Source organism: Streptomyces sp. NBC_00386 (assembly GCF_036063235.1).
GTDB lineage: Bacteria > Actinomycetota > Actinomycetes > Streptomycetales > Streptomycetaceae > Streptomyces.
Genome location: NZ_CP107950.1, coordinates 3,108,067 through 3,165,737, shown reverse-complemented (window position 1 = coordinate 3,165,737; position 57,671 = coordinate 3,108,067). Strand labels below are relative to the sequence as shown.

At 70.4% G+C, this 57,671-nt stretch carries 45 protein-coding genes and 2 pseudogenes (2 of these 47 only partly in view); 16 read left to right on the top strand and 31 right to left on the bottom strand.

Annotated features, from left to right (window positions below):
• From glgB to OG780_RS13635, 9 genes are all read right to left on the bottom strand, one after another.
• Positions 1–352: the start of a 1,4-alpha-glucan branching enzyme gene (glgB, locus tag OG780_RS13675; RefSeq protein ID WP_328448003.1), read on the bottom strand. It extends 2,072 nt beyond the left edge of the window; only the first 352 of its 2,424 coding nucleotides appear in the window; the start codon lies at positions 350–352; the stop codon falls past the left edge of the window.
• Positions 353–399: 47 nt separating this feature from the next.
• Entirely contained in the window at positions 400–1,806 is a 1,407-nt protein-coding gene (locus tag OG780_RS13670; RefSeq protein ID WP_328448001.1) for a maltokinase N-terminal cap-like domain-containing protein, read from the bottom strand.
• A 226-nt stretch (positions 1,807–2,032) separates the two neighbouring features.
• Positions 2,033–2,608: a hypothetical protein gene (locus OG780_RS13665; protein WP_328447999.1), complete on the bottom strand. Its 576-nt coding sequence runs from the start codon at positions 2,606–2,608 to the stop codon at positions 2,033–2,035.
• A 149-nt stretch (positions 2,609–2,757) separates the two neighbouring features.
• Complete coding sequence (locus OG780_RS13660) at positions 2,758–3,255, bottom strand: hypothetical protein (RefSeq protein ID WP_328447997.1); 498 nt, start codon at positions 3,253–3,255, stop codon at positions 2,758–2,760.
• A gap of 217 nt (positions 3,256–3,472) precedes the next feature.
• A complete protein-coding gene (locus tag OG780_RS13655; protein ID WP_328447995.1) occupies positions 3,473–4,021 on the bottom strand; it encodes a hypothetical protein in 549 nt (182 codons plus the stop codon).
• A gap of 124 nt (positions 4,022–4,145) precedes the next feature.
• Complete coding sequence (locus tag OG780_RS13650) at positions 4,146–4,748, bottom strand: signal peptidase I (RefSeq protein ID WP_328447993.1); 603 nt, start codon at positions 4,746–4,748, stop codon at positions 4,146–4,148.
• A 652-nt stretch (positions 4,749–5,400) separates the two neighbouring features.
• On the bottom strand, positions 5,401–7,122 hold the full coding sequence (gene treS / locus OG780_RS13645; protein WP_328447991.1) for a maltose alpha-D-glucosyltransferase: 1,722 nt from the start codon (positions 7,120–7,122) through the stop codon (positions 5,401–5,403).
• Positions 7,119–9,650 carry a maltotransferase domain-containing protein gene (locus OG780_RS13640; RefSeq protein ID WP_328447989.1) on the bottom strand — a complete coding sequence of 844 codons (2,532 nt, stop codon included), beginning with the start codon at positions 9,648–9,650 and terminating at the stop codon, positions 7,119–7,121. Before OG780_RS13640 ends, treS begins: the two co-directional genes overlap by 4 nt.
• Positions 9,651–9,871: 221 nt before the next feature.
• Positions 9,872–11,098, bottom strand: a complete 1,227-nt coding sequence (locus OG780_RS13635) for a S8 family peptidase (protein WP_328447987.1) — start codon at positions 11,096–11,098, stop codon at positions 9,872–9,874.
• A gap of 328 nt (positions 11,099–11,426) precedes the next feature.
• Here OG780_RS13635 and OG780_RS13630 point away from each other — a divergent pair, with 328 nt between their 5' ends.
• Positions 11,427–14,045, top strand: a complete 2,619-nt coding sequence (locus OG780_RS13630; RefSeq protein ID WP_328447985.1) for a glycosyltransferase family 1 protein — start codon at positions 11,427–11,429, stop codon at positions 14,043–14,045.
• Positions 14,046–14,172: 127 nt separating this feature from the next.
• On the opposite strand, the gene OG780_RS13625 is transcribed toward OG780_RS13630, so the two are convergent.
• The 3 genes from OG780_RS13625 to OG780_RS13615 form a co-directional block, all read right to left on the bottom strand.
• On the bottom strand, positions 14,173–14,673 hold the full coding sequence (locus OG780_RS13625; protein ID WP_328447983.1) for a DUF1990 family protein: 501 nt from the start codon (positions 14,671–14,673) through the stop codon (positions 14,173–14,175).
• Between the two features lie 70 nt (positions 14,674–14,743).
• Complete coding sequence (locus tag OG780_RS13620; protein WP_328447981.1) at positions 14,744–16,405, bottom strand: M4 family metallopeptidase; 1,662 nt, start codon at positions 16,403–16,405, stop codon at positions 14,744–14,746.
• Between the two features lie 307 nt (positions 16,406–16,712).
• The gene (locus tag OG780_RS13615; RefSeq protein WP_443062157.1) at positions 16,713–18,758 is read right to left on the bottom strand and encodes a M4 family metallopeptidase; all 2,046 of its coding nucleotides are present in this window, start codon (positions 18,756–18,758) and stop codon (positions 16,713–16,715) included.
• A gap of 556 nt (positions 18,759–19,314) precedes the next feature.
• Between OG780_RS13615 and OG780_RS13610 the strand changes: the two genes are divergently transcribed.
• Both OG780_RS13610 and OG780_RS13605 read left to right on the top strand, forming a co-directional pair.
• Positions 19,315–20,118 carry a TNT domain-containing protein gene (locus tag OG780_RS13610; protein WP_328447977.1) on the top strand — a complete coding sequence of 268 codons (804 nt, stop codon included), beginning with the start codon at positions 19,315–19,317 and terminating at the stop codon, positions 20,116–20,118.
• An 88-nt stretch (positions 20,119–20,206) separates the two neighbouring features.
• On the top strand, positions 20,207–20,626 hold the full coding sequence (locus OG780_RS13605; RefSeq protein ID WP_328447975.1) for a hypothetical protein: 420 nt from the start codon (positions 20,207–20,209) through the stop codon (positions 20,624–20,626).
• A 185-nt stretch (positions 20,627–20,811) separates the two neighbouring features.
• On the opposite strand, the gene OG780_RS13600 is transcribed toward OG780_RS13605, so the two are convergent.
• From OG780_RS13600 to glgX, 5 genes are all read right to left on the bottom strand, one after another.
• Positions 20,812–22,569 carry an ABC transporter ATP-binding protein gene (locus tag OG780_RS13600; protein ID WP_328447973.1) on the bottom strand — a complete coding sequence of 586 codons (1,758 nt, stop codon included), beginning with the start codon at positions 22,567–22,569 and terminating at the stop codon, positions 20,812–20,814.
• Positions 22,566–24,338, bottom strand: coding sequence for an ABC transporter ATP-binding protein (locus OG780_RS13595; RefSeq protein WP_328447971.1), 1,773 nt, complete (start codon positions 24,336–24,338; stop codon positions 22,566–22,568). Before OG780_RS13595 ends, OG780_RS13600 begins: the two co-directional genes overlap by 4 nt.
• A 46-nt stretch (positions 24,339–24,384) precedes the next feature.
• A complete protein-coding gene (locus OG780_RS13590; RefSeq protein WP_328447969.1) occupies positions 24,385–26,415 on the bottom strand; it encodes an ABC transporter ATP-binding protein in 2,031 nt (676 codons plus the stop codon).
• Complete coding sequence (locus tag OG780_RS13585; protein WP_328447967.1) at positions 26,412–28,205, bottom strand: ABC transporter ATP-binding protein; 1,794 nt, start codon at positions 28,203–28,205, stop codon at positions 26,412–26,414. Before OG780_RS13585 ends, OG780_RS13590 begins: the two co-directional genes overlap by 4 nt.
• Before the next feature lie 223 nt (positions 28,206–28,428).
• Entirely contained in the window at positions 28,429–30,765 is a 2,337-nt protein-coding gene (glgX, locus tag OG780_RS13580; protein ID WP_443062156.1) for a glycogen debranching protein GlgX, read from the bottom strand.
• A gap of 151 nt (positions 30,766–30,916) precedes the next feature.
• Between glgX and OG780_RS13575 the strand changes: the two genes are divergently transcribed.
• From OG780_RS13575 to OG780_RS13550, 6 genes are all read left to right on the top strand, one after another.
• Positions 30,917–32,146, top strand: coding sequence for a L,D-transpeptidase (locus OG780_RS13575; RefSeq protein WP_328447965.1), 1,230 nt, complete (start codon positions 30,917–30,919; stop codon positions 32,144–32,146).
• Between the two features lie 168 nt (positions 32,147–32,314).
• The gene (locus OG780_RS13570; RefSeq protein ID WP_328447963.1) at positions 32,315–33,562 is read left to right on the top strand and encodes a L,D-transpeptidase; all 1,248 of its coding nucleotides are present in this window, start codon (positions 32,315–32,317) and stop codon (positions 33,560–33,562) included.
• Between the two features lie 169 nt (positions 33,563–33,731).
• Positions 33,732–34,499 carry an enoyl-CoA hydratase/isomerase family protein gene (locus OG780_RS13565; protein WP_326785412.1) on the top strand — a complete coding sequence of 256 codons (768 nt, stop codon included), beginning with the start codon at positions 33,732–33,734 and terminating at the stop codon, positions 34,497–34,499.
• A gap of 285 nt (positions 34,500–34,784) precedes the next feature.
• The gene (locus tag OG780_RS13560) at positions 34,785–35,288 is read left to right on the top strand and encodes an ATP-binding protein (protein ID WP_326785411.1); all 504 of its coding nucleotides are present in this window, start codon (positions 34,785–34,787) and stop codon (positions 35,286–35,288) included.
• A gap of 334 nt (positions 35,289–35,622) precedes the next feature.
• Positions 35,623–36,462 carry a polysaccharide deacetylase family protein gene (locus tag OG780_RS13555; RefSeq protein ID WP_443062155.1) on the top strand — a complete coding sequence of 280 codons (840 nt, stop codon included), beginning with the start codon at positions 35,623–35,625 and terminating at the stop codon, positions 36,460–36,462.
• On the top strand, positions 36,462–37,661 hold the full coding sequence (locus OG780_RS13550; protein ID WP_328447959.1) for a YncE family protein: 1,200 nt from the start codon (positions 36,462–36,464) through the stop codon (positions 37,659–37,661). The genes OG780_RS13555 and OG780_RS13550 overlap by 1 nt, the downstream gene beginning before the upstream one ends.
• A 37-nt stretch (positions 37,662–37,698) precedes the next feature.
• Here the strand turns inward: OG780_RS13550 and OG780_RS13545 are convergent, their stop codons facing one another.
• Positions 37,699–38,334: a GNAT family N-acetyltransferase gene (locus OG780_RS13545; protein ID WP_328447957.1), complete on the bottom strand. Its 636-nt coding sequence runs from the start codon at positions 38,332–38,334 to the stop codon at positions 37,699–37,701.
• A gap of 54 nt (positions 38,335–38,388) precedes the next feature.
• On the opposite strand from OG780_RS13545, the gene OG780_RS13540 reads away from it, so the two are divergent.
• The 3 genes from OG780_RS13540 to OG780_RS13530 all read left to right on the top strand — a co-directional run bounded on the left by OG780_RS13540 (position 38,389) and on the right by OG780_RS13530 (position 40,429).
• Positions 38,389–39,303 (top strand): helix-turn-helix domain-containing protein, encoded by a 915-nt coding sequence (locus OG780_RS13540; RefSeq protein WP_328447955.1) that lies wholly within the window; start codon positions 38,389–38,391, stop codon positions 39,301–39,303.
• 60 nt (positions 39,304–39,363) lie between these two features.
• A complete protein-coding gene (locus OG780_RS13535; protein WP_328447953.1) occupies positions 39,364–39,576 on the top strand; it encodes an EF-hand domain-containing protein in 213 nt (70 codons plus the stop codon).
• Positions 39,577–39,766: 190 nt separating this feature from the next.
• The gene (locus OG780_RS13530; protein ID WP_328447951.1) at positions 39,767–40,429 is read left to right on the top strand and encodes an NADPH-dependent F420 reductase; all 663 of its coding nucleotides are present in this window, start codon (positions 39,767–39,769) and stop codon (positions 40,427–40,429) included.
• Positions 40,430–40,454: 25 nt separating this feature from the next.
• On the opposite strand, the gene OG780_RS13525 is transcribed toward OG780_RS13530, so the two are convergent.
• Positions 40,455–41,627, bottom strand: a complete 1,173-nt coding sequence (locus OG780_RS13525) for a N(5)-(carboxyethyl)ornithine synthase (protein ID WP_328447949.1) — start codon at positions 41,625–41,627, stop codon at positions 40,455–40,457.
• Positions 41,628–41,882: 255 nt separating this feature from the next.
• A complete protein-coding gene (locus OG780_RS13520) occupies positions 41,883–42,440 on the bottom strand; it encodes a glycoside hydrolase family 25 protein (protein WP_328447947.1) in 558 nt (185 codons plus the stop codon).
• Between the two features lie 432 nt (positions 42,441–42,872).
• Between OG780_RS13520 and OG780_RS13515 the strand changes: the two are divergent.
• Positions 42,873–43,478 (top strand): annotated as a pseudogene (locus tag OG780_RS13515) (IS256 family transposase); the annotation flags it as partial.
• A gap of 126 nt (positions 43,479–43,604) precedes the next feature.
• On the opposite strand, the gene OG780_RS13510 reads toward OG780_RS13515, so the two are convergent.
• Complete coding sequence (locus OG780_RS13510; protein WP_328447945.1) at positions 43,605–43,868, bottom strand: hypothetical protein; 264 nt, start codon at positions 43,866–43,868, stop codon at positions 43,605–43,607.
• Positions 43,869–44,155: 287 nt separating this feature from the next.
• Between OG780_RS13510 and OG780_RS13505 the strand changes: the two genes are divergently transcribed.
• Entirely contained in the window at positions 44,156–45,136 is a 981-nt protein-coding gene (locus OG780_RS13505) for an Lrp/AsnC family transcriptional regulator (protein ID WP_328447943.1), read from the top strand.
• A gap of 338 nt (positions 45,137–45,474) precedes the next feature.
• Here OG780_RS13505 and OG780_RS13500 read toward each other — a convergent pair whose 3' ends face one another.
• The 10 genes from OG780_RS13500 to OG780_RS13455 all read right to left on the bottom strand — a co-directional run bounded on the left by OG780_RS13500 (position 45,475) and on the right by OG780_RS13455 (position 55,749).
• The gene (locus OG780_RS13500) at positions 45,475–46,989 is read right to left on the bottom strand and encodes a GMC family oxidoreductase (protein WP_328447941.1); all 1,515 of its coding nucleotides are present in this window, start codon (positions 46,987–46,989) and stop codon (positions 45,475–45,477) included.
• A 114-nt stretch (positions 46,990–47,103) separates the two neighbouring features.
• Complete coding sequence (locus tag OG780_RS13495; RefSeq protein ID WP_328447939.1) at positions 47,104–48,468, bottom strand: aldehyde dehydrogenase family protein; 1,365 nt, start codon at positions 48,466–48,468, stop codon at positions 47,104–47,106.
• Positions 48,468–49,568 carry a phenazine antibiotic biosynthesis protein gene (locus OG780_RS13490; RefSeq protein ID WP_328447937.1) on the bottom strand — a complete coding sequence of 367 codons (1,101 nt, stop codon included), beginning with the start codon at positions 49,566–49,568 and terminating at the stop codon, positions 48,468–48,470. Before OG780_RS13490 ends, OG780_RS13495 begins: the two co-directional genes overlap by 1 nt.
• Positions 49,569–49,674: 106 nt before the next feature.
• On the bottom strand, positions 49,675–50,313 hold the full coding sequence (gene phzG / locus OG780_RS13485; RefSeq protein ID WP_328447935.1) for a phenazine biosynthesis FMN-dependent oxidase PhzG: 639 nt from the start codon (positions 50,311–50,313) through the stop codon (positions 49,675–49,677).
• 13 nt (positions 50,314–50,326) lie between these two features.
• Positions 50,327–51,148: a PhzF family phenazine biosynthesis protein gene (locus tag OG780_RS13480; RefSeq protein WP_328447933.1), complete on the bottom strand. Its 822-nt coding sequence runs from the start codon at positions 51,146–51,148 to the stop codon at positions 50,327–50,329.
• 11 nt (positions 51,149–51,159) lie between these two features.
• Positions 51,160–51,513, bottom strand: coding sequence for a hypothetical protein (locus tag OG780_RS13475; protein ID WP_328447930.1), 354 nt, complete (start codon positions 51,511–51,513; stop codon positions 51,160–51,162).
• Positions 51,510–53,381: an anthranilate synthase family protein gene (locus tag OG780_RS13470; RefSeq protein WP_328447928.1), complete on the bottom strand. Its 1,872-nt coding sequence runs from the start codon at positions 53,379–53,381 to the stop codon at positions 51,510–51,512. Before OG780_RS13470 ends, OG780_RS13475 begins: the two co-directional genes overlap by 4 nt.
• A complete protein-coding gene (locus tag OG780_RS13465) occupies positions 53,378–54,001 on the bottom strand; it encodes an isochorismatase family protein (protein ID WP_328447924.1) in 624 nt (207 codons plus the stop codon). Before OG780_RS13465 ends, OG780_RS13470 begins: the two co-directional genes overlap by 4 nt.
• A gap of 24 nt (positions 54,002–54,025) precedes the next feature.
• Positions 54,026–55,192, bottom strand: a complete 1,167-nt coding sequence (locus OG780_RS13460) for a 3-deoxy-7-phosphoheptulonate synthase (RefSeq protein WP_328447922.1) — start codon at positions 55,190–55,192, stop codon at positions 54,026–54,028.
• A 47-nt stretch (positions 55,193–55,239) separates the two neighbouring features.
• Positions 55,240–55,749, bottom strand: coding sequence for a PhzA/PhzB family protein (locus OG780_RS13455; protein WP_328447920.1), 510 nt, complete (start codon positions 55,747–55,749; stop codon positions 55,240–55,242).
• 355 nt (positions 55,750–56,104) lie between these two features.
• Here OG780_RS13455 and OG780_RS13450 point away from each other — a divergent pair.
• Both OG780_RS13450 and OG780_RS13445 read left to right on the top strand, forming a co-directional pair.
• Positions 56,105–56,890, top strand: a pseudogene (locus OG780_RS13450) (IS5 family transposase).
• Between the two features lie 451 nt (positions 56,891–57,341).
• A protein-coding gene (locus OG780_RS13445; protein WP_328447918.1) for an FAD-dependent oxidoreductase crosses the window boundary here: on the top strand, positions 57,342–57,671 show its beginning. The gene runs 1,029 nt beyond the window's last position; only the first 330 of its 1,359 coding nucleotides appear in the window; its start codon is at positions 57,342–57,344; its stop codon lies off the right edge, out of view.

Sequence of the window (57,671 nt, the reverse complement as noted above, 5' to 3'; positions counted from 1 at the left end):
GAAAGGCCCGGAACGCGACGCCGTCGGGCACCGGATGGGCGCCCAGCACTCCGTGCGGGTCGTGGTGCGTGCCGTCGAGCAGCCGCTGACGGTCCGCCGGGCCGACTCCGACTCCGGCGGGACGCGTCGCGCCGGCGGGGCCACCGCTCCCGGCCGGGGCGGGACCGGCCGGGTCCCGGACCCCGACCGCCCTTTCGTCCGCCGTCCTCTCGTCGGCAGGCGTCTCGTCCGCCGTCCTCCCGGCCGTCGGCAGCTCGGCGGGCTTCTTGTCTTCGGGCGCCGGTTTCTTCGCGCTGGTCCTCTTCGCGCCGGTCTTCTTCGGAGTGTCGTCGGGCCGGGGGCGGGGCGTCACGGGCAGGGCCTCCTCGGGCGGGTGAGCTGGGGCAGGGCACAGGGGGTTCAGGGAGACGAGGCCAGCCGCCGTACCGCCGCCAGCGGAACCGGCAGCCAGTCCGGGCGATGCCGGGCCTCGTACACGACCTCGTACACGGCCTTGTCCGTCTCGAAGGCACGCAGCAGTACGGGATCCGTGCGCGGGTCGAGGCCGCTGACCTCGGCGTATCCGGTGCAGTAGGCGGCCCGGCAGGTGTCGGCCCAGCCGGACTCCGGTGGTGTCCCCGCGGCACCGGGCGCCTGGGGCACGGAGTGGGCCGCGTAGTCGAAGGAGCGGAGCATGCCCGCGACGTCGCGTGCCGGGGGCTGGGGCATACGGCGCTCGGCGAGCGGTTTCGACGGTTCGCCCTCGAAGTCGATGAGCGACCACTCCCCGTCCGGGGAGCGCAGACACTGGCCGAGGTGCAGATCGCCGTGGATGCGCTGCGCCGTCCACGTGTGGCCCTCGGAGGACAGATCCGCCAGCGCCTCGAACGCGGTCCGCAGACCGGGTGCGTGGGGCCGTAACACGGGCACCGCCTGCGCGGCGGCGTCCAGCCGTTCGGTCATCGCGTCGACCAGCGGCCTCACCTGGGCGTGGCCCAGGGACACCACGGGCAGCGCGCGGGCCAGTGCCGTGTGCACCTCGGCGGTGGCGCGTCCCAGCGCACGCGCCTCGGCGGCGAAGTCCTCGCCCTTGGCGAGCTCGCGCAGCGCCAGTTCCCAGCCGTCCGAGGCGCCCTGCACGAACGGCTGGAGCACGCCCAGGACATACGACTGCCCGGACAGCTCGGCCCGCAGCCAGGCGGTGGGGGCCGGAACCCGGGCGCAGCCCTCGCGGGCCAGGGCCAGCGGCAGTTCGAGGTCGGGGTTGATCCCGGGAACGATCCGGCGCAGCAGCTTGAGGATGAACGTGTCCCCGTAGACCACGGACGAGTTGGACTGTTCGGCGGTCATCATCCGCGGTACGAGACCGGGCCGTATCTCCTGCCCGGTGTCCCGCTCGAAACGCAGTCCGCCGATGCGGGCCCGGGAGCGCAGGGCTTCCAGGAGCACATCGGCGGGCTGGGGGTCGTAGAGGGCCTCGTACACGGTGTGTCCGGAGAGCGGTCCCTCGCTCAGGTGTCCGATCAGCGCCGGCGCCAGCCGGGGCGGCAGCGCCTCGCGTACGCCTATCAGTAACTGGTAGCAGTCGCCGGGGACGGCCGGGGCACCCGGCACGGGCGGCTGATGGGCGCGCACCAGCAGGTGGTGGAGGCCGAGCGGGCCGTTCGCCGGGAGCAACTCGGTGGCGGTGACCAGCGAGAGGCCGGTGACGGGCCGTCCCTTGCCGGCGAACCAGCGCTGCCGCGGCAGCCAGGTGCGCAGCAGCGGATCGAGGGACGCCAGAAGGCCGGGACCTGTGGGTGCGGTGCGTGTGACGGCTTCCGACATGGGTCGCGTCCTTTCCCCGGGGGCGGGGGTGTGCCTGATGCGTGCCCCGGGCGCAGCCGTGGAAACCGCCCCGCCCCGGGGCCTTTTCGGTCGAGCGGGTCCAGGAGATTTCCTGCGGACACGGTACAAGGGTGTCCAATTCCGGTGTGTGATACCAGACCTGGACACCCCTGCGACGTTCACTCCCGCCCGTGCGTGGCGCGTGGGGCCGGAGCGTGGGTCCGGGTCAGCCGGTGGTGTGGGCGAAGGTGAGACGGATGTCCTTCGCGTGGTCCTTGGAGATCTTGTCGCCCGACTTCTTGGGCGTGAGCCAGAGCTCGTACTCCGCGGACTCACCGTGCTGGTCGGCCGCGGCCTTCAGTACGGCCGTGCCCTTGACCAGCCGGACCTCCGCCGTGACCTTCCCGACGAGGTCGGATGGCAGGCCGACGGTGGCCGTGACCGACAGGCCGATGTCACCGGTGTTCTGCGCCGTGAAGCCACCGATCATCTTGGCGGCTGTACCGGTGAACTCGATCTCCTTGTTCTTGTACGTGAAGACCGGGGCGGCGCTCGTGAACCAGTCGCTGGAGTTCAGGGCAACGGTCGTCAGCCTGGCGGTCTTCGTGGGAGTGGGCGTCGGGGTAGGCGTGGGAGTAGGCGTAGGCGTGGCCGTCGGGGTGGGAGGGAAGTCCGCCTCGACCGTGAAGGACCCTGTCACGGTGCTGGTGAACGTGGCACCGCTGCTCACGCCGACGAGGCCGATGCCGCCCGCGGCCAGTACGAGTACGGCCGCGATCTTTCTCCGGTCGGAGATGGCCATGGGTGTAGCGCCCTTCTGATTGAGCTGGGGTCGGGTCTACGCCCCGGTGGAGGGGCGCCATGGCGGTGAACGCCTCGGCCCACCCGGCCCGGCCGGCGCGAGGCCGGACCGGGTGGGCGGGCCCTGGGCTTGCCCGGGACGTGCTCGGGTCAGGCGGTGGCGTTCACGCGGAACGTGACCTTGGCCGTCTTGCCGGAGGACTCGTTGCCGAGGTTCGTGGCCTTGATGACGACGCGGTACTGGACGTAGTGGCCGGGGGCGACCGTGTCGGACCCGTCGGTGTCGCCGCCGGTGCGGACGAACGACACCTGGACGTCGAGGTCACCGGTACGCGCCACGCTCGGGGCGAAGGTCACCGGAATGTCGCCGCGGTTCCAGACGGTGAGGTTCGAGTTGTTGAGCGGAACGGCGATCTCGTCCGTCGACGACTTGATCAGCAGCGGCTCGTCGAGCGTGGCCGCGTGACCGTTGTCGGTGATGGTCCAGCCGTCCGCCTCGATCGCGATCTTCGCCGTGCCGGCCTTGACCGTGGACTCGGCGGTCACGGTGTCGGTGAACACGGCGCTGCTGCCGATGCTCACCAGGCCGATGCTGCCGGCCAGGATCGCCGCGACGGCGACGGCCTTCTTCTTGTTGGAAATGGCCATGTGAAAGACCTTTCAGGAGCGGTGCTCGGGCGTGCGGGGGCGTCGGCCGGGGCGGGCCGGTGTGCCCGTAGGGTGGCCGCAGCGCCTGAACCCGCCGCAGGAGGGCAATCCCGCGGCGGGTCGGTGGTCACTGGACCAGGGCGTGTTGCGGGGTGGGCCGGAGGTTCCGGCCGATGGAAGCGGTCGGAACCGCTCCGGCCCACTCACGCGGGGTGGATCAGGAGGTGGCGGCGACCTTGACGGCGACCGAACCGGTCAGGTTCTGCCAGGAGTTGTCGAGGTTCTTGACCTCGATCTCCACCCGGTAGGTGGCCTTGGCGCCCTTGTTCAGCCAGGTGCTATCGGTGGCGGCGTCGACGCGCGTCACCTTCACGTTCAGGGCGCCGCCCAGGTCGCCGCTCTTCACGACGTCGAACGCGACGCCCGCACCGGCGGTGCCGTCGTTCTCGACCGTGAAGTTGGTGACCAGACGGCTGGTGGAGGAGCCCAGGAGCTGCTCGCCCTCGAGAACGGCGTAGTTGCCGGACACGATGTTCCAGGCAGAGGTGCCGCCCCAGGTGTAGACGGCGTGCGGGGCGACACCGTCGTACGCCGAGGTGGCGCCTTCGGCCTTGACGATGTTGAGGTCGGCGTGGCCGGAGCGCAGGTCCGTCTGCGCGGTGACCGTGTCGGTGAAGGTGGCACCGGCGCCGGCGCCGATGAGGGCGAGGCTGCCGACGGCGATCGCGGCGGCCGCGATCGTCTTCTTCTTGGTGGAAATGGCCACGGTGTGGGCCTTTCTCTTGGATGGGTGAGGGTTCGGGCTTGCGCCCAGGGCGCGACACGGCCCCCCGGTGGCCCCCTGGTGGGGGCCGCCCGGCGTCGTGCCACGGGAAGGAGTCCCGTCGCCCTTAGGGGGTGGTGGTCTGTGGGGTGGGCTTCCTCGGGCGCCACAGCAGGACGACGACGCCGCCCACGATCAGCACGGCGGCGGCGCCGAGCAGCACCCTGAAGCCGGTTTCGGTGTGGATCGCGGTGACGACGTAGCCGATGTACGGCACGTCGTGACGGACGATCCACGCGGTGTCGCCCTTGGGCCGGACGTGCCAGGGATCCTGGGTCCGGTTGGCGTCGCCCTTGGTCTCGAGGACCGGTCCCTCCGCGGAGGGCGTGATCTTCACGATCCGGTGGACGACCTGGCGTTCCGGCTCGTCCGGGCGGTGGAAGATAACGATGTCACCGACCTTCAGCGACTTCACCGGCTCCCGCTGGGCGATGACGACGCTTCCGGTCGGGAGCTTCGGCTCCATGCTGCCGCTGAGGACCGAACTGGCCTCCCAATTACCGGACTTGACCGAGTAGGCCGCCACCGCGAAGCCGACGGCGAGCAGGACGACCACGAGGCTCAGGAGGGCCGACAGGACCCGGTGGGCCCAGTGCCGGCGCCGGGGCGGCTGCTGGGCGGCCGGCGTTTCGTCGGGCTCCGCCGTCGCTCTGCGTACTGCCAGCTTCAACTGTTCTCTCCTGCGGACAAGTTCGGGCCTACGGGCTTCACGGAACGCGCGGCCGACGAGCCACCGGGGGGTGGCGCGGGGGAATTTCGCTCGGGGGCGTGCGAATCCCCCGCGCCGGTCATGGGGAGGAGCCGCGGAGGCCGCGGGATTCCGTGTCCGAGTGCGGGTCGGAAACGTGGCGGCGACAGGACGGGCCCTTTACCCGGGATACAGAGCGGGTTCCCGGGTCGTCCCGTCGCCGCGGTCTTCACAGGACGCGCACAACGTCGGGTCGGCGGCCGGTCGACCGTGAGGTCGCCCGCTGATGCGGGGCGCCGGTTCGCCGAGCTGGAGAGCCGCTATAAAACGGTGCCTGGCCTGGACACTCTCATCCACTCCCGCGTTACGCGCATGCCGTGAACTCCCCCCAGGGAGTGGCCTCCGTCGAGGTGGCCAAGATCAGATTAGGGGTGTGTGTGCACGGTGGGAAGTGTGTGGATGAAGTGTGGAGGCTGCGTTATCGAAACGTGATATCAGAATGGTTTGAAGGTGGCGAGACGGGTGCTATTGGGGCTTCCCGGAGGATGTGTCTGGATCTGATGGGTACTGAACCGTCGCTGTCCGGAACCCGGTGGGGCCCCGGACAGCGTCCTGGACGGCTTGCCGCAGCCCGCTAGGCGGCTTCCTTCCGGAGACGGAACCAGTAGAAGCCGTGACCGGCGAGGGTGAGCAGGTAGGGCAGTTCGCCGATGGCGGGGAACCGCACGCCGCCGATCAGCTCGACCGGGTGTCTGCCGTTGAACTCGCGCAGGTCGAGCTCGGTGGGCTGGGCGAAGCGCGAGAAGTTGTGCACGCACAGCACCAGGTCGTCGTCCCCCTCGCTCTCGGTCGAGGGCGCTTCGCGCAGGAAGGCGAGGACGGCGGGGTTGGAGGAGGGGAGTTCGGTGTAGGAGCCGAGTCCGAAGGCCTTGTTCTGTTTGCGGATCTCGATCATGCGGCGGGTCCAGTGGAGCAGCGAGGAGGGCGACGACATGGACGCCTCGACGTTGGTGACCTGGTAGCCGTAGACGGGGTCCATGATCGTGGGGAGGAAGAGGCGGCCGGGGTCGCTGGAGGAGAAGCCGGCGTTGCGGTCGGGGGTCCACTGCATGGGGGTGCGGACGGCGTCGCGGTCGCCGAGCCAGATGTTGTCGCCCATGCCGATCTCGTCGCCGTAGTAGAGGATCGGGCTGCCGGGCAGGGAGAGCAGCAGGGCGGTGAAGAGTTCGATCTGGTTGCGGTCGTTGTCCAGGAGGGGGGCGAGGCGGCGGCGGATGCCGATGTTGGCGCGCATACGCGGGTCTTTCGCGTATTCGGCGTACATGTAGTCGCGTTCTTCGTCGGTGACCATTTCGAGGGTGAGCTCGTCGTGGTTGCGCAGGAAGATGCCCCATTGGCAGTTGCCGGGGATGGCGGGGGTCTTGGCGAGGATTTCGGAGACGGGGTAGCGGGACTCGCGGCGGACGGCCATGAAGATGCGGGGCATGACGGGGAAGTGGAAGGCCATGTGGCACTCGTCGCCGCCGGAGGGGAAGTCGCCGAAGTAGTCGACGACGTCCTCGGGCCACTGGTTCGCCTCGGCCAGCAGCACCGTGTCCGGATAGTGCGTGTCGATCTCCTTGCGCACCCGCTTGAGGAACTCGTGGGTGGCAGGAAGGTTTTCGCAGTTGGTGCCCTCGACCTGGTACAGGTACGGCACCGCGTCCAGCCGGAACCCGTCGATCCCCAGGTCGAGCCAGAACCGCAGCGCGGAGATGATCTCCTCCTGGACGGCCGGGTTCTCGTAGTTGAGGTCGGGCTGGTGGGAGAAGAAGCGGTGCCAGTAGTACTGCTTGCGGACCGGGTCGAAGGTCCAGTTGGAGGCCTCGGTGTCGACGAAGATGATCCGGGCGTCCTGGTACTGCTTGTCGTCGTCGGCCCAGACGTAGTAGTCGCCGTAGGGTCCGTCGGGGTGGGCGCGGGACTCCTGGAACCACGGGTGCTGGTCGCTGGTGTGGTTCATGACGAAGTCGATGATGACGCGCATGCCGCGCTGGTGGGCGGCGTCGACGAACTCGACGAAGTCGGCGAGGTCGCCGAACTCGGGCAGGACGGCGGTGTAGTCGGAGACGTCGTAGCCGCCGTCGCGCAGGGGGGACTTGAAGAACGGGGGCAGCCACAGGCAGTCGACGCCCAGCCATTGCAGGTAGTCGAGTTTGGCGGTCAGGCCCTTGAGGTCGCCGACGCCGTCGCCGTTGCTGTCCTGGAAGGAGCGGACCAGGACCTCGTAGAAGACGGCGCGTTTGAACCACTCGGGATCGCGGTCCTTGGCCGGGGTGTCCTCGAACGTATCCGGGACGGGCTCGTTGACGATCATGTGGTGGGTGACCCTCCGATCAACGGTGAGGACGGTCGCAGGACGGTGAGGATGTGCGCGGGCCGGTCACCCGGCTCCAGGCGCACATAGTTGGTCCTGCCCCAGTTGTAGGTCTCGCCGGTGAGCTCGTCGCGCACCGGCACCGACTCGTGCCATTCCAGGCCGAGTTGCGGCATGTCCAACGAGACCGTGGCCTCCTGGGTGTGGTGGGGGTCGAGGTTGACCACCACCACAACCGTGTTCGAACCGCGGGCGTCCGTGACGGACCTCGAGTAGGCGATCACCGCCTCCTGGTCGGTGTGGTGGAAGTGCAGGTCACGCAGTCGGTGCAGGGCGGGACTGCGCCGCCTGATCGCGTTGAGCTCCCTCAGCAGCGGCGCGATGCTCAGGCCCTCGCGCTCGGCGGTTTGCCAGTCGCGTGGGCGGAGCTGGTACTTCTCGGAGTGGAGGTATTCCTCGCCGCCCTGGCGCAGGGGGGTGTTCTCGCAGAGTTCGTAGCCGCTGTAGATGCCCCAGGTGGGGGAGAGGGTGGCGGCGAGGACGGCGCGCAGCGCGAAGGCGGGGCGGCCGCCGGTCTGCAGGAACTCGTGGAGGATGTCGGGGGTGTTGACGAAGAGGTTGGGCCGCATGCGGGCGGCCGAGTCGCCGGAGAGCTCGGTGAGGTACTCCGTCAGCTCCTGTTTGGTGTTGCGCCAGGTGAAGTAGGTGTACGACTGCTGGAAGCCGACCTCGGCCAGGGTCCGCATCATCGCGGGGCGGGTGAAGGCCTCGGCCAGGAAGATCACGTCGGGGTCGGTCGCGTTGACGTCCGCGATCACCTGTTCCCAGAACACGACGGGTTTGGTGTGCGGGTTGTCGACGCGGAAGATCCGCACGCCGTGGTCCATCCAGTGCCGCAGGACGCGCACGGTCTCGGCGACCAGGCCGGGCATGTCCTGGTCGAAGGCGATCGGGTAGATGTCCTGGTACTTCTTGGGCGGGTTCTCCGCGTGGGCGATGGTGTTGTCGGGGCGGTGGTGGAACCACTCCGGGTGCTTCTCCACCCAGGGGTGGTCCGGGGAGCACTGCAGGGCGAAGTCGAGTGCGATCTCCAGGCCCAGAGAGCCGGCCCGGCGGACGAAGGCGTCGAAGTCCTCCAGGGTGCCCAGGTCGGGGTGGATCGCGTCGTGGCCGCCCTCGGGGGAGCCGATGGCCCAGGGCACCCCGACGTCCTCGGGACCCGCGGACAGCGTGTTGTCGGGGCCCTTGCGGTAGGTGGCGCCGATGGGATGGATCGGCGGGAGGTAGACCACGTCGAAGCCCATCTCCGCGATCGCGGGCAGCCGTTCGGCGGCCGTCACGAACGTGCCGTGCACCGGCGGATCGACCTGACCGCTCTCGGAACGCGGGAAGAACTCGTACCACGCCCCGTACAGCGCCCGCTCCCGCTCCACCAGCAGCGGCAAGGGCTCGGACGACGTCACCAGATCGCGCAGCGGATGCTCCGCGAGGACGGCGTCCACCTGCGGGGTGAGCGCGGCGGCGAGACGGGAGGCCACGGGACGAGTGGTGTCGCGCAGCGCGTCCACGGCCCCGAGGAGCGTGTCCCTGCTCTTCCTGCCCCTGGTCCCCTTCGGCAGGGCGGCGACCGCCCGCTCGTACAGCAGCGCGCCCTCCTCCAGCACCAGCTCGGTGTCCAGTCCGGCCGGGATCTTGATCCCCGCGTGATGCCGCCAGGTGGTGACCGGGTCCCCCCACGCCTCCACCGTGTACGTCCAGCGCCCCTCCGTGCCGGCGCTCACCCGGGCACCCCAGCGGTCGGTGCCCGGGGCCAGTTCGCGCATCGGCGTCCACGGGCCGGGGCGGCCGTCCGGGCCGCGCAGGACGACATTCGCGGCGACGGCGTCATGCCCCTCGCGGAAGACCGTGGCCGACACCTCGAACTCCTCGCCCACCACCGCCTTGGCCGGACGGCGCCCGTGCTGCACGACCGGGTGGACATCGAGGACGGGGATGCGTCCGACGGCCGTCACCGGGGTGACGGCCGGGGCGAGAGGAGCGTCGGGGGTACGGGTGGCGGGGACGGCGGCCTTGCCCGCCTTCGGGGCGGTCTTGACCTCCTTCGGAGTGACCCTGCCCGCCTTCGGAGCGGTCTTGACCTCCTTCGACGCGGTCTTCCCCGTCTTGGGAGCGGACGGCTTGGCCGCTTTCGGAACGGATGACTTGGTCGTCCTGGGAGCGGACTTGGCCGTCTTGGACCTGGGGGCGGTACCGCGACGGGCGGACGTTCCCGGAGCCGACGCGTCGGAGGACGACGTCTCCAGGGCGGTGGCGGGTGCCCCGGCGGAGGTACCGGTGTCCGGGGCGACGGCGCCGTAGGTGGAGTCGGCGTTCACGGGGCGCGCGCCGGGGGCGGACGCGCCGGCGGCCGGCGGTTTCTCGGGTGTGGTGGGTGCGGCGGGTGTACGGGGCCCGTCCTCGGCCGCGCGTGTTCGGGGGGTTTCGGGGGTGGCTGTCGGGGGTGGCGACGTGTGGTGCGTGGCGGGCATGACCGCTCCTGTCCGCGTCAACGTGGGTGGGCGGATGAGGTGTGGGGAGGTGGGGCCTGCGGGCGTACCGGAGGAGCCTTCCCACCCTATGCGGGTGGGCATTCCGGCACTTTGTTAACTACTCACGCGTATGTCTACACACAAGACCGGCCTCGTCCCGGGCAGGCGAGGCCGGTGCGGTGTGGCCGAATCACCCTGGTTGCGCCAGCGCCCCACCAGGCTCATCCGACACGCAGGAGCCTGTTCGGCGAACCCGGTCCCGCTTCCGACACCTTTCCCGGGACCGCCCGTCTCACCAGCGCCTTCACCACCTGCGCGGGCGCGGCCCGGGGATGGTCCGCCAGATACAGCGCGGCCGCGCCGGCGGCGTGGGGGCTCGCCATCGACGTACCGGAGCCCGTGGCTCTCGCTCTGTCGCCGGTGTACGAAGTCGACGTGATGTCCACCCCCGGCGCGAAGAGGTCGAGCGAGGATCCGGTGTTCGAGAAGCCCGCCCGCGCGTCGGTCCGGCCGGTCGCGCCGACCGTGAGCGCCCCGGCGACCCGGGCCGGGGAGAAGAGCGAGGCCGGCATCCCGGAGTTTCCGGCCGCGACCGTGTACGTCACGCCGGAGGCGATGGAGTTGCGGACGGCCGCGTCGAGCTGGGCGTTGGCGTACCCGCCCAGGCTGAGATTGGCCACGGCCGGCTTCCTCGCGTGCCGGGTGACCCAGTCGATGCCCGCGATCACCTGGGCGGTGGAACCGGCCCCCCTGTCGTCGAGGACGCGGACGGCGACGACCTTGGCCCTCTTGGCCACGCCGTACCCGGTTCCGGCGACCGTTCCGGCGACATGGGTGCCGTGGCCGTTGCCGTCCTGCGCCGTCCCGTCGTCGTCGACGAAGTCCCAGCCGTAGCTCGCCCGGCCCCCGAAGTCCCGGTGCGTGATACGGACGCCGGTGTCGATGACGTAGACGGTCACCCCCGAACCCGCCGACCCGGGTGCCGTGTACCGCCCGTCGAGCGGCCGGTCCGCCTGGTCGATCCGGTCCAGGCCCCACGACGGCGGGTTCCGCTGAACACGGCCGGAGGCCGCACCGGCCACCCGGACCCCGTCGAACGTCACCCGGGTGTCCTGGACGACGGAGGCCACGCGGGGATCCGCGGCGAGCCGCCGGGCCCGTCTCACGTCGGCCCGCACGGCGAAGCCGTTGAGAGCCGCGCCGTAGGTATGGCTGATTCTCGCTCCGTACCGCCTCGCGACGGCCGCGCCGGCCGACGACGGAGCCCGCGTACCCCCCTTGAGCGTCACGATGTAGCTGCCGCTGACGGATCCGGTCTCCCCCACGCCGGATATCCGCCCCGCCGGAGCCGCCTGCGCGGGCGGGGCGTTGGCCGAAAGCACCGCGGCCGTCGTGACCGCGGTGAGACCCGCCGCCCAGCGCAGACGCCACTTCCTCGTCCGTGCCATGACCTGAGTTCCCCTCCTCAACTCGACGTACCGAGGCCGGGTCCGGCCGCTCGGGACGGGGTCCGGCCGTACGCCACCCGGTGAGCCTCTCGTGCGGCGCGAAGCACCACAAGACCGCCCATGCGGGTGGAATCGGCCAACCCGGCGGTGAGGTGTTCACGAAGGTTGCGTCGATTTCACGCCGATGTCACACGGTCGGCCCCGATCGGGGGCCGTGCCGCGATGCGCCGTGTCGCGAAGGCACCCTCACCGCTAACGTCGTGGTGACGAAGGCCGCACAACGCCGTGCGTCCCTTAGCCGCGTACGTCCTCCGTGAAGGTGGAATTCGTGAAGGCGATCCGCAGATTCACCGTCCGACCCGTTCTCCCCGAAGCCCTTCACCCGCTCAGTGACCTGGCCCGCAACCTCCGCTGGTCCTGGCACGCCGAGACCCGCGACCTCTTCCAGTCCGTCGACCCCGAGCGCTGGGCCGAGTGCGGCGGCGACCCCGTACGACTGCTCGGCAGCGTGCCGGGCGGACGGCTGGCGGAGCTCACCGAGGACAGCCGCTTCCTGCGCCGTCTCGCCGCCGTCCGCGACGACCTGCGCGAGTACGTCGGCGGCGACCGCTGGTACCAGGCGCAGACCTCCGACCTGCCCGCCGCCATCGCCTACTTCTCGCCCGAGTTCGGCGTCACCGCCGCCCTGCCGCAGTACTCCGGGGGCCTCGGCATCCTCGCGGGCGACCATCTCAAGGCCGCCAGCGACCTGGGCGTCCCGCTGATCGGCGTGGGCCTGCTCTACCGGCACGGCTACTTCCGCCAGTCCCTGTCCCGCGAGGGCTGGCAGCAGGAGCACTATCCGGTCCTCGACCCCAACGAACTGCCCCTGGTGCCCCTGAGCGAGGAGGACGGCACGCCCGCCCTGGTGTCCCTCGCGCTGCCCGGCGGCCGCGCGCTGCGCGCCCGGATCTGGCTGGCCCAGGTCGGCCGCGTCCCGCTGCTCATGCTCGACTCCGACGTCGAGGAGAACGGCGTCGGCGAACGCGGGGTCACCGACCGGCTCTACGGCGGCGGCAGCGAACACCGGCTGCTCCAGGAGATGCTGCTCGGTATAGGAGGTGTGCGGGCGGTCCGGACGTACTGCCGCCTGACCGGGCACCCGCAGCCCGAGGTGTTCCACACCAACGAGGGGCACGCCGGGTTCCTCGGTCTGGAGCGGATCGCCGAACTCGCCGACAAGGGGCTGGACTTCGCGTCCGCGCTGGAGGCGGTCAGGGCCGGCACGGTGTTCACCACCCACACCCCGGTGCCCGCCGGCATCGACCGCTTCGACCGGGAGGCGGTCGCCCGCCACTTCGGCCCCGACGCCGAACTCCCGCGCATCGACGTCCAGCGCATCCTCGCCCTCGGCATGGAGACCTATCCCGGAGGCGAGCCGAACCTCTTCAACATGGCCGTGATGGGCCTGCGTCTGGGCCAGCGGGCGAACGGGGTCTCCCTGCTGCACGGCCAGGTCAGCCGGGAGATGTTCTCCGGGCTCTGGCCGGGCTTCGACCCCGAGGAGGTGCCGATCACCTCCGTCACCAACGGCGTCCACGCGCCGACCTGGGTGGCACCCGAGGTCTTCCGCCTCGGCGCCCGGCAGGTCGGCGCGCAGCGCACCGAGGACGCCCTGACCGTCGGCGGCACCGACCGCTGGGACGCGGTGGCCGAGATCGCCGACCAGGAGATCTGGGACCTGCGCAGGGTGCTGCGGGAACAGCTCGTGCTGGAGGTACGGGACCGGCTGCGGGCGTCCTGGCGCCAGCGCGGCGCAGGCACGGCCGAACTCGGCTGGATCGACGGCGTGCTCGACCCCGACGTCCTCACCATCGGCTTCGCGCGCCGGGTCCCCTCGTACAAACGGCTGACCCTCATGCTGCGCGACCGTGACCGGCTCATGGACCTGATGCTGCACTCCGAGCGGCCGGTCCAGATCGTCGTCGCGGGCAAGGCGCACCCCGCGGACGACGGCGGGAAGCGGCTGATCCAGGAACTCGTCCGGTTCGCGGACGACCCCCGGGTGCGCCACCGGATCGTCTTCCTGCCCGACTACGGCATGGCGATGGCGCAGAAGCTCTACCCGGGCTGCGACATCTGGCTCAACAACCCGCTGCGCCCGCTGGAGGCGTGCGGCACGAGCGGGATGAAGGCCGCGCTCAACGGCTGTCTCAACCTCTCCGTCCTGGACGGCTGGTGGGACGAGTGGTTCCAGCCCGACTTCGGCTGGGCGATCCCGACCGCGGACGGCACCGCGACCGACGACGACCGGAGGGACGAGCTGGAGGCCGGGGCCCTGTACGACCTCCTGGAACAGCGGGTGGCCCCCCGCTTCTACGAGCGCGGACAGGAGGGCCTGCCCGACCGGTGGATCGAGATGGTCCGCCGGACGCTGACCCACCTCGGCCCGAAGGTCCTGGCGGGCCGGATGGTGCGCGAGTACGTGGAGCGCCTGTACGCCCCCGCGGCCCAGGCCCACCGTTCCCTCACCGCCGAGACGGCCGGCGAGCTGGCCGCCTGGAAGTCGCGGGTCCGCGCCGCCTGGCCGCGGATCACCGTCGATCACGTCGAGGCGTCCTCGGCCACCACGACCGCCGAACTGGGCACCACGTTGTCGCTGCGGGTCCGCGTCGGACTCGGCGACCTCGCCCCCGACGACGTGGAGGTCCAGGCGGTCTCGGGCCGGGTCGACGGGGACGACCGCATCGCGGACGCGGTCTGCATCCCGCTGAAACCGGCCGGCGGCCCCGACCTGGAGGGCCGCTGGGCGTACGAGGGGCCGCTGTCCCTCGACCGCACGGGTTCCTTCGGCTACACGGTCCGGATCCTGCCGTCCCACCCCCTGCTGGCCTCCGGCGCGGAACTGGGCCTGGTGGCGGTGCCCTCGGAGGGGACGGGAGAGGGCGCGGGCCTGCTGATGCGGTGAGACGCGGACGTGTGACCGGCGTGGCAGGGGCGGGCCGTGCGCCACGGCCCGCCCTCGCCGCGCCGGTCCGCCCGCACGGGGGCGCGGCCTGTTCCCGGGCATGCCGGTCCGGTGCCCGCGGGCCGCTTCAGCTGTCGAGTCCCGCGCACAACCGCCGCATCACCGTGCCGCAGCGCTGGGCGTAGGCGCGCTGAAGGCCGCGCGTCGCGGCGCCGCCCGCGCGGGCGTACCACTTGGCCGCGCGGCTGAAGGCCGTGATCGTCAGCCAGACGGTTCCGTCGCCGGTGCGGGAGACGACGAAGGCCTCCTCGCCGCTCTCGGGATGGCCGGAAAGCGTTCCGTAGGCCCAGGCGGTGCGCCGGTATTCCTCGGCGGTCCAGACCACGCGGCAGGGGGCCTTGATCAGGCCGATGCCGACCGTGACGTCGACGCCCGGTGCCGCCTTGTCGGCCTCGGTGACCATGCGGATCCCCATGGCCCGGTGCAGTTCCCAGGTCATCAGGGCTTCGGACGCCCGCCGGAACACGGCCTCGCCCTCGCCTATGCGGGAGCGGACGTGCAGTCGGTGGAAGCCCGGGGGGCAGCGGTCCTCGCGGGTCGCGCCCACGTCCTCGTACGTGTAGGGCATGGGGGCAAGAGTAGGGCGGCACCCGGCACGGAACCGTGCCGGGTGCCACCTCGTTTCGATTACGGTCGCACTAGCTCACGTTGACCGCGGTCCAGGCGGCCGCCACCGTCGCGTACTCGGTGCTGCTGGAGCCGTACAGCGCGGACGCCGCCGACAGGGTCGCCGTACGGGCGGCCTTGTAGTTCGTCGACGAGGTCATGTACGTCGTCAGCGCCTTGTACCAGATCTGCAGGGCCTTGGCCCGGCCGATGCCGGTGACCGTCGTGCCGCTGTAGGTCGGGGAGCTGTAGCTGACGCCGTTGATCGTCTTCGAACCGCTGCCCTCCGAGAGGAGGTAGAAGAAGTGGTTCGCGACGCCGGACGAGTAGTGCACGTCCTTGCTGCCGACCGAGGACGACCAGTAGTCCGCGGAGCCGCCGTCCTTGCTGGGCTTGTCCATGTAGCGCAGCGGGGTGCCGTCACCGTTGATGTTGATCTTCTCGCCGATGAGGTAGTCGCCCACGTCGGAGGAGTTCGCCGCGTAGAACTCGACACCGGTGCCGAAGATGTCCGAGGTGGCCTCGTTGAGGCCGCCGGACTCGCCCGAGTAGTTCAGGCCGGCGGTGTTGGCGGTGACGCCGTGGCTCATCTCGTGGCCGGCGACGTCGAGCGAGGTCAGCGGGTGGGTGTTGCCCGAGCCGTCGCCGTAGGTCATGCAGAAGCAGCTGTCGTCCCAGAACGCGTTGACGTACGCGCTGCCGTAGTGGACGCGCGAGTACGCTCCCACGCCGTTGTTCTTGATGCCGCTGCGGCCGAAGGTGTTCTTGTAGAAGTCCCAGGTCACCTGGGCGCCGTAGGCGGCGTCGGCGGCCGCGGTCTGGTCCGTGGTGGAGCTGGAGGCCGCGCCGGTGCCCCAGACGTCGTCCGCGTCGGTGAACAGCGTGCCCGCGGAGGAGGTCGTGGTGTGCGACTTGTTGTACGTCTTGTGGCTGCCGCGGGTGCCGTCGGTCAGGCTGTACGTCGAGCCCGACAGGGTCGAGTTGAGGGTCACCGTGCCCGAGTAGAGGGTCTTGCCGGTGCCGGTCTCGATGCCCTGGTACTCGTAGAGCTTCTTGCCGGTGGCCGCGTCGGTGATGACGTGCAGCTCGTTGGGGGTGCCGTCGTCCTGGAGGCCGCCGACGACGGTCTCGTAGGCGAGGGCGGGCTTGCCGGTGGCGGCCCAGATCACCTTGCGGGGGGCCTGGTCGGCGGCGGTCTTGGCCGAGCCGGCGTCCTTGGCGGCGGTCAGCGCCTGCTTCTCGGCCTTGGCGGTGGTGACGAGCGGCTTGAGCGAAGCGACCTTGATGGCCGTCTTGGTCGCCTTCGTCACGCTCTCGCTCTTGCCGGCCTTCTCGTGCACGACGAGGTCGCCGCCGAGGACCGGAAGTCCGTTGTACGTGCGCTCGTAGCGGGTGTGGACCGTGCCGTCGACATCCTTGACGACGTCTCTGACGACCAGCTTCTCCTTGGCGCCGAGGCCTATCCGCTGGGCCGTCTCCACCTTGGAGGCGTCGGCCTTCTGGATGAGCGCGGTGCGTGCGGATGCGGAGAGCAGGAGGGGCGAACCGGCGAGGGGGGTGGTCTTGCCGGTGGGGAGAGCCGCCGTCTGGGCGGCGGCACCGGTGGTCAGACCGGTGGCGAGCAGGGCTCCGGCGGCGACAGCGGTGGCGATGGCCAGAGAGGTGCGCTTGTGACGCGCGTAGAGGGGGGTCACGCAAGCTCCTTATGTGGGGGCGTCCGACGGCGTGGGGGCCGAAGAAACGGTTGGGAAGTTGCGGTGCGAGTGAGCCGTGCGGGGTGAAGCGTGCCATCCCAGGCGCGTACATGTCAGGAGCCCATAAGGACCTTGGCCGAAAATCGTCGATCGGGTGAACAGTTGGGTTCTCCGGCGCCGGATCGGGAGTCGTCAAGGGCGGGTCAACGCAAACGTCCGTCCGGGCAAAGGAGGGCGCCGCCCCGGGGAGTCGAACCTCCGGGGCGGCGCCCTGGCGCGCTGCTCGCGTGCGGACTTCCGCCGCGGCCTACGGGAAGGTGAGCTTCCAGCTGTTGATGTAGCCGGTGTCCTGGGCCGCCTGGTCCTGGACCTTCAGTTTCCAGGTGCCGTTGGCGACTTCGGAGGACGCGTTGACCGTGTAGGTCGCGTTCACGTTGTCCGCCGAGTCGGACGAGCTGAAGTTCTTCAGGCGGTACGTCGAGCCGTCGGGGGCGACCAGATCGATCACCAGGTCACCGCGCCAGGTGTGCACGATGTCCACGGCCACCGCGAGGTTCGACGGGGCGTTGCCGGTACGGCCGCTGACCGTGATCGAGGAGGTGACCGCCGCGCCGTTGTCCGGAATCGATACGTCGGCCGTGTTCTCGAACGACGTACCGCCACCGCCGCCACCGCCGGGACGCGTCCCGACGTTCACGGCCGCCCAGGCATTCTGCACCGCGGTGTACTCGGCGCTCGTCGTGCCGTACAGCTCACCCGTCGCCGCGAGCGTGCCGGTGCGGGCCGCCGCGTAGTTGGTGGTCGAGGTGAACTTGGTGGTGAGCGCGCGGTACCAGATCGCCAGCGCCTTGTCGCGGCCGATGCCGGTGACCGGAAGCCCGTCGGACGTGGGCGAGTTGTAGCTGACGCCGTTGATGACCTTGGCGCCGCTGCCCTCGCTCAGCAGGTAGAAGAAGTGGTTGGCGACACCCGACGAGTAGTGCACGTCGACGTTGCCGACCCCCGAGTACCAGGAGTCCTTGGACCCGCCGTCCTTGCTCGGCTTGTCCATGTAGCGCAGCGGGGTGCCGTCGCCGTTGATGTCGATCTTCTCGCCGATGAGGTAGTCGCCCACGTCGGTCGAGTTGTTGGCGTAGAACTCCACGCCGGTGCCGAAGATGTCGGACGTCGCCTCGTTCAGACCGCCGGACTCGCCCGAGTAGTTGAGCCCCGCGGTGTTGGAGGTGACGCCGTGGCTCATCTCGTGGCCCGCGACGTCCAGCGCGGTCAGCGGGTCGGCGTTCCCGGAGCCGTCGCCGTAGGTCATGCAGAAGCAGCCGTCGTCCCAGAACGCGTTCACGTACGAATTGCCGTAGTGCACGCGGGAGTAGGCGCCGACGCCGTTGTTCTTGATGCCGCTGCGGCCGAACGTGTTCTTGTAGAAGTCCCACGTCTCGGCGGCGCCGTAGTGCGCGTCGGCGCCGGCCGTGGCGGCGTTCGACGTGGTGCCGTTGCCCCAGGTGTCGCTCGTCTGCGAGAAGAGCGTGCCGGTGCCCGACGTCCCGTGGTTCAGGTTGTACGTCTTGTGGCCGCCGCGCGCGCCGTCGGTGAGCGTGTAGTTGGAGCCCGACTGCGTGGTCGTCAGGGTCACCTGGCCGCTGTACTGGGTGTTGCCGACGCCGGTCTCGATGCCCTGGTACTCGTAGAGCTTCTTGCCGGTGGCCGCGTCGGTGATGACGTGCAGCTCGTTGGGGGTGCCGTCGTCCTGGAGGCCGCCGACGACCGTCTCGTAGGCCAGGGTCGGCCTGCCGCTCGCGGCCCAGATCACCTTGCGGGGCGCGCGGTCGGCGGCGGTGCTCTTCGAACCGGCGTCCTTGGCGGCGGACAGCGCCTGCTTCTCCGCCGTTCCGGCGGCGACCGCGGGCTTGAGGGTGGCGACCTTCAGGGACGCCTTCGTCGCCTTGTAGACGTGCCCGGTCTTCCCGGACTTGGAGGTGTCGACGACCAGGTCGCCGCCGAGGACCGGCAGTCCCTCGTACGTCCGCTCGTAGCGGGTGTGGACGGTGCCGTCGGCGTCCTTCATGACGTCACGGGCGACGAGCTTCTCGCCGGAGCCGAGACCCAGGTCCCGGGCGGTCGTGGCCTTGGCCGCGTCGGCGTCGCGTATCAGCTCGGCGCGCTGTGACGCGGTGAGCTTCATGGAGACGGCGCCCGGGTTGACCCGTCCGGCCCGGGGGGCCTGCTCGGGTGCGGCGCTCGCGGCGCCCGACTGGACGGCCGCGGCCAGCAGGGCGGTGACGCCGACGAGGGCGACACCGGCGACGCGGCGCTTGGTGATGTGGGAGGTGCGTCTGTGGGGAGAACTGCTGCTCAACACTGACTCCTTCTGCATGGCCGCGGGTCGCGCGGCCAGGGGAGACCGGACGATGGAGTGGCCCGTCCGGGCAGAACTGGGCGTTACGCGGAACCAGGTGCATGGGGTCGTACGGCTCAACACAGCGGTTGTTGCTGTGAGGTTGCTGTGAAGTCGCCGAGGGAAGAGTGGCAGGAGATAACCCTTTCTGTCAGGACCGCGTCACCAAAATGGCCGGAAACCGTTCGTTGTCCGGTTAGTCATGTTCGGTATACGGACTGGCCTTCGGGTGTTCGTCCCGGCGTGACGGGCGACGGCGCGATGGTGTGACGGTGTTTCGGCCAACGCCTCGGGTGCCCCGGCGTGAGACTCCGGCCCGGCGGCGCGTACCGCCAGATGACCGGCCCGCCGTCAGCAACGGAATGAAGCCCAGACCCTTTCGGGGGCTTTCCGGCACGTCCGCTCGCCCGCCTCCCGCCGCTGCGGTTTGAGTGATCCCCGACATTCCGGTCCGTACCCGGTGCCTTCGACCGGGCGAGGCGGTGCGATCCGGACAGGTACACCCGCAGGAGGTTTGGTGAGAAGGTCACATTGGTGTGCGAGCCTGGCGGCGCTGGGAGGCCTGACCGGCTCTCTGATGCTCGGCGCCTCCCTCCCGTCCGCGGCGGCCGCCCATCCCGGCGACAGCCGTACGACCGGCACCGTTCACGCCCTGTCCGCCACCCCGGGGCCGAAGCCGGCCCCCGGGCACGTGAAGCCGGCGGACGGGCAGGGCGGCTCCGACACCTCGCGCGTGTGCCGGGGGCTCGTGCCGGATCCCGTCCCGCCGAGGCTGCAGCGCCTCTTCTTCTGCGGTGACTGGCGGCTGGGCCCCCGCCGGCTGCCGACCAGGGGCGCGCTGGGGAACATCCTCGACCGCTACGAACGCCTCGGCCGTCTCACCGCCGTGAAGTTCCTCGACAAGTGGTGGGACCCCACCGCCGACTCGGGCCAGGGCGACTGGCGTTACCCGCCGGACGACGGCTACACCCACCGGAACGGGACGGTGCTCGCCACCCCGCTGGTGCTCCACGCCGGCCTGAGGCTCGACCGCTTCGGCAGCGAGGCGGGCCGCTTCCTCGCCCCGGAGGGCACCAAGTACGGCAAGCGTGTCATCCCGCCGTCGAGCCTCAACACCATGGACCCGCGGTACCCGTACAACTACCACACCTACCGGCTGGCCAAGGACGTGACGGTCTGCGCGGGTAAGACCGCCCCCGGGTTCGAGCAGCCCGGCCTCGGCACCCAGTACGTGACGTCGAGCCGGTTCTGCCCGGACATCCCCCGCACCACGGTGGCGGACCTCGTGGGCAACGGCACGCTGGTGCGCACCAACGACTGACCCGCCCCCTCACGGTGGCACACGTACGCGCGCGGAAGCCGGTCCCGGCGACGACCGGGCCGGCTCCGCCCGGCGGAAGGCCGAGCGCATGGACCGGTTCGCGCTGTGCCGGGCCCTCGAAGAGGCCGGGGTCCCCGCCACGTCGTACGAGATCGCGGACTGCCCCGGCCGCCACCGCGCGGCCGACCGCTACTTCCTCGACGGTCACGAGGGGGACTGGACCGTGGGCGTCCACGAGCGGGGGACCCGCCAGGTCTTCGAGCGGTTCGCCGACGAGGGAGAGGCCTGCCGGTGGATCCACGACCGGCTCCTCGGCGGGGAACCGTCCCCCACGGACCCCGCCCCCGCGCCCGGAGAGCCGGCCGGTCCGGGACCCGACCCCGAGGCCCTGCGACGACAGGCCGACGACGAACTCGAAGCGGCCCTCGCCGAGCTGAGCCGCCGGGCGGCCGGGACGCCCGGCCGGGAGCACCCCGGAAAGCCCGCGGATGGAGACGGCCCCGCGTAGGGGCGCCGGGCGCCGGGCGCCGGGGATCCGGCGGGAACGGCCGGACACTCCTGCCGCGCACTGGCCCTTCCCCCGTGGGGCGACCGGAACGGGAGGGAGCGCGGGACGGATCGGCGCGGGACGGATCGGCGCGGGACGGATCGGCGCGGGACGGACCGGAACGGGAGGGAGCGCGGGGGTGCGGATCAGCTGGGTGAGGGACTCCCGTCCCCGTGCCATGAGTGCCACAACGCCGCGTACGGCCCGTCGGCCGCCACCAGTTCGTCGTGCGTGCCCAGTTCGGTCAGCCGGCCGTCCTCCATCACCGCCACCCGGTCGGCGTCATGGGCGGTGTGCAGCCGGTGGGCGATCGCGATGACGGTGCGGCCCTCCAGCACGGTGGCCAGCGCACGCTCCGTGTGCCGGGCGGTCGTCGGATCGAGGAGCGCCGTGGCCTCGTCGAGGATCAAGGTGTGCGGGTCGGCGAGCACCACCCGGGCCAGCGCCAGCTGCTGGGCCCGTGAGCCGTCGACGCGCAGGGCCTCCGGCCCCAGTTCGGTGTCCAGCCCGTCCGGGAGCTCCCCGGCCCAGTCGTCGGCGCCGACGGCCGCCAGTGCCGCCCACAACTCGGTGTCGTCGGCGCCCGGTTCGGCGATGAGCAGGTTGTCGCGGACCGTGCCGAGGAACACATGGTGCTCCTGGGTGACGAGGACGACGTGCCGGCGCAGCTGCTCCGGGTCGAGGTCGACGACCGGCACCCGCCCGACGGTCACCGTCCCGCTGCCCGGAGCGTCGACCCCCGCCAGCAGTCTGCTCAGCGTGGTCTTCCCGGCGCCCGAGGGGCCCACGACGGCCAGCCGTTCCCCGGGCCGCACCGTCAGATCGACCCCGCGCAGCACCTCGCCGCCGCCGTCGTACGCGTACCGCACGCCGGTGACGTCGATCCGGTCGTCCACCGGTACGGGGGAACCGGCCGGCGCGGAGCGCGGCGCCCCGGCCAGGCCCTCCACGCGGGCGAACGAGGCGCCGCTGCTCTGCAGTTGCTCGACCTGGTTCAGGATCTGGTCGAGCGGGTCGGCGAGCCGGTGCAGATACAGCGTCGCGGCGACCACGGTGCCGAGGCTCAGCGTGCCCCGGGCGTGCAGCGCGCCGCCCGCCAGGAGGACGGCGACGACCGGCACGACGTACGAGATGTCCACCGCCGGGAAGAACACGCTGCGCAGGAACAGCGTCCGCATCCGCGTCACCCGGGAGACCTCCAGCGCGTCCCGGGCCGCCCGGATCCGGGTCCCGCGCAGCCCGAACGCCTCCACCGTGCGGGCGCCGGACGCCGTGGCCGCGAGGATCTCGGCGACCTCCGAGGTGGCGGCTTCCTGGGCGAGATAGGCGGCGCGCGCCCGGCGCAGATACCAGCGCAGCGCGAACCCGATGCCGGCCAGTCCGAGCACCCCGCAGGCGCCGAGCAGCGGGTCGATGGCGAAGACGGCGACGAGGACGAACAGCGCCTGCGCGCCGGAGATCAGCAGCTGGGGTCCCGCGTCGCGCAGGGTGTTGCCCACCACCGTGACGTCGCCGGTGCCGCGTGCCGTCAGATCGCCGGTGCCCGCGCGTTCCACGACCGACGCGGGCAGCGTCAGCGTCCGCTCCACGAACTCCTCCCGCACCCGCGCGAGGGTCCGCTCGCCGAAGCGGTACGCCACGTACCCGGCCCAGCGCGACAGCAGCAGCTGGACCAGCGAGGCCACGAGGATGACGAGCGCCGGCCCGTCCACCGCCTCCACACCCGCGCCGTCGCGTACGTCGTCGATCATCCGCCCGAGCAGCCAGGGGCCGGCCAGACCGGCGCCCGCGGCCAGCGCGTTGAGAGCGAGCACGGCGGCGAACACCCGTCCGTCCGCCCGGATCAGCCGTAGCGCCGCCCGCCGCACCTCGGCGCGCCCCGCCACCGGCAGTCGGCCCGTCACAGCACGACCTCCTCGTCCACGCCCGCCATCGGATCCGCGTCCCCTTCCTCACACGTACCCGCGTCCTCGTCCGGCTCCGTGTCACGGGCCACCAGCGACCGGTATCCCGGCTGGCTCCGCAGGAGTTCGCGGTGGGTGCCGGTGGCCGCCACCTTGCCGTCGACGAGGAAGCAGACGGTGTCCGCGTGGTCCAGTACGAGCGGTGACGTGCTGGTCACGAGGGTCGTACGGCCCGAGCGGGCGGCGCGCAGCCGGGCGGCGACCTTGGCCTCGGTGTGGGCGTCGAGCGCCGAGGTCGGCTCCAGGGCGAGCAGCACCTCGGGATCCGCGAGGAACGCGCGCACCAGCCGGACCCGCTGCCGCTGCCCGCCGGACAGGTTCCGGCCCTGCGCGTCGACGGCCGCGTCGAGGCCGCCCGGCAGCCCGAGGACGATGTCGTCGGCGGCGGCCGCGCGCACGGCCCGGTCGACGGTCTCCTCGTCGGCGTCCCGGCGTCCTCGGACCAGGTCGCGCAGGACGCCCGCGAACAGGTCGGCCTCGTGTTCGGCGACCAGGATCCGGTCGCGCACCTGGGGCAGCGCGACCTGATCGAGCCGTACGCCGCCCCAGGTCACGTCCGAGGCGGCGTACCGGCCGAGCCGGTCGACCACGGCCGCGGACCGGTCGGGGCGGGCTCCGGCCAGCACGGTCAGCCGTCCCGGGACCACCCGGACCCCGGACTCCGGATCGTGCAGAGCAGCCGGGAACTCCGGGGCGTCGAACGCGTCCGGGGGAGAGGCGACGGGTTCCAGGGACAGGAACCTGACGACGCGCCGGGCGGCGACCACGCCCCGGGAGAGTTCGTAGCCGCAGTCGATGAAGAAGTACACCGGCAGGACGAGGACCGCGACATAGCCGTACACCGACACCAACTGGCCGATGGTGATGTCTCCCTGGGCGGCCAGCCGGGCCGCCAGCCAGGTCACCGCGGCCAGCAGGACGGACGGCAGTCCCACGCCGAGCGCCTGGATCCAGCTCGTCACCGCGCCGACCCGGTAACCCTGTTCACGCAGCTTCCGCGCGTCACGGCGGAACGCGTCCGCGAACAGTCCCTTGCCGCCCAGCCCGTTCAGGACGCGCAGACCGCCCGCGAGATCGCCGATGCGCGCGGTCAGGACGGCCTGGCGTTCCCGGTACCCCGTCTCGGTCCCCTGCAGGCGGAGCGTCAACGGCCCGACGAGCACGGCCGTCAGCGGAACCCCGAGCAGGAGCACCGCCGACAGCTGCACCGAGACCGGCAGCAGCAGCGCGGCCACGACGCCGTAGGTGACGACCGCGGCCAGACCGGGTCCGACGACGGTCAGCGACCTGCTGATCGTGTCCACATCGCGCACGCCGACCGTGATGATCTCCCCCGTGCCGATCTGCCGCGACAGGGCCGCGCCGAGCCGGGCCGCGTGCTCGACCACGAGTTTGACCGTACGGAAGTTGGCGTCCATCCGGACCTGGGTCATCGTGCGGTGGCGTACGACACCCAGACCGGCGTTGAACACTCCGGTACCGAGCACGGCGGCCGTCCAGCCCGCCAGCGCCGCCCCGTCGCGCGGCTCCAGTCCGTCGTCGATCGCCCGGGACAGCAGATACGGCGTCAGCGCCATGAGTCCCATCCACACGGTGGAGACCGCCGCTCCGGTGACCGACCGGTGTGTCTGCCGGGTGACCAGCCACCACAGGAACCGCCAGCCGCCCCGGCGGTCCGGTGTCCCCGGCGCCGCGTACGTGTCGATCATCGCGCTTCGTCCGCCCCTTCGTCCGACCTCTTCCGCCCGTCCGCCACTACACGAGGCTGTCGCGCCAGGCCCGGTGCAGGTCGGCGAACCGGCCCGTGCCCGCGACGAGTTCGGCGGGTGTGCCGTCCTCGACGACCCGCCCGTGCTCCATCACCAGCACCCGGTCGGCGATCGCCACCGTCGACAGCCGGTGCGCGATGACCACCGCCGTACGCCCCCGCAGGACCGTCGACATGGCGCGCTGAACGGCCCGTTCGCCCGGGATGTCCAGGGAACTGGTCGCCTCGTCGAGGATCAGGACGGCCGGGTCGGCGAGCAGGGCCCGTGCGAAGGCCACGAGTTGACGCTGGCCCGCGGAGATCCGGCCGCCGCGCTTGCGTACGTCCGTGTCGTAGCCGTCGGGCAGGGCGCTGATGAAGTCGTGCGCGCCGATCGCCTTCGCCGCCTGCTCGATCTCCTCGCGGGACGCCTCGGGGCGGCCGATCGCGATGTTCTCGGCGACCGTGCCCGAGAACAGGAACGCCTCCTGGGTCACCATCACCACCCCGCGCCGCAGTTCGGGCACCGGCAGCTCGCGCAGATCGACGCCGTCGAGCAGGACCCGGCCCTCGGTGGGGTCGTAGAACCGGGCCAGGAGTTTGGCCAGTGTCGACTTGCCGGCGCCGGTCGAGCCGACCACGGCCACCGTCTGTCCGGCGGGCAGCGTGAGCGAGAAGGAGGGCAGGACCTCCCCGCCGGTGCGGTACGCGAAGCGGACCTCGTCGAACACGACCTCGCGGCCGGGGTGTTCGGAGGCGAGGGCGGGCAGCTGCCGGGGCACGGACGGCTCCGGCACGGACGGCGTCTGGGCCAGCAGACCGGCGATCTTCTCCAGCGAGGCCGCGGCGGACTGGTAGGAGTTCAGGAACATGCCGAGGCGGTCGATGGGGTCGTAGAGCCGGCGCAGATAGAGGACCGACGCGGCGAGCACACCGAGCGCCAGCGAACCCGACGCCACCCGGTGGGCGCCCCACAGCACGATGCCCGCGACCGCCGTGTTGGCGACGAGCCGGGAGCCCACGACATAGCGGGCCATCTCCAGCAGGGCGTCGCCGTTCGTCCTCTCGTGCCGCCGGTTGAGCACCCCGAACTCGGCCTCGTTGGCGGCCTCCCGGCGGAAAGCGCGCACCGGCCGGATGCCGTTCATCGTCTCCGCGAACTTCACGATCACCGCGGCGATCGTCGTCGAGCGGATCGCGAAGATCCGGCCCGCGCGGCGCTGGTAGCGGCGGATGAGCAGATACAGCGGCACGAAGGAGACCACCGCGACCGCGCCCAGGCCGGCGTCCAGCCAGAGCAGCATCGCCGAGATGTAGACGAAGGACAGGATGACGGTGACGAGTTCCTGGAGCCCCTCGCTGAGCAGTTCGCGCAGCGACTCGACGTCCGTCGTGGAGCGGGAGATCAGCCGGCCCGAGGTGTAGCGCTCGTGGAAGTCGATGCTGAGCGCCTGGGCGTGCCGGAAGATCCGCCCGCGCAGATCGAGCAGCACGTCCTGGTTGACCCGGGCCGAGGCGATGATGAAGGCGTACTGGAGGCCGCCGGAGGCCGCCGCACACAGCAGGTAGGCGACGCCCACGGCGATCAGCGGCCCGTGGTCGTCCTGCCGGAAGGCCGGTACGGCACGGTCGATGGCGTACGCCACCAGCAGCGGGCCCACCTGCACGGCGGCCTGCTGGAGCAGCAGCAGAACGGTGGTCACGGCGACCCGGGCCCGGAGCGGGGCGAGCAGGGAGCGCAGCAGCGTCGCGGTCGCGCCCGGGGGAGTGGGCAGGGTGTCGTGGTCGAAGGGGTCCTCGTACGGCGCGGGTTCCGGTGCCGCCCGGCCCTTTCGGCGCGGACCGCCCGGTCCGTCGTCCGGGCCGGTGCCGGTGCCGGCGTCGGTGTGGGTGCCGCTGCCGGTTCCGTCGTTCCGGCCCGCGTCCGGTCCGCCGCTTCGGCCGCTGTCCGTTCCCTCACCGGGACCCGTTCCGGTTCCTCCGTCCGGTTCCTCGTTCGGTTCCTTGTCCGGTGCGGTGGTCGTGGGCGCCGCCGTCATCGGTCGTCCTCCTCTGCACCCGACATCAGGTGGGCGTATTCGGCATGGGTGCGCAGCAGTTCGTGGTGGGTGCCGACCGCCGCGATCCGGCCGTCGGAGATCAGGGCCACCCGGTCGGCCAGCAGGACCGTGGACGGGCGGTGCGCCACGATCAGCGCGGTCGTCTCCGCCAGCACCCGGCGCAGCGCGGCCTCGACCGCCGCCTCGGTGTGCACGTCCAGCGCCGACAGCGGGTCGTCGAGCACGAGGAAGCGGGGCCGGCCGACCACCGCGCGGGCCAGCGCGAGCCGTTGCCGCTGCCCGCCGGAGAGGCTGAGGCCCTGTTCGCCGACCTGCGTCCCCGTGCCCTGGGGCAGCGTGTGCGCGAAGTCGGCCTGCGCGACGGAGAGGGCGCGGTCCAGCTCCGCGCGGCCGGCGGTCTCGGGCGCGCCCATCAGGACGTTCTCGCCGACCGTGGCCGAGAAGAGGGTGGGTTCCTCGAAGGCGACGGCGACGAGTTCGCGCAGCTCCTCGCGGGGCATCCCGGTGATGTCCCGGCCGTCCAGGGTGATCCGGCCGGAGGTCACCTCGTGCAGGCGGGGGACGAGCGCGGTGAGGGTGGTCTTGCCGGTGCCGGTGGCGCCGACGAGCGCCATGCTCTCGCCGGGGCGGACGTGCAGGTCGATGCGGGCCAGCACCGGGGGAGTGTCCGCGGGGGCGTCGGGATAGCGGAACTCGACGCCGTGGAACCGCAGTCCGCCCTCGCCGTCGCCTCCTTCGGCCGTGAGCGCGGTGGCCGCGCCGTCCGACTCCGGCGTCGCGTTCATGACCTCGAAGTACCGCTCCGTGGCCGTCCCGGCCTCCTGGCTCATCGCGAGGAGGAAGCCGATCGAGTCGACGGGCCAGCGCAGGGCGAGCGCGGTCGACAGGAACGCGACCAGCGTGCCGGCGGAGAGACGGCCGTCGGCGACCTGGACCGTGCCGAGGACGAGGGCGGCGCCGATGGCGAACTCGGGCAGGGTGACGATGACGCCCCAGATGGAGGCGAGCAGCCGGGCCTTGACCAGTTCCGTGCCGCGCAGGGTCCGGGACAGCTCGCGGAACGCGCGCGCCTGGCTGCGATGGCGCCCGAACCCCTTGATGATCCGGATGCCGAGCACACTCTCCTCGACCACCGTCGTCAGGTCGCCGACCTGGTCCTGCGCCCGCCGCGCCACCTCCGAGTAGCGCCGCTCGAACAACCAGCAGACGATCATGACGGGGACGGCGGGGGCGAGGAGCACCAGCCCGAGGGTCCATTGCTGGGCCAGCATGATGGCGATGCCCGCGGTGATCGTCACGGTGTTCACCAGCAGGAAGGTCAGCGGGAACGCCAGGAACATGCGGACCAGCATCAGATCGGTGGTCGCCCGGGAGAGCAGCTGGCCCGAGGCCCAGCGGTCGTGGAAGGCGACCGGCAGACGCTGCAGATGCCGGTACAGATCGGCCCGCATCGCCGCCTCGACACCGGCCAGCGGGCGGGCCACCAGCCATCGGCGCAGCCCGAACAGAACGGCTTCGGCGATACCGAGCAGCAGCAGATACAGCGCCCCGAGCCAGACACCCGCCGGATCGTGCCCGGTGACCGGGCCGTCCACCATCCACTTCAGGATCAGCGGGAACACCAGCGCCAGACAGGATGCGACCACCGCGACGAACGCCGCGCAGAACAGCCGCGCCCGCACCGGGCGTACATACGGCCACAGGCGCAGCAGGCTGCGTACGGTCGAACGGTCGGGGTGGTCCGGGGCGGCTGCATCGGATGTGGTCATCATCAGCGAGCCTACGTTTCACCACTGACAGTGCCCACCGAGTTTTTGGGCGCACCTGAATCGTTCGAAGCGCTCCGGGGGCGGACGTCCGTCGGACTCCCGGAGCGGGCGTCCGACGGGTCGTACCGCCGCATCGGCCGATCGGCCGATGTCGCCTCGGGAGGGCGCGCGCCCGCCCCCGAGGGGCCGCGCCCCCAGCCCGCCCCTCCGCGGGGCCGCGCCCTCAGTGGACCCTGAGCAGCAGCACCGACCGCGCCGGCACCGTGATCGCCGTGCCCGCCCGGTGCGTGAGCGCGGGTGCCGCCGTCTGATCCTCGCGCGAGGTGTCCACGACCACCTCGTACGCCGCGGCCCAGGGCGCCCCCGGCAGGTCGAAGGAGGCCGGCCGGTCCCCGGCGTGCAGCACGGCGAGGAAGCTGTCGTCGACGACCGGGGCGCCCCGCGCGTCCCGTCCGGGGATGTCCCGGCCGGACAGATACATGCCGAGGGTCGCGGCGGGCGCGTACCAGTCCCGTTCCGTCATCTCGGTGCCCCGCGCGGTGAACCAGGCCAGATCCCGCAGTCCGTCGGCCGAGTGCGCCCGCCCGGAGAAGAAGGCCCGGCGGCGCAGCACGGGATGCGCGTGGCGCAGCGCGATCAGACGGGACGTCAGTTCGAACAGCGCCCGCCAGCCGGGGTCGTCCAGCAGCGACCAGTCGACCCAGCTGATCTCGTTGTCCTGGCAGTAGGCGTTGTTGTTGCCCCGCTGGGTGCGCCCGAACTCGTCCCCGGCGACCAGCATCGGCACCCCCGTCGACAGCAGCAGCGTCGTCAGCAGGTTCCTCAACTGGCGCCGTCGCAGGGCCCGCAGGCCGTCGTCCGCGCTCTCGCCCTCCGTCCCGCCGTTCCAGGCCCGGTTGTCGTCGGTGCCGTCCCGGTTGCCCTCGCCGTTCGCCTCGTTGTGCTTGCGCTCGTACGACACGAGGTCGCGCAGGGTGAAACCGTCGTGCGCGGTCACGAAGTTGACGGAGGCGTACGGGCGCCGGCCGCCCCACGCGTACAGGTCGCTCGACCCGGACAGGCGGTAGCCCAGATCCCGTACGTCGGGCAGCGCCCCGCGCCAGAAGTCCCGGACGGCGTTGCGGTAGCGGTCGTTCCACTCCGTCCACAGGGGCGGGAAGGCGCCGACCTGATAGCCGCCGGAGCCGACGTCCCACGGTTCGGCGATCAGCTTGACCCGGCGCAGCACGGGATCCTGGGCGATGACGGCGAGGAACGGCGACAGCATGTCGACGTCGTGCATGGACCGGGCGAGCGCGGCCGCCAGGTCGAAGCGGAAACCGTCGACGCCCATCTCGGTGACCCAGTACCGCAGCGAGTCCGTGATCAGCCGCAGCACCTGCGGCTGCACGACGTGCAGGGTGTTGCCGCAGCCCGTGTAGTCCGTGTAGCGGCGGGCGTCCGACTGGAGCCGGTAGTACCCCCGGTTGTCGATGCCGCGCAGCGACAGCATCGGGCCCAGTTCGCCGGCCTCCGCGGTGTGGTTGTAGACGACGTCGAGGATGACCTCGATCCCCGCCGCGTGCAGCGCGCGCACCATCCGCTTGAACTCGCCGACCTGCTCGCCCCTCGTGCCGGAGGCGGCGTAGCCCGCGTGCGGGGCGAAGTAGCCGATCGAGTTGTAGCCCCAGTAGTTCTTCAGGCCCCGGCGCAGCAGGTGGTCCTCGTGCGCGAACTGGTGCACCGGCAGCAGCTCCACCGCCGTCACCCCGAGGTTCACCAGGTGCTCGATGGCCGCCGGGTGCGCCAGTCCGGCGTACGTGCCGCGCAGTTCCTCGGGGATCGAGGGGTGCAGACGGGTGAATCCGCGCACGTGCAGTTCGTAGATGACCGAGTCCGCCCACGGGGTCTTGGGGCGGTGGTCGTCCGACCAGTCGTCGTCGTCCTGCACGACGACGCCCTTGGGGACGAGGGGCGCCGAGTCGCGGTCGTCGCGCACGGTGTCGGCGACCTGCTGCTGCGGCCAGTCGCGGACATGGCCGTACACCTCGGGCGGCAGGGTGAAGTCGCCGTCCACGGCACGGGCGTACGGGTCCAGGAGCAGCTTCGCCGGGTTCCAGCGGGCGCCGGTCCACGGGTCCCAGCGGCCGTGCACCCGAAAGCCGTAGCGGCGGCCGGGGAGCACACCGGGGACGAAGCCGTGCCAGATCTCGTGGGTGAGTTCGGTGAGCGGGACGCGGGTCTCGACGCCCTCCTCGTCGAAGAGGCACAGGTCGACGGCCTCCGCGCCGCCCGCCCACAGGGCGAAGTTGGTGCCCGTGGTGCCGTCGGGGCCGACCCGGAAGCGTGCTCCGAGCGGGGTCGGGGCACCCGGCCATACAGCGACGGGAGGCGCCGCGGGGCGCCGTGAGCCGTTCAGCGCGGGAGCGGCCGGCTCCACCGCCGGGTCCGCGGGCGCCGGCACGGCGGCGGGCGGTGCGGCGGCGGGCGGCCCCGCCGGGTCCGTGACGGTCTGCGCGGGCAGCCCGCCGCCCGCGGCGCGTCCCTCGTGGACCGCCTCCTGCTCGGGTGCGCTCGACACCGGTCAGCCTCCCACGGCTCGTGGAACGGCACGGAAAAGGGTGCACGGCGTCCCGGCCGCGGCTCCTTGGCGCGTCGTCCTCCCCACTGTTCTGCCCAGAGCGTGGCTCGCACTCACGTTTCCCCGGAGGGGCGGCGTCGTTGGGTCCCTTGTGAAGCACGTACACACGCGCGCGCGGCGCGCAGGGGCCGCGCTGGCCACCGTACTGACCTGGGCCGGTCTGCTGGCCGGAGCCTCCAGCTGCACCTCCGGCGGAATCTCGGACGGGATCGGGGAGGCGTTCGGCAAACCACGGTCGCCGAAGGACGTCATCCACGTCTCGCCCGACGACAACACCAAGGGCGTACGGCCGCGGGAGGCACTGCTGGTACGGGTGCCCGGCGGTCGCCTGGAGTCCGTGAAGGTGGTCAAGTCCCAGGACGCCCGGGAGTCACCCGTACCGGGACACATCAGCGACGACGGCCTGTCCTGGAGACCGGACGACGCGCGGCTCGCCCTGGCCGCCAAGTACACCGTGGACGCGGTGGCCCTGGACGGCGGCGGGCACCGCTCGGCCCGGCACACCACGTTCACCACGGCCGTCCCCGACGAGCGGTTCATCGGGTACGTCACCCCGGAGGACCGCTCCGTCGTCGGCACCGGGATGATCGTCTCCCTGGAGTTCAACCGGGAGATCGAGAACCGGGCCGCCGTCGAACGCGCCATCCGCGTCGAGGCGCGGCCCGCGGTCGAGATCCGCGCGCACTGGTTCGGCGGCGGACGCGTCGACTTCCGTCCCGAGCGCTACTGGAAGCCGGGCACGAAGGTCACCGTGGCGCTGCGGCTGCGCGACGTCGAAGGGGCACCCGGCGTGTACGGACTCCAGTCCAGGACCTTCTCGTTCACCGTCGGCCGCGACCAGACGTCCCTCGTCGACGCCCGCGCCCACACCATGGAGGTACGCCGTGAAGGCAACCTCCTCGCCACGGTGCCGATCACGGCCGGGGCGCCGAAGACGACGACGTACAACGGGAAGATGGTCGTCACCGAGATGCTCGAGGTGACCCGGATGAACAGCCGGACCGTCGGTTTCGGCGGCGAGTACGACATCCCCGACGTCCCGCACGCGATGCGCCTGACCGACTCCGGAACCTTCCTGCACGGCAACTACTGGGCGCCGGACGCCTTCGGCAACACCAACGTGAGCCACGGCTGCGTGGGGCTGCGGGACGTGAAGGGCGGCAGCTCCGACACCCCGGCGGGCTGGTTCTTCGACCGCAGCCTCATCGGGGACGTCGTCGAGGTCGTCCACAGCAAGGACAAGAAGGTGGCCCCCGACAACGGACTCGGCGGCTGGAACATGGGCTGGAAGGAGTGGAAGGCCGGCAGCGCAGTCGACTGATCTTCGCTCCCCGGTGCAACCATCTTCGCGGTCGATGGTCCAAGTTGCGACTGAACGGTGACATTGACCTGACACGGAGCTCAAAACCGTGAGGTTAATATGCGCCAGTGATCGCGCGGGACGCGCTGGGGTGGGGGCCTGATCAGGCCTTGCGAGGGGAGAAAGACTGTGAACGTGCGACCGGTATCGTGGGCGTCGGCAGGTGGACGCTCACGCGGCCGCAACAAGCGGTGGGCGGTGATCGTCGGCGGTGCGCTGCTGGCCGTCACGGCCTGCGGCGGGGGCGGGGGAACGGACTCGGGGTCCGGAGGGAAGGACAAGGACGGCAAGGGCAGCACCACCGCGGAGAGCAAGCAGTCGGTGGCCGTCGTCACGATCGCGCCGAAGGCCGGTGCCAAGGACGTCGACACCAGCGGCACCCTCAAGGTCACGGCCAGTAAGGGCAAACTGACCGAGGTCACCGTCAAGGACGACGAGGGCACGAAGGTCGACGGCGAGATATCGGCCGACGGCAGCGGCTGGACGGCCGCCACGCACCTCGCGGCGTCCACCAAGTACCAGGTGCACGCGGTCGCGAAGGACTCCGAGGGCCGCACGGCGGCGGAGGACTCGTCCTTCACGACGCTGAGCCCGCGGAACACCTTCACCGGCAACTTCACGCCCGAGGACGGCTCCAAGGTCGGCGTCGGCATGCCGTTCTCGGTCCGTTTCACCCGGGGCATCACCAAGCCGGACGACGTCGAGAAGGCCATCAAGATCACGACCGAGCCGGCCGTCGACGTCCAGGGCCACTGGTTCGGCAACGACCGCCTCGACTTCCGGCCCGAGAAGTACTGGAAGGCCGGTACCAAGGTCACCGTGAAGCTGAACCTCGACGGCGTCGAGGGCCGCAAGGGCGTCTATGGCAAGCAGGCCAAGACCGTCTCCTTCACCATCGGCCGCGACCAGGTGTCCGTCGTGGACGCCAAGAAGCACACGATGAAGGTCATGCAGGAGGGCAAGGTCGTCAAGACCATCCCGGTGACCACCGGCAAGCCCGGCTACGCCACCTGGAACGGCCAGATGGTCATCAGCGAGAAGTTCACCGTGACCCGGATGAACGGCGACACGGTCGGCTACGACGGCGAGTACGACATCAAGGACGTCCCGCACGCCATGCGCCTGACCAACTCCGGCACCTTCGTGCACGGCAACTACTGGGGCGGCGGCGCCTTCGGCAACTACAACGCCAGCCACGGCTGCATCGGCCTGCGGGACGTGCGCGGCGGCTACGACAGCGGTGTGCCGGCCGCCTGGTTCTTCAACCACTCGATGGTCGGTGACGTGGTGGTCGTGAAGAACTCCACCGACCCGACGGTCGACCCGGCCAACGGCCTCAACGGCTGGAACATCTCCTGGGCGGACTGGACCAAGTGATCTCGCAGGACAGGAGCGCGTGAGGACCGAGGACCGGACCGCGTGACGGCTTTCGCCCGGCTCGCGTGACCGTTTCCGGCCCCGTCGCCCGACCGCTCCCCACCGGGCCGGGTGTGCTGTGACTCAGCACACCCGGCCCGTTGCCGTTAACGGCCACTAACCTGCTTCCATGACTGTGCATCTCGAAGTGGCCGAAGGCGTGGGCACCATCCGCCTGGACCGCCCTCCCATGAACGCCCTGGACGTGGCGACGCAGGACCGTCTCAAGGAGCTGGCCGAGGAGGCCACGATCCGGCCGGACGTCCGCGCCGTGGTGCTGTACGGCGGGGAGAAGGTGTTCGCGGCGGGCGCGGACATCAAGGAGATGCAGGCCATGGACCACGCCGCGATGGTCGTGCGGTCCCGGGCCCTGCAGGACTCCTTCACCGCCGTCGCCCGCATCCCCAAGCCCGTCGTCGCCGCCGTCACCGGATACGCGCTCGGCGGCGGCTGTGAACTGGCCCTGTGCGCCGACTACCGCATCGCCGGGGACAACGCCAAGCTGGGCCAGCCCGAGATCCTGCTCGGCCTGATCCCCGGCGCCGGCGGTACCCAGCGCCTGTCCCGGCTGATCGGCCCCTCCAAGGCCAAGGACCTCATCTTCACCGGCCGCATGGTCAAGGCCGACGAGGCCCTCGCGCTCGGCCTGGTCGACCGGGTCGTCCCCGCCGCCGACGTCTACACCGAGGCACACGCCTGGGCCGCCCGGCTCGCGCAGGGCCCGGCCATCGCGCTGCGCGCCGCGAAGGAGTCCATCGACGCGGGTCTGGAGACGGACATCGAGACCGGGCTGACCATCGAGCGGAACTGGTTCGCGGGCCTGTTCGCGACGGAGGACCGCGAGCGGGGCATGCGGAGCTTCGTGGAAGAGGGCCCCGGCAAGGCGAAGTTCCTCTGAGCCTCCGCCGCGTCACCGCCGGTCCCCTCGCGGTTGACGCGGTGTCATAACCGCGTCCCTCGATGGGGCGCTTTATCCCTGGCTTAAGACAGCCTTAAGCCCACCTTGTCGAGAGGCGGCGGCGATTGCCCCCGACCGGCCTGTTCCGGCAGGTCGGACGGGCTCCCGTCGCCTCCGAACTGCCCTTGGCATATGCCGATCGAATAGTGTGGAATGTCGCGTTCCGGGGGGCCTATTCCTTCGGAACGGCCCCGGAGCGGGCGCCGGGCGGCCATGATGGGGGGCATGGCGGGGCTGGAGGGTATGGAACAGCCGCGGCGGCACGGAAGTGCGACCGCGGCGCGCTGGACGCCTGCGGTCGAGGACGAACGAGCGCTCAAGGCGCTGGAGTTGTTCGGCAATCCGACCGAGTCGGAGGTGCTGCTGCCGTCCCGCCCGGAGTCCGCGGCCACCGCGCGGCGGCTCACCCAGGTCGTGGTCCTGCGGCACTGGGGCCTGTCCCCGAAGATGACCGAGGACGCGGTCTTACTCGTCTCCGAACTCGTGGGCAACGCCGTACGGCACACCGGCGCCCGCGTCTTCGGACTCCGCACGCGCCGCCGCCGCGGCTGGATCCGTATCGAGGTCCGTGACCCCTCCCGCGGCCTTCCCTGTCTCATGCCGGTCCAGGAACTGGACCTGAGCGGCCGGGGCCTCTTCCTCGTCGACAAGCTCTCCGACCGCTGGGGTGTCGACCTGCTGCCCCGCGGCAAGACCACCTGGTTCGAAATGCGCGTCGCCGACCGCTGACCCGCTTCCGGCCGCCGCTCCGTTTCCGGCCGTCGGCCCTTCCTCCGGGCGCGCATAAGCCCCGGCCGCGTGGCAGCCGGGGCTTGCGGGGTGACGCGGAACGAATTGGGGTGTGAACCGCGCCACCGGCGACAACCGTGGCCCGGGTCAATGGGTGGAGGTCGCACCGCGACTATCGCAGACCCGGTCGGTTGATCCAAAACAGAGGGCGCCGCTCCGCCCCTGGGTCCCGCGGCCCCGTACGGCCCGTACGCGCACGCCGCGAGGCGACCCGCACCACCACCCAGTCGGACCAATCGCCGGTTTTTCGGCTGATTCACCCTTAAATGGTCCGGTGACCACGTCCGCCGAAGACCACGCAGCCCCCGCCCCGCCCCGGCGCGCTGCCCTGCTCACGGGACTCGCGCTCACCGCAGGAACCCTCGCCGCCGGAGCGACCGCCGGCTGTTCCGCCCCGCGAACCAGCCGGCCCCACGACCTCACGACACCTCCGGCCGCGCCCAGCGCGCCCCCCGCCACGGCGACCCGCGGAGCCTCCGCGCTCGCCCCCGCACCCCGCCGCTACCCCGGCCGACCCGCCGAGATCACCCACGGCCCCCGCACCCACCCGTCCAGAGTGGCCCTCACCTTCCACGGCCAAGGCGACCCCGCCGTGGCGAAGGCGCTTCTCGGCGAAGCGGAGAAGGCGGGCGCCCGGGTCACCGTCCTCGCCGTCGGCACCTGGCTGGACGAGCACCCGGACATCGCCCGCCGCATCCTCGACGGCGGCCACGACCTCGGCAACCACACCCTGCGTCATCTCGACATCAACGCGATGACGGAGACGGAGGCGGCGGCGGAGATCCGGGGCTGCGCGGACCGCCTCAGGCGGCTCACCGGCTCGATCGGCACCTGGTTCCGGCCCTCCCGCAGCCCCCGGGCCTCCCCCCTGGTCCAACGCCTCGCCCGCGACGCGGGCTACCCGCACACGCTCTCCTACGACGTCGACTCCCTCGACTACACCTCGCCGGGAGCCACCGCCGTCACCCGCAAGGTACTGGCCGAGGTCCGGCCCGGCTCCGTCGTGAGCCTGCACTTCGGATACGCCGGCACGGTCGCCGCCCTCCCCGGCCTTCTGCACGAACTCGACCGCCGCGGCCTCGGCGCGGTCACCACCACGGAGCTGCTGAGCTGATGCTGACGCCACCCTCCTCCCCACGCCGCGTGCTGATCGCTGGCGCCGCCCTCACCGCGCTGGCCCTCCTCGCGGGCTGCGGCGGTTCCTCCCAGGACCACGCCGACCGGACGCACAGCACCACCAAGGCGGCCGTCCGGCCCGCCCCGGTGAAGAAACCGGTCGTCCAGGGACTGCCCGGCATGCCCCCCTTGCTGGACCCCGCGGACGTCTACGCCGCCGACCGCCCGAACCGGCTCTCCCCGGTGGTCAAGGACTTCCCGTCCCGCGTCTACGTGCCCAACACCAACTCCAACACGGTCACGGTCATCGACCCGAAGACGTACAAGGTCATCGAGACGATCCCGGTCGGTGTCCAGCCCCAGCACGTCGTCCCCTCCTGGGACCTGAAGACCCTGTGGGTCAACAACGACCGGGGCAACACCCTCACCCCCATCGACCCGAAGACCGGCAAGGCGGGCAAGCCGGTCGACGTGCACGACCCGTACAACCTCTACTTCACGCCCGACGGCAAGTACGCGATCGTGATGGCCTCCCTCGACCGCGAACTCGTCTTCCGTGACGCGCACACCATGAACACCGTCAAGGCGGAGCCGGTCAGCTGCTACGGCGTCAACCACGCCGACTTCTCCCCGGACGGCCGCTACTTCATCGTCTCCTGCGAGTTCAGCGGTGAACTCCTGAAGGTCGACACCGAGCGGATGAAGGTGATCGGCCAGCAGAGGCTGCCGTTCCACGGGGCGATGCCGCAGGACGTGAAGATCTCACCGGACGGCAAGAAGTTCTACATCGCCGACATGATGGCCAACGGCGTATGGATCCTCGACGGCGACAAGTTCACCGAACCGACCCTGCTGCACACGGGCAAGGGCGCCCACGGACTGTACGTCAGCCGGGACTCGCGCGAGATGTACATCTCCAACCGCGGCGAGGGCACCATCTCCATCTTCGACTTCACGCAGAACCGCCTCACCAAGAAGTGGCGCCTGCCCGACGGAGGCAGCCCCGACATGGGCGGCGTCTCGGTGGACGGCAAGGTCCTGTGGCTCTCCGGCCGGTACAACTCGGAGGTGTACGCCCTCGACACCCGCACCGGCGACCAGATCGCCCGTATCCCGGTCGGCAGCGGTCCGCACGGCCTCGCCGTCTACCCCCAGCCCGGCCGCTACTCGCTCGGCCACACCGGCATCTTCCGCTGACCCGGTCGGCGGGGCAGAAGCAGAGCCGTCGTGCCGCTCAGCGGGGCAGAAGCAGAGCCTCCGCACCCACCGGCCGGTAGCCCGCCGCCTGGAACGCCCGCGCACTGCGGGCGTTCCCCGCGGCCACCTGGGCCCAGACCGGTTCGCCGGCCAGGTGCCGCGCCGCCGACGCCAGCGCCCGGCCCAGCCCCCGGTGCCGTACGCCCTCGTCCACCTCCACCGCGGCCTCCAGACGTCCCCCGACTCCCTGCCCGAGGACGAGGATCCCGCCGTCCGCGGCCCACGCCCGCACGCCGTCGCGCCGCCCGCGGGCACCCGTGAGCCGGGGGTGGGCGAGGCCGTCGATCTCCGTGAGCGCGAGGGCCGCCGGGCCGGGGAGCGGGGCGGCGACGGACAGGACGTCCACCGTGTCGTTCGACCGGCCCGTCCGCTCCATGAGCGCGGCGAGGAACCGCGGGTTCATCGCCGCCGCGAGCGGGTCGCAGTCCAGGGCCCCCAGCGCGGCGCGCACCCAGCCCTCGTCCTCGTCGGTGAAGACGACCGAGTGCGCGGTGAAGGCGAGGACGCCGGTGTCGCGGGGGGAGTGCGGGCGTACGACCGTGGTGGCGCCGTCGGGCGGCGGGAAGACTCCACGGGCCGCGGCGTCCAGAATGTCGCGCAGAGTGCCGGGCATGACCGTCCCCCGTCGCTTGAGTCTCCACCCACTGGAAGGCCCAGACTCCCAGACATGATCGACGACGGCACCGGCCTTCTCACCATCGGCGAGCTCGCCCGCGCCACCGGCCTGACCGTGCGCACCATCCGCTACTGGTCCGACGAGGGCGTTCTCGCCCCCGTGACCCGCTCCGCGGGCGGCTACCGGCTCTACGACGCCTCCTGCGTCGCCCGCCTGGAGCTGGTCCGCACCCTGCGCGAGCTGGGTCTCGGCCTGGACGACGTGCGCAGGGTGCTGGCCGGCGAGCGGACGGTCGCGGAGGTCGCGGCGGCCCATGTGGTGGCCCTGGACGCCCAGATCCGTTCGCTGAAAGTGACCAGGGCGGTGCTGTCGACCGTGGCACGACGTGGTTCGAGCGCACAGGAGACGACACTCATGAACAAACTGGCGCGACTGTCCGCCGCCGAACGCGGGCGGATCATCGACGACTTCATGGAGGAGACCTTCGGGGGCCTGGACACCGCGGACCCCGACATCCGTACCCGGCTGCGGTTCAGCGTCGGTGATCTGCCGGACGACCCGACACCCGCGCAGGTGGACGCCTGGGTGGAGCTGGCCGAGATGATCCAGGACCCGGGCTTCCGGGCGCGGATGCGCGAGATGATCGAGTTCAACGCGGCGGACCGGGGACCGGAGGTGCCGGCGGGAACGTCCGTGTGGTTCATGAGCCGGCTGGTGCGGCTCGCGGCCGAGGCGCTGGAGCGGGGTGTCGAGCCCGGTTCGCCGGAGGCGGACGCGGTGCTCGGCCGGCTTCTCGGCGACGCCGACCGGGCCGCCGTCCTCGCCCGGATGGAATCCGCGGCACACGCCGAGATGGCCCGTTTCCGGGAGCTGGCCTCGCTGGTCAGGGGCATGGACCCGCTGTCGGCGCACCGTGAGGAGTTCGCCTGGGTACTCGCCGCACTGCGCGCTCACCCGGACCGTTAATCTGACCTCCGTACACAAGGCAGTAACGCATGCAGTGATGCACGACGAAGGGGCGGATCGGTGGCCGACATCGAGGAAGCACGCAAGCAGTTCGAGCGGATCGATACGGACGGTGACGGGTTCATCACCGCAGCCGAGTTCAAGACCGCTCTCGCCCAGGGCGGCGACTGGAACGTCACCGAGTCGGTGGCGGAGGCCGTCATCGCCAGCCGTGACCTCAACGGCGACAAGGTTCTCTCGTTCGACGAGTTCTGGACCCACCTGAACAAGTGACGCCGTCCGAAGGGGCGCCCGCCGGACTCCCGGAGGGCGCCCCTTCGGCATGACGGCACCCGCCGGCCCGGTCGCCACGGCCCCGGCGTTCCCGTTCCGCTCACCCGGGCGCCGTATGCCCCGGAATAGGGGATCCGGTTCCGGGGTTGGTGCGCCCATCAGGCGCACCAACCCCGGAAGGGTCTGTCTCATGAAGATCGGCATCATCGGCGCGGGCAACATCGGCGGCAACCTCACGCGGCGGCTCACCGCGGTCGGGCACGACGTCTCCGTCGCCAACTCCCGTGGTCCCCGGACGCTCGGCGCGCTCGCCGAGGAGACCGGGGCGACCCCCGTCACGGTCGAGCGGGCGGCACAGGGCGCGGACGTCGTGATCGTCACGATCCCGCTCAAGGCCGTGCCGGACCTGCCGGACGGCATCCTGGACGGAGCCGCCGAGGACGTCGCCGTCATCGACACCGGCAACTACTACCCCCGGCAGCGCGACGGCAGGATCGCCGGGATCGAGGACGACGGCCTCACCGAGAGCCGCTGGACCGCCCGGCAGATCGGCCACACGGTCGTCAAGGCGTTCAACGGCACCTACGCGCAGGACATCCTGGACCGCGCCCGTCCGGCCGGGGCCCCCGACCGCATGGCACTCCCGGTGGCCGGCGACGACACGGCGGCGAAGCGGCGCGTACGCGACCTCATCGACGAGATCGGCTTCGACACGGTCGACGCCGGTGGACTGGACGACTCCTGGCGCCAGCAGCCCGGCACCCCCGTCTACGGCCTCCAGGAAGGCCGCGACGCGGTGACGAAGGCACTGGCGGAGGCGTCCCCGGAGCGCGCGGCGGACTTCCGCGGGTGAGCGGCCGGCCCGCCGCACACGCGCCCTAGACCGCCTGGCTCAGCGCGTCCGCCGGGATCTCCGGAGCGTGCGGGTGGACGGCGGACCGGTGCTGGAAGGAGAGGATCTTCGGGTTCTGGACGACGCCGTCACGGATCTCGATCGCCTTGCGGACCGTGATGTCGGCGTCCCACGCGGTGGGGCCGCTCATGACCTTGCGCAGGTAGGGAAGCAGCGCCTCGCTGATCTCCCAGGTGGCGGAGTTCCACAGGTGGGACGGGCTGTGATCCACCGCGTAGTAGTGGCAGCCCGCTCCGACGGTGGGCATGGGCTCGCCGAAGGTGGTCGGGCGGGCCCAGCCGAAGCCCATGCCCTCGTCGCAGGCGACGTCGATGAAGAACGTGCCCGGCCGGAACAGGGCGAGTTCCTCGTCGGTGACGAACATGAGCGGCGCGTCGGTGTCCTGCAGGACGCAGTTGACGATGATGTCGAACCCGGCCAGGTACTCCGCCAGCGGCACGGGCCCGGCCGGAGTGGAGGCCTGCAGGCCCGACGCGGTGCCCGGCCGCTCCTCGAAGTGGCTCATCACGACCGAGGGCATCGGTGAGGCCACCGCCGCGGCGGCGCGCTGAGTGAGCACCGTGACGTCGGAGACCCCCATGGCGCCCAGGCCCGTGACCGCTCCGCGCGCCGTGGCGCCGAAACTGATGACCGCCGCGCGCAGGCGGCGCCCGTAGCTGCCGGTCAGCCCACCGAGCTGCAGGGCGTGCAGCACCGAGCAGTAGCCGGCGAGTTCGTTGTTCTTGTGGAACACGTGGACGCTGAAGGCGCCCGTGGAGGTCCAGTGGTTCATGGCTTCCCAGGCGATCAGCGTCAGCCGCCGGTCGATGCCGATCTGGGTCATCTTCTCGTCCTGCACGCAGTGCGGCCATCCCCACAGCACCTGGCCCTCGCGCAGCTCGGCGAGGTCGTCGTGCAGGGGCTTGGGCAGCAGCATGATGTCGCACTCGGCGACGAGTTCCTCACGGGAGCGCAGTCCGGCCACGAGGGGCCGCAGCGCGTCGTCGGGGACGCCGAACCGTCGGCCGTAGCCGTGTTCGAGGAAGATCTTCTCGCGGATGTCCGGGGCGATCCGGTCGAGGTGGCGAGGGTGCAGGGGCAGGCGGAACTCGTTCTCCTTGCGGGAGGAGGCGAGCACTCCGAGACTCATCAGGCTCATGTGGGGCGGCTCATTTCCTGCCGGACGCGATGCGCTCCGGCCTTGCCGTTCCCCGAGGGCGACACCGCGATGGATGGCGGCGTGCGAGGTGCGCTCGGTAAGGCAACCGTACTCCGGTCCCGGACGCCGACCGCCCGCCGCTCGTCCGAGCCCGGCGGGCGGCCCGGCGTTCCGGGGGGAAGCGGATGCCGGGCGCCCCCGGGGCGGGGAGCCGGGGGCGCCCGGCGTCGTCGGTCGGCGGGGAACCGGTGACCTCTAGGCGCTGCCCGCCCACGCGCGCAGGGCGGCCTTGGTGTCGAAGTCCGCGACGTCCCGGTCCACCGGCTCGGAGGTGTACTGGTGGAAGCGCCACTTCGCCTGGATGCGGGGTTCGCCGGCGGTCACGTAGTCGGCGATCCACAGACCGTCACCGGCGTACGAGGTGGTGTCGATGTTCAGCCAGAAGTTCCGGTTCGTGTAGAGCACCACGCGGTTGTCCGGGCGGAGCTCCTTCACCTTGCGGATGAAGCGGTCCTTCTCCGCGTTGCTCGCGTGGGTGCCCTCGCCGGTGGTCTCCCAGTCGACGGCGAGCAGGTCGCCCGCCCTTTCGGGGGCCTTGCTCACGAAGTAGGCGGCCTGGGCGGTGATGTCGCCGGGCCACAGGAAGTGGTAGAAGCCCACGACGCATTCCGCGTCGCGGGCGGTCCTCACCTGCGCGGTGAGTTTCGGATTGACGTACGAGCGGCCTTCCGTCGCCTTGACGAAGACGAAGGAGAGGCCGGCGGTGCCGTACGTGGACGACTGGTAGGCGCTGACGTCGATGCCTCGCAGCATGGGTGGAGCCTCCGTGCATGGGGGGAGGGGGAGGGCCAGGCGGGGCGGTCCCCGGGTGTCCGTGGCGAACAACTGCCGCTGTCCAGGGAGGCGGTCGTCGGGGGGCGGCCGCCGTTGTCCACGGGGACAGTCCGTACGGGACAACTGCCTTGGGGATTCCCCCACTTCGCCCCCTCCACGCTCGCACGCGTGACCGGCGCACCCGCACCGGTCGTCAGGGCCGGGCCTCTCGTCCGCCGCGGCGCCCGGGAGCCGCCCGCGCGGGAGCCGGCCCGTCGGCGTGCGTCAGGGGCCGAACCGGCCACCGGCGGGCAGTCCATGCCGACGAGAGCGCGCGGTCCGCCTACAGGACCGGGTCCGGCGCTCCGGCGCGCTCGCTCCGTCCCCGGCCCCCGCCGCTCGGGCCGGCCCTCCCGGGGGCGGGCCCGCGGGGAGGACGCGAAGTGCTGGCTGCACGTGTTCACAGAGCTGAGGAACCGCGGCCTGAACGACGTGCTCATGCTGGTCTGCGACGGACCGAAGGGCCTTCCCGAGGCCGTGGAGACCGTCTGGCCTCGCGCCATCGTCCAGACGTGCGTGGTTCACCTGCTGCGGAACTCGTTCCGTCATGCCGCCCTCATGGACGGGGACAAGGCCGCCAAAGCCCTCAAGTCCGTCTGCACCGCGCCCAGCGAGGACGCGGCGACGGAGCGGTTCCTGGAGTTCCAGGAAGCGCGGGGCCGGAAGTGTCCGGCGATCGTGAAGCTGTGGTCGGACGCCTGGGCCGAGTTCGTGCCCTTCCTCTCCTTCGGCGTCGAGATCCGCAAGGTCATCTGCAGCACCAACGCGATCGAGAGCGTCAACGCCCGCATCCGCAGGGCTGTTCGTGCCCGTGGGCACTTCCCCGACGAAGCCGCCGCCCTCAAGTGGATCTACATGGCGCTGATGAGCCCGGACCCGACCGGGAAGGGCCGCAAGCGGTGGACCATACGCTGGAAAGCCCCTCTCAACGCGTTCGAGATCGCGTTCGAGGACCGCCTGCCCCCGAGCGGCAACTGACCATCAACAACCAACAGCAGCCGCTAAATTGACACACCCGCAGACTGCCGTACCCACGAAGAGCGAGAACATGTACACTCGCCCGAAGATATCCACTTCGTGGTGATGGTCATGGTACGTAGTGGTTCAGGAGCTGGTCGGGGGGCTGGTGTAGTGGCAGCGGCTGCGTGCGATGTTGCCGAATCGTTCGACCTTGACCGCCTGGAATGCCAGGTCGTGCAGGGTGGAGAGGTTCCCAGGCAGGCGTACAGCGCGGGCCTGGCGGCGCTCCTCCTCGAAGGTGTCATCCAGGACGTGATGCCGGTACTCGGCGGACCAGCACAGCTGTTGACGAACCGCCAGGTCGCTGGGTCTCGCGTCCGAGGCCGGCAGGCTGGTGATACCGAACACGTATTCCTGAAACCACGATCGTGGACTCCATGCCCGCGCGCCAAGTTCCGGCAAAGCGTGACCGATCACGAGAACTGACTGACCATCATCGTGGAACGGAACTCACCGGGGCCCTGGTGATGAAAAACGCCGTCGCCGACAGCCAAGCCCATTGACCAGGTCCTGTCCTAGGCTATCCGGGGGAAACAAGTGCCGCAGACCTTGCTGAGCAAGCCTTGCTGAGCGTCCATGGCCCTAGACGGCCAGTGGGCGAATTTTCTGAGCCAACGGTCCCCGCAGTCGATGAATTGGACCACTGTATCATTCATGCCCTGCGTATCGACGGTCGGGCGCCATTCAGCCGGATCGCCGAGGTTCTGGGCGTCTCCACGCAAACAGTCGCCCGTCGCTACGGGCGGCTGAGCAGCGAGCTGTCGCTTCGCGTCGTCGGGGTGGTGAACCCGCGGCAACCGTCAGGTGGGAAGTGGATTCTGAGGCTCACGGCCAGCCCGAACACCGCTCAGAGCGTCGCGTACAGCCTGGCTCGGCGGGACGACACCACCTGGGTGCGGCTCGTGTCCGGGGGAACCGAAATCTGCTTCGTCATGAACTCCGCGGCGCACCATACGCTGCTGTTCCGCGAGATCCCTCGTGTGGCCAACATCGCCGAGGTGTCGGCGCACCGCCTGCTGCATACCTATTTGGGCGGTCCCACCGCATGGCAGGGGCACACTACCGCTCTCACCAACGAGCAGCAGGAACAACTACGCCGAGCACTCGACTCGTCAGATGACGCTGACGAGCCCAAGCTCCGCTCATCCCTGACCCAGGCGGACTGGCACCTGCTGGCCGCGTTGCAGAACAACGGCCGCATCAGCTACACGGACCTCGCCGCCGAGACGGGCCAGTCTTCCTCGACCATTACGCGCCGACTCGCTGCTTTGCAGGCCAGCGGCATGCTCACCTTCGACGTCGAGATCAGTGCGGAGGTGTACGGCATCACCACGCAAGCCCTGCTGTGGATGTCTGTCGCTCCCGCGTACCTGAACCAGGTAGCGAGCACCCTGATCCAACACAGGGAACTGGCCTTCCTGGCCTCTACCACCGGCCCGACCAACCTGGTGGCCCTCGTCTTGTGCAAGAGTCCCAGTGAACTGCATGACTACCTGGCCGACAGGCTCAGCGCGCTCGACTCCATCCGCGTGCTCGAGACAAGTCCTGTCCAGAGGACTCTGAAAACCACCAGTCCGTTCTTGCAGAGCAGCCCCAGACGTAGCGATTCAGCCTGACGCGGTTCGGAGCCTCCGTCAGTCGATCAGTCCAGGGTCAGCAGCGTGCGAAATGTCGGGTGGCCCGGGGAATCTCACCCCCGGCTCCCGCAGATCCGTAGCGTGAGCCTCGTTTCCTCGACCAGAGGTCTGATGACGTGGCCTGGCCTGCGTGAAGTGCGCCGAACCACCGCACCCGTCGGATGCGGCGCTCGCCGCGCCCCGAGCCGGGCTTCCCTGGCTGAACTCCCGCCGAGTTCAGCCAGGGGAAGCGGCGGTGACGTGCAGGAACGCGGGGCCCGGGGCTCGGCCCCGGAATCATCAAGGTGAGTGGCCGGCCTCTCGGCAGCCTGGGGTCATCAGTGGTTGTAGACGAGGTGGGCGATGCGTTCGGCGATCATGATCGTGGTGAGGTTGGTGACGCTGGAGGGCACGTACGGAATGATCGAGGCGTCCACGACACGCAGGGCGGCGATTCCGTGCACGGCTCCGCGGGAGTCGACGACGGCCTGAGGCGAGTCGGCGGCACCCATGGGGGCGGTGGAGGTGGGGTGACCGTAGATGGAGAGGCTGGATTCGATCACCCGCGTCAGTTCCTCGGCGTCGTCGGGCAGTTCGCGCGGCATCAGAAGCCCGGCGAGCGACGGCGCGAGTGCCGGGTCACGGGCCAGATCACGGGCGATTCGTACGCCTTCGAGCATGCGTCGGCGGTCGCGCTCGGTGCCGAGGTAGTTGTGGTCGATCAAGGGCTGGGCAAGCGGATCGCGGCTGGTGAGGCGCACCGTGCCCTGCGCCTCGGGGAGCACGAGAGCCGTGGACAGGGCGATGACGCCGCCGGCGGGCATGAACGGAGCCCCGTTGGGATGCACGGCGACGACGTTCAGGTCGAGTTCACCGTCCGCGGCCTCGCTGGAGGCGGTCCACAGCAGTGCGCCGAGGGCCGGAGCCATCTCCCCTCGCCCCGGGGCGAGCGCATAGACCGCGGGGCAGAATGGGTGGTCCTGCAGGTGTTGTCCGACGGGTAGGTCGGCGAGGGGCTCGATGCCGAGCGACGCCAGTTCGCCGACGGGGCCGATGCCGGAGCGCAGCAGGATCGCCGCGCTTCCGTAGGTCCCGGCAGAGAGGATCACCTCGTCGGCATGGTGCACGGTCCCGTCGGCGGTGACCACTCCGGTCGCACTGCCACCGCGGAACAGGACCCGGTCGACGGTGACGGCACCGTGCACCGTGAGATTCGGGCGAGCGCGCACCTCAGCGGTGAGGTAGACCAGTGCGGTGTTCTGTCGGATCCCATCGAGGACGTTGACCGCGAAGGCTCCGACGCCGTCCTGCTCGGCACCGTTGAAGTCGGTGATCCGCTTGTGGCCGCGGGCGACCGCGGCGTCGATGAAGCCACGATGCGCGGGGGTCAGCTCGGAGTCGGTCAGCTGGCGCACGGGCATCGGCCCGCTTCGCCCGTGAAACTCCTCCTCGCCGGTGGGGGTGTTCTCCAGGTCGCGGAAGTACGGCAGGACGTCGGCGAAGCCCCAGTCGTCGAGCCCGTTCTCGGCCCAGCGGGCGAAGTCGCGGGCACGGGCGCGGAGGGCGGCGCCTGCGTTGACGGCGGAACTCCCGCCCATCACCTTGCCGCGCAGGGCGACCATCGAGGGGCTCAGTCGCCCGCCCCGCGAGGTGTATCCCCAGTCGTGATCGAGATCGGCGATGCGGTTGGCGTCGAGCAGTGAGTCGGGGAACCGGGTGGGGCCGTAGTCCGGCCCGGCCTCGAGCAGCACGACGCGCCGGGCGGGGTTCTCGCTCAGGCGCGTGGCGAGCACCGCGCCGGCCGACCCGCCGCCGACGATCAGGACGTCGGCCGGTTCGACGGAGTGGGACAAGGTAGGACCCTTTCGATCTCGCTGGAGTTGGAGGGAGCGTCCCGGTGGCGAGCCGCCGCGGGCGACATCGGAACCGCGCTCACGGTGCGAACGTGAGCGTTGCCAGAACCAGGTTCAGTTCCGGATGACACCCTTGTTCCGCATGAGGAAGTCGGCCAGGTAGCCGTCGTGCGGTACCGAGGGATCCATCCAGTGGGTGTGCTGGCTTCCCAGGTACAGGTTGCTGATGGTCGGCTCGTCGAGCAGGCGGTCGATGAGCCGGCTGTCGTGGGTCATCGCGTTGAGCACGAGCGTGTTCCTCAGCGGCTCCGTGCCGGCCTCGGGTGTCCACGGCGCGATCCACACGCAAGGGAACGGCAGTTCCACACCTGCCTGCGGAGCGGCCGGATCGTCGAGTTGGAAGACGGCCGGCATCAGCGCGGCGCTCCCGTCCCCGAGTTCACCCACGACGCCGTCGCCGCCGAGCCAGGGCCGGGCGCCGGCCGCCTTCTTGAGCAGGTGCGTTTCGATCGCCTTGGCGACCGCGACCGGCTGTACGGGGAGTACGGCCTTGTCGTCCTCGGGCGGCAAGGGGGTCGCGGCGGACAACCGCGCCGCGACCGCCTCGGCGAGCGGAGTCGGGTCGCCCTCCACGAAGATGGCTGTCGTGTTCACACATCCGGTCCCGCCGTGGCCGCTCACGGATGAGACGATCTCGTCCAGGTGGTCGCGCCAGTCCACGTCGGCCGTGATGAGGATCTTCGACCGACCCGGCCCCTGCGGCAGCACCGTCGCGGCCTCGCCGTACTTGCGGGTCACCTCCTCGCCGCCGTACACCATCCCCAGGTCGGCGCCGCGCAGGATGGCGTCGGCACCGGCGTGGTCGGTGGGCAGGAGCACCACCTGGTCGTCGGCGAATCCCGCGCTCCGCAGTGCCGCCACGAGCCGGTGCGGGGTGAAGGGATCGCGGCTCGACGGGCGGACCGCGACGCGGTAGCCCAGCGCCAGTGCCTCCGGCCAGATGCTGTGGGTGCCGGGGTGGTTGCCCGCGGCGTGCACGGCGAACACGTCTCCGCGCCGTGTCCACACCGAACGCCCGGTCCGCGTCAGCGGATCGCGCCAGTTGTCGACCGCCCCCCGCGGGCGTGCGTACTGGACGCTCGCATGAGCCTTCGCCACCCGTTCGGCGACCGTCGTGGTCGCCGTGACGACGGAGGAGATCGGGACGCCACCGACCCTGCTGACAGCGTGTTGGTACTCCTCGACGGTCAGGCCGTCGATCGTCGCGGTCGCGAAGAGCTTGGCCGCACGGATCATCGCGTCGGCCCGTTCGTCGGCCGGCATGATGCTGCTCCGGCGCAGCGCCGCCATGGTGCGGTTGACGTACAACGGCGGCACGAGGCTCAGTTCCGCGAGGACCGTGCCTGCCACATCGGTGACCGTCTGTATGTTCCTGGAGCGGTAGGCACCCGTTGCGCCGAGCGCGGGCAGGTCGATCATCAGTAGACCCCCTCGATGACGTCCTCGTCCTCGAAGACCGCGACCGTGGAGATGTCGGCGACCGAGTCCCCGACCAAGCCGTTCACCTGAGGAATCCGGGTGGCGAGGTCACGTTCCAGGTTGCTGGGCAGCAGGAAGGACTTGCTGACGTGGTTGACCAGCACCCGGCCCCGCTCTCCGTAGGGCACCGGCGCGAGGCCCTTCGGATCGACGACCGTGAAGGTCACGTAGGGGGAGAGCGAGTCGAAGACACACGGATCGTCGAGGGAGATCCCGGCGCGCTCGCCCGCGACCCCGATGATCATCGTGCTTCCGTACTCGCCGCACAGCGCGACCTCGGGGAACACCTCGGTCTTGAACAGGTGCCGGGAGTCGGCGTCCATCTGCGTGCCTCCCCACCTGATGCACTTCACCCGCTCGTTCACCAGGGCGACCAGTTTCTCGTCCCTGGCCAGCCGTTCCAGCAGCGGGGGCGTGATGGTGAGCAGGCCGATGTCCTGCGTCCGCAGGACCTCGGCGGCCTGGTCGATGAGGTGCTGGGCGTAGGCGTCGACCTGCCCGAACTGCCCCTCGGCGATGAGCCGCTTCACCCAGCGCGGATCGAGGTCGATCGTGAAGCCGTGGCGGCCGTGCGTCACGGCGTGCTGCCGGAACAGGGTGCCCACGACGTGCGGCCCGGTCGGGATGATTCCCAGCCAGTTCCCTCCGCGCGGCACACCGTGACGGTCAAGGTTCGCGTTGCTCCAGCTCACCATGCGGTGCAGCCAGTCCCGCATCAGAACGACCCGCTTCGGGGCGCCGGTGGTGCCGCCGCTTTCGAAGAACCCGATCACGTCGGGCTGATTTCCGTATCCCCTGGGAATCAGGTCCTCGCCACGGACGTCACGAAGGTCCGCGGCCACGTTCGGGAAGAGCCGGAGGTCCTCGTGCGTCTTGACATCGGCTCGCGGATCGAAGCCGAGAGTGGCGGCTCGGTCCAGCCAGAACTTGCAGCCGGTCTCGGGATTGAAGTGCCACTCCATGGCGGCGCGGATGAACTCGTCCGGATCGGGCTGGACGTCGAACGGAAGATCCAGGATCTGGTCTGCGGTAAGAGGCATTGTCTCTTCCTCATGGAAAGGGTCGGGTGTGTCCGGGCACGACGACGATGCCGCCGAAGCCGTGAAAGGCGGTGAGCGCCAGGAGGGTTCGTCGAAGGAGCGGGGCCTACGGTTGCAGCCGGCTCGTACGCCACTCGAGCGAGTCGCGGTCATAGCGCAGCCTGCGGTGCAGCCGGTCCGAGCTCGCGGACCAGAATTCGACGACGTCGGGCTGCAGCCGGTAGCCGACGAAGAACTCCGGCCGTGGCTGGGGCTCCCCGGTCAGTTCCAGGCTGCGTGCCCTGGCGCGCAGAGCCTCGACGTCCTCCAGCGGCTCGCTCTGCTCGGTGACCGTCGACATGGCGTGCAACGGAATCGGCCGGGCGGACCACAGGGCGTCCGACTCGGCGTCGGGCAGCAGCTCGACCGGACCGGAGACGATGATCTGCTGACCGGTCTCTCGCCAGTACAGCAAACCCGACGCCCACCCCGTAGCAGCGAGTTCGCGTCCCTTCTGGCTGCAGCTGTGGCTGGTGAACACCAGACCGAGGTCGGTGACCTCGGTGATGGCGACTATCCGGTTGGAGGCGCGGCCGCGGGAGTCCGCGGTGGCAAGCGCCAGCGCGCTGGGCTCGCGGACTCCGATGTCCCGTGCCTCGGAAAGCCAGCTGCGCACCAGCTGGAGAGGCTCCGACGGCGGCTGGTCGTACTCGGGGAAGGGGAGGTCGACCTTCCCGCTGAGGGACTCGTATCCACTTGCGTCCATCAAAGGGCCCCCGCTAGACATTGATTGTTCCCTCGGCAACCATGACGGCGTGCCCGCCGACGTGGACCGAGCTGATCGACTCGCCGACCCCCTCGGCGGTCGCCCTCATGACCGACGGGCGTCCCATTTCCACGCCCTGGGTAATTCTGATCTCCTGCCCGTACTCGGCGAATCCGTGTCTGGCCAGGTGAATCGCGAGAGGCCCGGCAGCGGAACCGGTCGCCGCGTCCTCGACCACGCCGTAGGCGGGGGAGAACATCCGCGTCCGCCAACCCCCGTCCGCCTCGGCGAAGCAGTTGGCGGCCATGTCGGGGAAGCGCGAGAGGGCGCGGTGATCCGGGTGGAGAGCGGAAAGCGCCTCGACGTCGCTCAACCCCACGAACACGTGACGCGGCCCGTTGTGGTAGATCTCGACCGGGGCCGTCGATGACTCGACCCCGAGTGCGGCCAGGAGCTCCGTGGCGAGATCGTAGGGCTTCGAACTGGGAACCGGCTGCTCCATCCGGACCCACGCGGCGCCGTCGCGGGTGCCCAGCTCGAACGGGATGGCACCCATCGCGGTCTCCAGCAGCAGCCTGTCGCCTCCCCAGGTCCGACCGAGCGCGAAGGCCGTGCCGAGCATCGGGTGCCCGGCGAACGGCAGTTCGTTCACCGGGGTGAAGATCCTGATCCGTGCGTCGCCGTCCTGCTCGGCCGGCAGCACGAAGGTGACCTCGGAGAGGTTCATCTCCTTCGCGATGCGTTGCATCGTCTCACCGGTCAGATCCTCGCTGTCGAAGAAGACGGCGACCGGGTTGCCCAGCAGGGGTTCGCTGGCAAAAGCGTCTACGACCATGTATCGGTGCATTACGGGCGCTCCAGGGCTTGTGCCGGTACCGAGGGCCCGGCGGAGAAGGCGAGGCCGAGCGAGTCGATCCCCTCGGCCACCGCTGCGACGTCGAACCCGGTGCGGTGGTCGGGTGCGTACCCGATCAGCTCGGCCGCCCGGTTGGGGGGCAACTGCTGATCTGCCGGAACGTCCGAGTCCCACCACATGACCGCGCCCCAACGGCCGCGTTCACGGTCGGCGATCCACAGCTTCAGGCGCAGTCCCTTGACCTCGTGCCACGGCTCGACGGAGCCGTCACGAAGATCCTTCTCCAGGGATTCGACGGTCTGGTGGGACCTGTCCAGGTCCCACCAGACGACATCCACTCTCATCGGCCGAGCACCCCCCGTATCGCCTCTCTGATGATGCGCGGGCCGTCGACGGTGAGCACCGACTCGGCGTGGAACTGCATCGAGGCGAAGCCCGGCCCGCGGAGCGCGTTCACCTCGCCGGTCTCCTGGTCCCGGCTCACCTCGACCGCGCCGATCCCTTCGACGGTTCGCTCGCTCACCGCGCTGTGCACGGCGAACGTGTTGTAGAAGCCCACTCGTTCGGGCACGCCGAACAGTTCGATCTCACGCTGTACGCCCTGGTTGGGTACCTCGCGGCGGTGCAGCTCGAAGCCGAGCTTCGTACTGAGCACCTGATGGCTCAAGCACACGGCCAGCATCGGCCGGCGACTCGCCAGCGCGGTGTCGATCGACTGCCGCAGCTTGGCGATCTTGGGGTGGGAGGTCGTCCGCGGATCTCCCGGACCGGGACCGAAGACCGTCAGGCCGTAGGCCGCCACGTCGTACGGCTCGTCGAAGCGGCGGACCTCCACGGACAGCCCCAGTGACCGCAACTGCTGGTCGAGCATCGCGGTGAAGGTGTCCTCCGCGTCCACGACCAGTGCCGTCATGCCGTCCAGCGAGGCCCCGGCCGACGGACGGTCATCCTTGTCCTTGTCCCGGAGCCAGAAGCCCGCGATCCCCTCGTTGCGGCGCTCCAGGGCGGCGAGGACCTCCGGGTCGGCCGCGTAGCCGGACGGACGGTCGGACTTGAGCGCGTTGAGCAGGGTCGCCAGCTTGCCGTGGGTCTCGGCGGCCTCGGCCATCGGGTCGGAGTGGCGCACCAGCGTGGCCCCCACGGAGATGTTCATCCGGCCGCCGGGATCGATGTCGGCCGTCCGGATCAAGATCGCCGAGTCGAGTGTCTGCTGTCCGGCCGCGTCCCGTCCGATCAGCGCGGCGACCCCGCTGTAATAGCCGCGTCCGTTCGGCTCGTAGCGCGAGATGACCTTGGCGGCGCTCTCCAGCGGGCTCCCGGTGACGGTCGGGGCGAACATCGTCTCGTGCAGGACCTCGCGCACATCGCGGTTGGTCCTGCCCTCGATCAGGTATTCGGTGTGCGCGAGGCGCGCCATTTCCTTCAGGTACGGCCCGTGGACGCGCCCGCCGTCATCGCACAGCCGGGCCATCATCTTCAGTTCCTCGTCGAGGACCATGTAGAGCTCGTCGGTCTCCTTGGTGTCGGCGAGGAACTCCATGACCCCCTGCAAGCTGGGGCCGCCGGACGGATACCGGTACGTGCCGCTGATCGGGTTCATGACGGCCGTGCCGCCGACGAGCGAGACGTGGCGCTCCGGTGTCGCACCGACGAGAGTGTTGCGGCCGGTGTGGATGATGAAGGTCCAGTAGGCCTTCTCCTCGCGCTCCAACAGCCGCCGGAAGAACGACAGGGCGCTGGTCAGCGAGTAGTCGCCGATGTCCGCGACGAACGAGCGCTTCATCACGAAGTTGGCGCCCTCGCCGGTGCCGATCTCCTCGGTGACGATCTGACGCACCATCTGCGCATAGGCGTCGTCGTCCATGTCGAAGTGTCCGTCGGTCAGTTCCGTCGGGACCTGCGGGAAGCCGGCGAGCGCTTCGGCGGCCGGCACCGTGTCGCGAGCGGTGAGGCTCATCGCGAGCAGGGGCGTGGCGTCGTCCCGCGCGGCGAAGCCGCGATCGGCCAGCTGCCGGTAGGGGACGAGCACCAGCGTGTCGAGCGCGGGACCCGGCCCGGAGTCGTCGGCCAACGGGATGTCGTCCAGCGACTTGTACTCGGTCACCTGGCCGGCCAGGACGTCCAGCGTGCCGGGGGAGCCGCTTTCGGGACGGTGGATGATCGCGAAGGCGGGGAGTTCCAGCGCGAGAACCTGCTCAAGCAGGGCGCTCATGCGAGCACGTCCTCGGTTCGGACCACCATGGCGCAGCACCGTGCCGCGTATTCGAGGGTCATCTTGTGGCGGTCTTCGGAGAAGTCGCCGAGCGCGTCGGCGACCAGGAAGGGCTGGATGTCGTTGGAGAACGCCTCCAAGGCGGTCGACAGCACACCGATATGCGCGTAGACGCCGCAAATGATCAACTGGTCACGCTGTAGCGCGCGCATGCGCTGGAGCAGCTCCGACCCGAAGAACGCGCTGTAGCGCCATTTCGTGCTCACCCAGTCGTCCGCGTCGGGTTCGAGTTCTGGAACGACCGCGCGTTCGGTCTCGTCAGTGCGCATGCCGGGACCCCAGAAGTCCTTCAGGAGCCCACGCTGGTGGTCCGTCATCCCGCCGGGCTGGGCGGTGTAGGCCACCGGCACCCCCAGCGCTCCGCAGCGCTTCTTGAGGTCGGCGATGTTGCTCACCAATTCGCCGCGCATGCCGTCCTCGAAGGGCTTGAGGAAATAGCTCTGCATGTCGTGGATGAGGAGCACCGCCCGATCCGGGTCGACGGTCCAGCGCACGGTGTTTTCCGGCAGCGCATCCCTCGGCGGCAGTCTGTAAGGCGCGATCGGCGGTATTCCCGTCATCACAAGGCTCCCTCTCTAGGAATCTCAGTACTCGGACCACGCCGAGACCACCTTGATGGCCTGGGGGGTGTTGAGTCGCGGATCACACAGGCTGGTGACGGGGCCCGACCCCAGCTCGGCCGTGTCCAGCACGCACTCGGTCACGTCGTCGGGGGTCGCCTCGAGGTGAAGCCCCCCGGCCGGAACCCCCGCCAGGTCCAGGACCCGCCGGAAGCCGCGGACTTCCCGGGCGACGGTTTCCACGAGCCGGTACTTGGTGCCGTCAGCCGCGCAATCGGTGTTCCCGTGCATCGGGTCGCTGAGCCAGACCACCGGGTGCCCGGCCGACTGCACAGCCTCGACGAGCCGGGGCAGCCTGTCGGCGACGAGGTCGGCGCCCATGCGCACGATGAGTGAGAGCCGGCCCGGCTCCCGCTCCGGGTCCAACCGGTCGCACAGCTCGACGATGTCGCCGGCGGTCATCGACGGGCCGACCTTGCAGGCGACCGGGTTGGCCACCTGGGCGAGCAGTGCGACGTGCGGGCCGTCGATCTGCCGGGTCCGCTCGCCGATCCACGGCCAGTGGGTGGAGCCGAGCAAGTGCCGACCGCCGTCGAGCTCTCGGAGCATCGACATCTCGTAGTCCAGGAGCAGCGCTTCATGGCTGGTCCAGACGACAGGCCCGTGGGGCCGAGGTGCTGACCCGACCCACCCGAGCCGCGTCGTGATCTCCCGCGCCGCCATGTAGCCCGTGAGCATGCGCAGTGGATCGGGACGCCTGCTCTCGTGGGTGGGCTCCGGCCCGTTGATCATGTGCCCGAAGAAGGACGGCAGTTCGTCGTCGCCGAGTTTTTCGACCTGGCTGGAGCGGGGCTTGCAGAACTGCCCTGCGATCCGCCCGACCCGCAGCGTGGGCTTGCCGGTGGCGGTCTCCAGGTTCTGGGCGAGCAGGTCGATGAGTCCGGTCTTGCCTTGAATGTGCCCAGCGGTGCACTCGGCTGGGTCCTCCGCACAATCCCCGGCCTGGAGCACCTGCATCTCGCCGGTGGCGACGCGGGCCAGGTGGGAGCGGAGGTTCTCTACCTGCGCCGCGGTCACCAGCGGTGTGACGGATGACAGCATCGCTCGTACGAGCTCGACCTGTGAGGGACTGTCCCATTCGGGCTGATGGCGCGCCTGGGCCCTATCGATGTCAGCAAGGATGTTTCCCATAACGACCTGCTCCATTGATTGATAAGAAGACGCCTGGCGAACGGCGTTCAGGTCGGTATGTCGGCCCGCTTGACCTGAGGGACGGCGATGCCCAGAGCCCTGAACTGCTGACAGGGGTTCATGAACTCGCGCTGGCGCTTGATCTTCCCGTTCTCGAACAGGAAGGAGTGCAGGAAGTGATTGCTGTAGTGGCCGTCGGGATAGTCGGGGAAGCGGATCGTTCCCTCGCCGTCGCATTCGACCCAGAACTGGTTGGGGTCCTGTGTGTCGAAGATCTCGACGTTCGTCCAGGCCCAGTCGGGGAAGCACTTGAGCGACCATTGGCCGTGGTCACCCAGTCGGTCCCTGCCCGTGATGACGATCGGCTGCCCCGTTTCGGTCGTCCAGAGACCACCGGTGCCGTCTTCGGTGAACAGAAGGTGCCGACGCAGGCGATCCTCCCCGCGGGTATTCATGTACTGCGCCACGATCGCACGGTTGCTTGCTCGCAGTTCCGCGTCGCCGCGGGAACTCGAAAACGTATCGGTGGTTTCAGCGGTGCCGGTGATGTCGACCATTGGCTCTTCCTTGTAGTGCCGAAGTAAAGCGGGATCACCGCGCGCACAAGGGCAGACCCAACAAGTCATGACGACGCTGAAAGAGCACAATCATGCATTGGTTCATGAGATTTCTGTTGAACCCCCCTCCCGCGCTCGGCGGGTAGGCGGAATCTTGTTCATACCCTGGCTGGTTCGGGAAGCCGATCACCGCTGTCTGGCCGAAAAATTCCAGCCGGTATCACCGTCTGATGAATCTGCTCCATGGCGGGCGCGACTCTGCCCGAGCACTCGTAACACGATCTTGTGGCTGTGGGCTGGTGGGCCGTGTCCGGTGTGACGATTCGTCCGTTGTGGTGGTGTGAGTGCACCGTGGATGGTCGATGACGAGCTGTGGGCGCTGATCGAGCCGGTCCTGCCGCCGTGGCCGGAGCGCTCCCCGGGACCGCGGCCGGTGGACGACCGGCTGTGCCTGCAGGGGATCCTGTTCGTGCTGTTCACGGGCATCACGTGGCAGCAGTTGCCGCCTGAACTGGGCTTCGGCTCGGGGCAGACCTGCTGGCGCCGGCTGTGCCGGTGGACGGAAGCGGGAGTGTTCGACCAGGTCCACCGCACACTGCTCGCTGAGTTGAACGCGGCCCGGCGGATCGACTGGACGCGTGCCTGCGTGGACTCCTCCCGCGTGCGGGCGAGAAGGGGTGTGCCGGGGTTGATCCGTCGCCGGTCGATCGCGGCAAGTCGGGCAGCGAACACCATCTGATCCGCGACGGCAGCGGCATGCCGCTGAAAGTGATCACGACCGGCGGCAACGTCCCCGACATCACCCAGGTACTCGCCTGGTCGACGGCGTCCCGTCCGCGGCTGGCCGGGTCGGCCACGCAAGCGGCCCGAGTCCCTTCCCGGTGACAAGGGTGACGACAGTCGGTACGTCCGACGCGAGCTGACCCGGCGTCGGGTCCTGCCTGTCATCTCCCGTCGAGGCGAGCCCGACATCCGCGGCCTCGGCAAGCTCCGCTACGTCATCGAGCGGACCTTCGCCCCGCTCCACCGGTTCAAGCGCCTCGCCACCCGCTGGGAACGACGCCTCGACCTCCACGACTCACTCGTCTTACTCGCATGCGCCTTCATCTGCTGGCGAAGGATCGACAAGCCGACACCATGATCGTGTTACGAGCTCTGAGCCCCGATCCACCGATCGGGGCTCGGGACGACGGCCAGTCGACCGGGAGTCGGCCCGCCTGCCGGCCTGCACTCCTGTCCCCTGTATGAGGGACGCCCGCGACCACTACTACCGGCAGCCCGGAGCTCCGGACCGGCACCGGTGCCCGGACACGTGCCGCCGGCCTGGCCGCCGGTGCGCGCTGGAGCCTCGCATCCGACGTGAATTTCGGCCACGCGAGCCGCGCTCGATGGAACGAACAAGCCAATACGGCGCCACCTGCGGTGGCCAAACCTATGGGGCACTTATGTTCGCGATGCGCTGCGCACCGCACACCTCGATGATTTCCAGATCGAAGGATTCGGGAAACTATCGCCCGAGCATCGGCCGCGATCACCCATATCTTGCATGACATACCCCACACAAGACAGTTGCCCAACCAGAAGGAATTCCAGTGAAGCGTATCGGTGAACATGCGGTGGTGCTGGGAGCGAGTATCTCGGGTCTACTTGCAGCCCGGGTGCTCTCCGAGGCATTCGACCGGGTAACGGTGGTAGAGCGTGACCAACTGCCGGAGGGGCAGCGGACTCAGCGGCGAGGTGTGCCGCAGGGCCGCCACGCTCATGGCCTGCTCTCCAAGGGTGCGAAGATCTTCGAGGAGCTGTTCCCCGGGATACTCGACGACTTCGTTGCCGGTGGCGCGCCCGTCATCGACGGACCTGCCGAGCTGCGGATGAGCTTGGGCGGGCACTTGTTGTGCATGGACGGCGAGTACGCCGATCTG

Bases quoted from the DNA above. Each gene is read 5' to 3' on its own strand.
- OG780_RS13670 (WP_328448001.1), bottom strand. From the start codon at position 1,806: ATGTCGGAAGCCGTCACACGCACCGCACCCACAGGTCCCGGCCTTCTG.
- OG780_RS13665 (WP_328447999.1), bottom strand. From the start codon at position 2,608: ATGGCCATCTCCGACCGGAGAAAGATCGCGGCCGTACTCGTACTGGCC.
- OG780_RS13660 (WP_328447997.1), bottom strand. From the start codon at position 3,255: ATGGCCATTTCCAACAAGAAGAAGGCCGTCGCCGTCGCGGCGATCCTG.
- treS (WP_328447991.1), bottom strand. From the start codon at position 7,122: ATGATCGTCAACGAGCCCGTCCCGGATACGTTCGAGGACACCCCGGCC.
- OG780_RS13640 (WP_328447989.1), bottom strand. From the start codon at position 9,650: ATGCCCGCCACGCACCACACGTCGCCACCCCCGACAGCCACCCCCGAA.
- OG780_RS13635 (WP_328447987.1), bottom strand. From the start codon at position 11,098: ATGGCACGGACGAGGAAGTGGCGTCTGCGCTGGGCGGCGGGTCTCACC.
- OG780_RS13625 (WP_328447983.1), bottom strand. From the start codon at position 14,673: ATGCCCTACACGTACGAGGACGTGGGCGCGACCCGCGAGGACCGCTGC.
- OG780_RS13605 (WP_328447975.1), top strand. From the start codon at position 20,207: ATGGACCGGTTCGCGCTGTGCCGGGCCCTCGAAGAGGCCGGGGTCCCC.
- OG780_RS13595 (WP_328447971.1), bottom strand. From the start codon at position 24,338: ATGATCGACACGTACGCGGCGCCGGGGACACCGGACCGCCGGGGCGGC.
- OG780_RS13590 (WP_328447969.1), bottom strand. From the start codon at position 26,415: ATGACGGCGGCGCCCACGACCACCGCACCGGACAAGGAACCGAACGAG.
- OG780_RS13585 (WP_328447967.1), bottom strand. From the start codon at position 28,205: ATGACCACATCCGATGCAGCCGCCCCGGACCACCCCGACCGTTCGACC.
- OG780_RS13565 (WP_326785412.1), top strand. From the start codon at position 33,732: ATGACTGTGCATCTCGAAGTGGCCGAAGGCGTGGGCACCATCCGCCTG.
- OG780_RS13560 (WP_326785411.1), top strand. From the start codon at position 34,785: ATGGCGGGGCTGGAGGGTATGGAACAGCCGCGGCGGCACGGAAGTGCG.
- OG780_RS13550 (WP_328447959.1), top strand. From the start codon at position 36,462: ATGCTGACGCCACCCTCCTCCCCACGCCGCGTGCTGATCGCTGGCGCC.
- OG780_RS13545 (WP_328447957.1), bottom strand. From the start codon at position 38,334: ATGCCCGGCACTCTGCGCGACATTCTGGACGCCGCGGCCCGTGGAGTC.
- OG780_RS13540 (WP_328447955.1), top strand. From the start codon at position 38,389: ATGATCGACGACGGCACCGGCCTTCTCACCATCGGCGAGCTCGCCCGC.
- OG780_RS13530 (WP_328447951.1), top strand. From the start codon at position 39,767: ATGAAGATCGGCATCATCGGCGCGGGCAACATCGGCGGCAACCTCACG.
- OG780_RS13525 (WP_328447949.1), bottom strand. From the start codon at position 41,627: ATGAGCCTGATGAGTCTCGGAGTGCTCGCCTCCTCCCGCAAGGAGAAC.
- OG780_RS13520 (WP_328447947.1), bottom strand. From the start codon at position 42,440: ATGCTGCGAGGCATCGACGTCAGCGCCTACCAGTCGTCCACGTACGGC.
- OG780_RS13495 (WP_328447939.1), bottom strand. From the start codon at position 48,468: ATGATCGACCTGCCCGCGCTCGGCGCAACGGGTGCCTACCGCTCCAGG.
- OG780_RS13490 (WP_328447937.1), bottom strand. From the start codon at position 49,568: ATGCCTCTTACCGCAGACCAGATCCTGGATCTTCCGTTCGACGTCCAG.
- phzG (WP_328447935.1), bottom strand. From the start codon at position 50,313: ATGGACGCAAGTGGATACGAGTCCCTCAGCGGGAAGGTCGACCTCCCC.
- OG780_RS13480 (WP_328447933.1), bottom strand. From the start codon at position 51,148: ATGGTCGTAGACGCTTTTGCCAGCGAACCCCTGCTGGGCAACCCGGTC.
- OG780_RS13475 (WP_328447930.1), bottom strand. From the start codon at position 51,513: ATGAGAGTGGATGTCGTCTGGTGGGACCTGGACAGGTCCCACCAGACC.
- OG780_RS13470 (WP_328447928.1), bottom strand. From the start codon at position 53,381: ATGAGCGCCCTGCTTGAGCAGGTTCTCGCGCTGGAACTCCCCGCCTTC.
- OG780_RS13465 (WP_328447924.1), bottom strand. From the start codon at position 54,001: ATGACGGGAATACCGCCGATCGCGCCTTACAGACTGCCGCCGAGGGAT.
- OG780_RS13460 (WP_328447922.1), bottom strand. From the start codon at position 55,192: ATGGGAAACATCCTTGCTGACATCGATAGGGCCCAGGCGCGCCATCAG.
- OG780_RS13455 (WP_328447920.1), bottom strand. From the start codon at position 55,749: ATGGTCGACATCACCGGCACCGCTGAAACCACCGATACGTTTTCGAGT.